At 39.8% G+C, this 54,251-nt stretch carries 50 protein-coding genes, 1 other RNA gene, 1 pseudogene and 1 riboswitch (1 of these 53 only partly in view); of the genes and pseudogenes, 29 read left to right on the top strand and 23 right to left on the bottom strand.

From position 1 onward, the window contains the following. Window positions 1-175 precede the first annotated feature (175 nt). A complete protein-coding gene (locus PL9631_RS01280; RefSeq protein WP_083616223.1) occupies window positions 176-844 on the top strand; it encodes a glycoside hydrolase family 108 protein in 669 nt (222 codons plus the stop codon). On the opposite strand, the gene PL9631_RS01275 is transcribed toward PL9631_RS01280, so the two are convergent. Together PL9631_RS01275 and ruvB are read right to left on the bottom strand one after the other, a co-directional pair. Then, window positions 845-2,209, bottom strand: coding sequence for a YegS/Rv2252/BmrU family lipid kinase (locus tag PL9631_RS01275; RefSeq protein WP_083616222.1), 1,365 nt, complete (start codon window positions 2,207-2,209; stop codon window positions 845-847). A gap of 49 nt (window positions 2,210-2,258) precedes the next feature. Continuing rightward, the gene (gene ruvB / locus PL9631_RS01270; protein ID WP_407947567.1) at window positions 2,259-3,308 is read right to left on the bottom strand and encodes a Holliday junction branch migration DNA helicase RuvB; all 1,050 of its coding nucleotides are present in this window, start codon (window positions 3,306-3,308) and stop codon (window positions 2,259-2,261) included. A gap of 318 nt (window positions 3,309-3,626) precedes the next feature. Here ruvB and PL9631_RS01265 point away from each other — a divergent pair, with 318 nt between their 5' ends. Continuing rightward, entirely contained in the window at window positions 3,627-5,240 is a 1,614-nt protein-coding gene (locus PL9631_RS01265; protein ID WP_083616220.1) for a HEAT repeat domain-containing protein, read from the top strand. Between the two features lie 184 nt (window positions 5,241-5,424). Here PL9631_RS01265 and PL9631_RS01260 read toward each other — a convergent pair whose 3' ends face one another. Then, a complete protein-coding gene (locus PL9631_RS01260; protein ID WP_083616219.1) occupies window positions 5,425-5,910 on the bottom strand; it encodes an allophycocyanin subunit alpha-B in 486 nt (161 codons plus the stop codon). Window positions 5,911-6,433: 523 nt separating this feature from the next. Here PL9631_RS01260 and rlmD point away from each other — a divergent pair. Next, window positions 6,434-7,825 carry a 23S rRNA (uracil(1939)-C(5))-methyltransferase RlmD gene (rlmD, locus tag PL9631_RS01255; RefSeq protein ID WP_083616218.1) on the top strand — a complete coding sequence of 464 codons (1,392 nt, stop codon included), beginning with the start codon at window positions 6,434-6,436 and terminating at the stop codon, window positions 7,823-7,825. A gap of 464 nt (window positions 7,826-8,289) precedes the next feature. Here rlmD and PL9631_RS01250 read toward each other — a convergent pair. The 3 genes and pseudogenes from PL9631_RS01250 to PL9631_RS01240 all read right to left on the bottom strand — a co-directional run bounded on the left by PL9631_RS01250 (window position 8,290) and on the right by PL9631_RS01240 (window position 9,987). Next, window positions 8,290-9,094: pseudogene (locus tag PL9631_RS01250) on the bottom strand (transposase). A gap of 85 nt (window positions 9,095-9,179) precedes the next feature. After that, window positions 9,180-9,509 carry a hypothetical protein gene (locus tag PL9631_RS01245; protein WP_083616216.1) on the bottom strand — a complete coding sequence of 110 codons (330 nt, stop codon included), beginning with the start codon at window positions 9,507-9,509 and terminating at the stop codon, window positions 9,180-9,182. 190 nt (window positions 9,510-9,699) lie between these two features. Then, window positions 9,700-9,987: a hypothetical protein gene (locus tag PL9631_RS01240; protein ID WP_083616215.1), complete on the bottom strand. Its 288-nt coding sequence runs from the start codon at window positions 9,985-9,987 to the stop codon at window positions 9,700-9,702. Between the two features lie 161 nt (window positions 9,988-10,148). Between PL9631_RS01240 and lpxD the strand changes: the two genes are divergently transcribed. The 4 genes from lpxD (at window position 10,149) to PL9631_RS01220 (ending at window position 13,948) form a co-directional block, all read left to right on the top strand. Next, a complete protein-coding gene (gene lpxD, locus PL9631_RS01235) occupies window positions 10,149-11,195 on the top strand; it encodes a UDP-3-O-(3-hydroxymyristoyl)glucosamine N-acyltransferase (RefSeq protein ID WP_083616214.1) in 1,047 nt (348 codons plus the stop codon). Between the two features lie 619 nt (window positions 11,196-11,814). After that, window positions 11,815-12,213 carry an AbrB family transcriptional regulator gene (locus PL9631_RS01230; RefSeq protein ID WP_083616213.1) on the top strand — a complete coding sequence of 133 codons (399 nt, stop codon included), beginning with the start codon at window positions 11,815-11,817 and terminating at the stop codon, window positions 12,211-12,213. Window positions 12,214-12,236: 23 nt separating this feature from the next. Then, a complete protein-coding gene (locus tag PL9631_RS01225) occupies window positions 12,237-13,130 on the top strand; it encodes a CPBP family intramembrane glutamic endopeptidase (protein WP_083616212.1) in 894 nt (297 codons plus the stop codon). Between the two features lie 2 nt (window positions 13,131-13,132). Continuing rightward, window positions 13,133-13,948, top strand: coding sequence for a radical SAM protein (locus PL9631_RS01220; protein ID WP_083616211.1), 816 nt, complete (start codon window positions 13,133-13,135; stop codon window positions 13,946-13,948). A gap of 87 nt (window positions 13,949-14,035) precedes the next feature. On the opposite strand, the gene PL9631_RS01215 is transcribed toward PL9631_RS01220, so the two are convergent. Beyond that, the gene (locus PL9631_RS01215) at window positions 14,036-15,118 is read right to left on the bottom strand and encodes an IS630 family transposase (RefSeq protein WP_083616166.1); all 1,083 of its coding nucleotides are present in this window, start codon (window positions 15,116-15,118) and stop codon (window positions 14,036-14,038) included. Between the two features lie 45 nt (window positions 15,119-15,163). Here PL9631_RS01215 and PL9631_RS01210 point away from each other — a divergent pair, with 45 nt between their 5' ends. Beyond that, window positions 15,164-15,505, top strand: a complete 342-nt coding sequence (locus PL9631_RS01210; protein WP_083616210.1) for an AbrB family transcriptional regulator — start codon at window positions 15,164-15,166, stop codon at window positions 15,503-15,505. A 191-nt stretch (window positions 15,506-15,696) separates the two neighbouring features. Further along, window positions 15,697-16,087: a transfer-messenger RNA gene (gene ssrA / locus PL9631_RS01205) on the top strand. A 419-nt stretch (window positions 16,088-16,506) separates the two neighbouring features. Here ssrA and PL9631_RS01200 read toward each other — a convergent pair. The 3 genes from PL9631_RS01200 to PL9631_RS01190 form a co-directional block, all read right to left on the bottom strand. Further along, window positions 16,507-16,989, bottom strand: coding sequence for a thiol-disulfide oxidoreductase DCC family protein (locus PL9631_RS01200; protein ID WP_083616209.1), 483 nt, complete (start codon window positions 16,987-16,989; stop codon window positions 16,507-16,509). A gap of 125 nt (window positions 16,990-17,114) precedes the next feature. Further along, the gene (locus tag PL9631_RS01195) at window positions 17,115-18,581 is read right to left on the bottom strand and encodes an ATP-binding protein (protein ID WP_083616208.1); all 1,467 of its coding nucleotides are present in this window, start codon (window positions 18,579-18,581) and stop codon (window positions 17,115-17,117) included. Beyond that, entirely contained in the window at window positions 18,578-19,261 is a 684-nt protein-coding gene (locus PL9631_RS01190) for a response regulator transcription factor (protein ID WP_083616207.1), read from the bottom strand. Before PL9631_RS01190 ends, PL9631_RS01195 begins: the two co-directional genes overlap by 4 nt. A 145-nt stretch (window positions 19,262-19,406) precedes the next feature. On the opposite strand from PL9631_RS01190, the gene PL9631_RS01185 reads away from it, so the two are divergent. From PL9631_RS01185 to serS, 3 genes are all read left to right on the top strand, one after another. Beyond that, a complete protein-coding gene (locus tag PL9631_RS01185; RefSeq protein WP_197046215.1) occupies window positions 19,407-19,925 on the top strand; it encodes a ferric reductase-like transmembrane domain-containing protein in 519 nt (172 codons plus the stop codon). A 276-nt stretch (window positions 19,926-20,201) separates the two neighbouring features. Then, the gene (locus tag PL9631_RS01180; RefSeq protein WP_197046214.1) at window positions 20,202-21,422 is read left to right on the top strand and encodes a WD40 repeat domain-containing protein; all 1,221 of its coding nucleotides are present in this window, start codon (window positions 20,202-20,204) and stop codon (window positions 21,420-21,422) included. A 109-nt stretch (window positions 21,423-21,531) separates the two neighbouring features. Continuing rightward, window positions 21,532-22,809: a serine--tRNA ligase gene (gene serS, locus PL9631_RS01175; RefSeq protein WP_083616205.1), complete on the top strand. Its 1,278-nt coding sequence runs from the start codon at window positions 21,532-21,534 to the stop codon at window positions 22,807-22,809. A gap of 82 nt (window positions 22,810-22,891) precedes the next feature. Here the strand turns inward: serS and PL9631_RS01170 are convergent, their stop codons facing one another. Continuing rightward, window positions 22,892-24,754: a chloride channel protein gene (locus PL9631_RS01170; protein ID WP_083616204.1), complete on the bottom strand. Its 1,863-nt coding sequence runs from the start codon at window positions 24,752-24,754 to the stop codon at window positions 22,892-22,894. A 345-nt stretch (window positions 24,755-25,099) separates the two neighbouring features. Here PL9631_RS01170 and PL9631_RS01165 point away from each other — a divergent pair, with 345 nt between their 5' ends. The 3 genes from PL9631_RS01165 to PL9631_RS01155 all read left to right on the top strand — a co-directional run bounded on the left by PL9631_RS01165 (window position 25,100) and on the right by PL9631_RS01155 (window position 27,604). Continuing rightward, on the top strand, window positions 25,100-25,534 hold the full coding sequence (locus tag PL9631_RS01165) for an Hsp20/alpha crystallin family protein (RefSeq protein ID WP_083616203.1): 435 nt from the start codon (window positions 25,100-25,102) through the stop codon (window positions 25,532-25,534). Window positions 25,535-25,770: 236 nt separating this feature from the next. Next, entirely contained in the window at window positions 25,771-27,003 is a 1,233-nt protein-coding gene (locus PL9631_RS01160; RefSeq protein WP_083616202.1) for an HhoA/HhoB/HtrA family serine endopeptidase, read from the top strand. Between the two features lie 295 nt (window positions 27,004-27,298). After that, a riboswitch (Glutamine riboswitch) is annotated at window positions 27,299-27,387 on the top strand. Window positions 27,388-27,424: 37 nt separating this feature from the next. After that, on the top strand, window positions 27,425-27,604 hold the full coding sequence (locus PL9631_RS01155; protein WP_083616201.1) for a hypothetical protein: 180 nt from the start codon (window positions 27,425-27,427) through the stop codon (window positions 27,602-27,604). 176 nt (window positions 27,605-27,780) lie between these two features. Here the strand turns inward: PL9631_RS01155 and PL9631_RS01150 are convergent, their stop codons facing one another. From PL9631_RS01150 to PL9631_RS01130, 5 genes are all read right to left on the bottom strand, one after another. Further along, entirely contained in the window at window positions 27,781-28,671 is an 891-nt protein-coding gene (locus PL9631_RS01150; RefSeq protein WP_083616393.1) for an alpha/beta hydrolase, read from the bottom strand. 296 nt (window positions 28,672-28,967) lie between these two features. Next, window positions 28,968-29,204, bottom strand: coding sequence for a type II toxin-antitoxin system Phd/YefM family antitoxin (locus PL9631_RS01145; RefSeq protein WP_083616200.1), 237 nt, complete (start codon window positions 29,202-29,204; stop codon window positions 28,968-28,970). Window positions 29,205-29,269: 65 nt separating this feature from the next. Further along, the gene (locus PL9631_RS01140; RefSeq protein ID WP_083616199.1) at window positions 29,270-29,485 is read right to left on the bottom strand and encodes a type II toxin-antitoxin system HicB family antitoxin; all 216 of its coding nucleotides are present in this window, start codon (window positions 29,483-29,485) and stop codon (window positions 29,270-29,272) included. 26 nt (window positions 29,486-29,511) lie between these two features. Next, window positions 29,512-32,196, bottom strand: a complete 2,685-nt coding sequence (locus PL9631_RS01135; RefSeq protein ID WP_083616198.1) for an AAA family ATPase — start codon at window positions 32,194-32,196, stop codon at window positions 29,512-29,514. Then, window positions 32,193-33,296, bottom strand: a complete 1,104-nt coding sequence (locus PL9631_RS01130; protein ID WP_083616197.1) for an ATP-binding protein — start codon at window positions 33,294-33,296, stop codon at window positions 32,193-32,195. The genes PL9631_RS01135 and PL9631_RS01130 overlap by 4 nt, the downstream gene beginning before the upstream one ends. A gap of 197 nt (window positions 33,297-33,493) precedes the next feature. Between PL9631_RS01130 and PL9631_RS01125 the strand changes: the two genes are divergently transcribed. After that, on the top strand, window positions 33,494-34,189 hold the full coding sequence (locus tag PL9631_RS01125) for a PD-(D/E)XK nuclease family protein (protein ID WP_083616196.1): 696 nt from the start codon (window positions 33,494-33,496) through the stop codon (window positions 34,187-34,189). A gap of 107 nt (window positions 34,190-34,296) precedes the next feature. After that, window positions 34,297-34,869: a Uma2 family endonuclease gene (locus PL9631_RS01120; protein WP_083616195.1), complete on the top strand. Its 573-nt coding sequence runs from the start codon at window positions 34,297-34,299 to the stop codon at window positions 34,867-34,869. Here PL9631_RS01120 and PL9631_RS01115 read toward each other — a convergent pair. Next, on the bottom strand, window positions 34,866-35,816 hold the full coding sequence (locus tag PL9631_RS01115; protein ID WP_083616194.1) for a nucleotidyl transferase AbiEii/AbiGii toxin family protein: 951 nt from the start codon (window positions 35,814-35,816) through the stop codon (window positions 34,866-34,868). The genes PL9631_RS01120 and PL9631_RS01115 overlap by 4 nt on opposite strands. A gap of 8 nt (window positions 35,817-35,824) precedes the next feature. Then, window positions 35,825-36,370 (bottom strand): Uma2 family endonuclease, encoded by a 546-nt coding sequence (locus PL9631_RS01110; protein WP_231516600.1) that lies wholly within the window; start codon window positions 36,368-36,370, stop codon window positions 35,825-35,827. A gap of 188 nt (window positions 36,371-36,558) precedes the next feature. Here PL9631_RS01110 and leuC point away from each other — a divergent pair, with 188 nt between their 5' ends. The 4 genes from leuC to PL9631_RS01090 all read left to right on the top strand — a co-directional run bounded on the left by leuC (window position 36,559) and on the right by PL9631_RS01090 (window position 42,852). Further along, window positions 36,559-37,962 carry a 3-isopropylmalate dehydratase large subunit gene (leuC, locus tag PL9631_RS01105; protein ID WP_083616193.1) on the top strand — a complete coding sequence of 468 codons (1,404 nt, stop codon included), beginning with the start codon at window positions 36,559-36,561 and terminating at the stop codon, window positions 37,960-37,962. A 69-nt stretch (window positions 37,963-38,031) separates the two neighbouring features. After that, window positions 38,032-38,625, top strand: coding sequence for a 3-isopropylmalate dehydratase small subunit (gene leuD, locus PL9631_RS01100; protein ID WP_083616192.1), 594 nt, complete (start codon window positions 38,032-38,034; stop codon window positions 38,623-38,625). Between the two features lie 376 nt (window positions 38,626-39,001). Next, a complete protein-coding gene (locus PL9631_RS01095; RefSeq protein ID WP_083616191.1) occupies window positions 39,002-40,036 on the top strand; it encodes a BMP family lipoprotein in 1,035 nt (344 codons plus the stop codon). 26 nt (window positions 40,037-40,062) lie between these two features. Further along, window positions 40,063-42,852: a PAS domain S-box protein gene (locus PL9631_RS01090; protein ID WP_083616190.1), complete on the top strand. Its 2,790-nt coding sequence runs from the start codon at window positions 40,063-40,065 to the stop codon at window positions 42,850-42,852. 47 nt (window positions 42,853-42,899) lie between these two features. Here PL9631_RS01090 and uvrC read toward each other — a convergent pair whose 3' ends face one another. After that, window positions 42,900-44,759: an excinuclease ABC subunit UvrC gene (gene uvrC, locus PL9631_RS01085; protein ID WP_083616189.1), complete on the bottom strand. Its 1,860-nt coding sequence runs from the start codon at window positions 44,757-44,759 to the stop codon at window positions 42,900-42,902. A gap of 75 nt (window positions 44,760-44,834) precedes the next feature. Between uvrC and PL9631_RS01080 the strand changes: the two genes are divergently transcribed. From PL9631_RS01080 to PL9631_RS01065, 4 genes are all read left to right on the top strand, one after another. Continuing rightward, on the top strand, window positions 44,835-45,485 hold the full coding sequence (locus PL9631_RS01080; protein WP_197046213.1) for a Uma2 family endonuclease: 651 nt from the start codon (window positions 44,835-44,837) through the stop codon (window positions 45,483-45,485). Between the two features lie 134 nt (window positions 45,486-45,619). Continuing rightward, complete coding sequence (locus tag PL9631_RS01075) at window positions 45,620-45,772, top strand: hypothetical protein (RefSeq protein ID WP_156090406.1); 153 nt, start codon at window positions 45,620-45,622, stop codon at window positions 45,770-45,772. 627 nt (window positions 45,773-46,399) lie between these two features. Continuing rightward, window positions 46,400-47,947 carry a sensor histidine kinase gene (locus PL9631_RS01070; protein ID WP_156090405.1) on the top strand — a complete coding sequence of 516 codons (1,548 nt, stop codon included), beginning with the start codon at window positions 46,400-46,402 and terminating at the stop codon, window positions 47,945-47,947. A 94-nt stretch (window positions 47,948-48,041) separates the two neighbouring features. Continuing rightward, window positions 48,042-49,676 carry an alpha-D-glucose phosphate-specific phosphoglucomutase gene (locus PL9631_RS01065; protein WP_083616187.1) on the top strand — a complete coding sequence of 545 codons (1,635 nt, stop codon included), beginning with the start codon at window positions 48,042-48,044 and terminating at the stop codon, window positions 49,674-49,676. Between the two features lie 377 nt (window positions 49,677-50,053). Here PL9631_RS01065 and PL9631_RS01060 read toward each other — a convergent pair whose 3' ends face one another. The 3 genes from PL9631_RS01060 to PL9631_RS01050 all read right to left on the bottom strand — a co-directional run bounded on the left by PL9631_RS01060 (window position 50,054) and on the right by PL9631_RS01050 (window position 51,354). Next, window positions 50,054-50,341, bottom strand: a complete 288-nt coding sequence (locus PL9631_RS01060; protein ID WP_083616186.1) for a CopG family antitoxin — start codon at window positions 50,339-50,341, stop codon at window positions 50,054-50,056. Beyond that, a complete protein-coding gene (locus PL9631_RS01055; RefSeq protein ID WP_231516599.1) occupies window positions 50,310-50,501 on the bottom strand; it encodes a BrnT family toxin in 192 nt (63 codons plus the stop codon). The genes PL9631_RS01060 and PL9631_RS01055 overlap by 32 nt, the downstream gene beginning before the upstream one ends. Before the next feature lie 214 nt (window positions 50,502-50,715). Beyond that, window positions 50,716-51,354: a CatB-related O-acetyltransferase gene (locus PL9631_RS01050; RefSeq protein ID WP_083616184.1), complete on the bottom strand. Its 639-nt coding sequence runs from the start codon at window positions 51,352-51,354 to the stop codon at window positions 50,716-50,718. A gap of 82 nt (window positions 51,355-51,436) precedes the next feature. On the opposite strand from PL9631_RS01050, the gene PL9631_RS01045 reads away from it, so the two are divergent. The 4 genes from PL9631_RS01045 (at window position 51,437) to PL9631_RS27120 (ending at window position 54,137) form a co-directional block, all read left to right on the top strand. Further along, the gene (locus PL9631_RS01045; protein WP_083616183.1) at window positions 51,437-52,771 is read left to right on the top strand and encodes a cytochrome P450; all 1,335 of its coding nucleotides are present in this window, start codon (window positions 51,437-51,439) and stop codon (window positions 52,769-52,771) included. A gap of 333 nt (window positions 52,772-53,104) precedes the next feature. Continuing rightward, the gene (locus PL9631_RS01040; RefSeq protein ID WP_083616182.1) at window positions 53,105-53,287 is read left to right on the top strand and encodes a CsbD family protein; all 183 of its coding nucleotides are present in this window, start codon (window positions 53,105-53,107) and stop codon (window positions 53,285-53,287) included. Between the two features lie 233 nt (window positions 53,288-53,520). After that, window positions 53,521-53,946 (top strand): hypothetical protein, encoded by a 426-nt coding sequence (locus tag PL9631_RS01035; protein WP_083616181.1) that lies wholly within the window; start codon window positions 53,521-53,523, stop codon window positions 53,944-53,946. 35 nt (window positions 53,947-53,981) lie between these two features. Further along, a complete protein-coding gene (locus PL9631_RS27120; protein WP_156090404.1) occupies window positions 53,982-54,137 on the top strand; it encodes a lmo0937 family membrane protein in 156 nt (51 codons plus the stop codon). A 51-nt stretch (window positions 54,138-54,188) separates the two neighbouring features. On the opposite strand, the gene PL9631_RS01025 is transcribed toward PL9631_RS27120, so the two are convergent. Further along, window positions 54,189-54,251, bottom strand: the final stretch of a protein-coding gene (locus tag PL9631_RS01025; RefSeq protein WP_083616180.1) for an EAL domain-containing protein. Its footprint extends 2,091 nt past the window's final position; only the last 63 of its 2,154 coding nucleotides appear in the window; its start codon lies off the right edge, out of view — the gene reads right to left on this strand; it ends in the stop codon at window positions 54,189-54,191.

The following is a 54,251-nucleotide window of genomic DNA, read 5'->3' as shown; positions in this document are numbered from 1 at the left end:
GGGCAGGGGAGGCAGGGGAGGGAAACTTTTGCTATTACCCATTCGTAATTCGTAATTCGTAATTCGTAATTACCCATTACCCATTACCCATTACCCAAATCTGCTATCCTAGACTTTGGCTTGTTAGTGTCGAGTGTGCTAAATAGCTGTGGTAAATTTCATCCCCTCTAAACCTATGAATTGGCAGCAAATGCTCCCTGGAAAACTGAAAACCAAACTCAAGCCCCGGGCGATCGCTGGAATGGTGTTATTGACCGTAGCCTTTTCAGTTGTGATTGGGAGCCAAAGTTGGGCAAGAAATAAAATTAGAAGTGATTATGAAACCAAATTATTTAATGCGGCTTTAGGATTTACCCTCTATTTTGAAGGGGGATTTAGCGACCATCCCTCGGATATTGGGGGGAGAACCTATCGCGGAATTACTCAAGCAGAATATAATGTCTATCGTTCTAATCGAGGCTTACCTGGCTTAGATGTTAGTCAAATGTCGGAGACAGAATTAATTGAAATTTATAATAGTTACTGGCAGGGAAGTGAAGCCGCAAAAATGCACCCATCCCTGGCTATTGTGATGTTTGATACTTCTGTCAACTTTGGAATTAATAACTCAATTACTTTTTTACAACAAGCATTAGGACTCCCTCAAACTGGAGTATTTGATCAAGAAACTCGGGAAGCCTTAGAACGAGGAAACAATCAATATACAGCCCTGCAAATTGTTAATGAACGAATTTTATATCGTTATAAACGGGTGCAAGAAAATCCCAGTCAAATGGCATTTTTTCACGGTTGGTTAAGTCGAGATTATAGTTTATGGGGTTATGTAGAAAAGATTAAGAACTAATCAGAGTAACTCCGATCCCAATATTGGCTCCTGCTTTCCTATTTGATCAATAGCAATTGCCTCAATAGCTTCTATATTCTCAACTGTTGCTACGGAGAAAAAAGCGGGAGTTATAATCGTTAATCCCCGAGGAACACATTCGACTTCTATCGGTGTTGTGCCAATAATTTCCCCATCTACCACCACTTTTTGAGGGGGATTGGTAGAAATTTTAATTCGTTGAGCTCTAAATCCGATCATATTATCCCGTTGAATTTCAACTTTCAGTAAACCCGCCCCCAATAAACCCATCATTCCCGCCACCGCCTGCATTTTATTCACCGGAGATGTATAGATTAAAACCTCTAATAATCCATCATCAGGAACAATTTGTCCCAAACCTTGAGCTAAAACCGAAGTAGCAGGGGCGACATTAGCAATGGTAATGGCGGCGGCTTCGACTTGATTAATTTCGCCATTGATTTCAATGGTCGTTTCAAAGTCTTTTTGTTCTTTTAATTGTTGCCATCCGGCCATAATATAAGCTAAGGGCCCCCAGCGTTTTTTCGCATCTCGATCGGCTTTATTTACTGTTTCCGCTTCAAACCCAATGCCCGCTAATAAAATCATCGGTAAACTATTACAATAAGCCATATCAACGGTACGGGTTAATCCCGCAATAATGACTTCACAAGCCCCTTGAACATTTGTTGGAATTCCTAAAGCCACCGAAAACGCATTGGCAGTTCCCCGAGGAATAATTCCCAAGGGAATATTAGTATTCATCACAGCCCCGGCTACGGCGGAAACCGTACCATCTCCCCCCGATGCAATCACTAAATCCACATTTTGTTCTAGTGCATCTTGAGCTAATTTAGTCGGATCAGTTTCTGCTGTTGTTAAGCAAACTTTCAAGTGAAAATAGGGTTCTAATAATTGCCGAATTAATAATAAATCTTGATTGGCATTCCCGACCCCAGCAACGGGATTAAAAATTAAATGGGCCGAACGAGTTCGTCGCAGTTGCACAAAAATTGCTTCGGCGGTTCCAATATTAGTGGCGATCGGAATATTATAGATATTGCAAACTCTTAATAAATTTAAAAATGGGAATTCATAAAGATGGGTTTGGGTGAATTCTACTAAATAAATAACCGCTATAATTTCTTCTCCGGCGGTGATTTTAGAAGCAATGACAATATCTCCCCCTTGTCGTAAAGGCAAAAGCGTCTCAACCTTTAACCAGGTCTGTTGAGTTAAAGCTGTTGCGATATTGTCTAAACCAACCAGATGATAATGGGCAAGAATATTCGCGTGTTGAGTTACAAAGCTGACTAAATTTTGTTGCTGAGTTTCGTCAGCTAAGATAAAAATCGTCCCTGGCATAATTCACCGATGATTATTTCAATTATTATTATAACTAATTTAACTGTTTTCACTGCTCATCTAATCCCAAATGTTTCCAAGCCGCAGGCGTCGCCACACGACCTCGATTTGTCCGTTGAATAAACCCAATTTGCATTAAATAGGGTTCATAAACTTCTTCAATAGTTTGGGTATCTTCCCCCGTAATTGCCGCCATGGTTTCTAATCCCACTGGCCCCCCATTAAATTTTTCAATGATGGCCGTTAACATATTTCGATCCGTCCAATCTAATCCTAGGGGATCAACATTAAATACTTCCAAAGCAATATTCGCCACTTCTGCATCAATTTCTCCTGTACTTTTCACCTGTACATAATCCCGAACTCGACGCAATAAACGATTAGCAATTCTAGGTGTTCCCCTAGCCCGTTGAGCAATTTCTATCGCTCCTTCTGGAGTGATCGGAGTATTTAATAACTTGGCACTTCGTTGAATAATTAAACTTAATTCGTCCACTTCATAAAAGCGTAACCGTTGAATAATGCCAAAGCGATCGCGTAGGGGAGCCGTGAGGGAACCAACCCGAGTTGTAGCGCCAACAATCGTAAAAGGTTTCAGGGGAATACTCCGAGTTTTTGCCGATCTTCCCTGACCAATGGTAATATCTAATCTACAATCCTCCATCGCCGGATATAGAATTTCTTCCGCCACTTTAGATAACCGATGAATTTCATCAATAAATAAAACTTCCCCAGGTTTTAAACTGACTAATAATCCGGCAATATCCCGAGGTTTTTCTAACGCTGGAGCCGTGGTAATTTTACAAGTTACCCCCATTTCCGAGGCTAAAATTAAGGACATGGTGGTTTTTCCTAATCCCGGCGGGCCATATAATAATAAATGATCTAAAGGTTCCTGACGGGATTTTGCCGCGGCGATCGCAATCGATAAAACCTCTTTTAAATCCTTTTGTCCCACATAATCTTCTAAACGATGGGGTCGGATTTTTTCATCCTGTTGACGATTAATTTCTTCCTGGGGTGTCGCCTCGGCTTCTAACAAATAATCCAATTCATCCGTTGGCTCACTATTCTTAGATTTTCTGGATTTTTTAGCCATCGGAGCCGCCAACCCAGACAATTCATCGGAGGGTTCGGGTTCAGGAGACTGCTTTTTTGAAGAAATAATCGCCATAATAGACTTATGCCATACCGGGGCTATGGGTTCCAACTTTAGCAGGTTTTGGGATAAATCGGGTCTGATCCTCCCTGAAATATTTAAACTTTCATACTGGGCTCAAGGAGTTGGAGTTGAAAACCAGAGCCTTTTAAACTGTTATCTGAATCCAGATCAAGATAAGATGAGATTAATCTAAATCCTCTAGTTCTTAACTTCAAACTCCAAGATCCAATCATTTTTCTGGGCTCATCCAACCTAATGACTCCTTCCTACGATATTGAAATCCTAAAAAAACGGCTGCATCAGTTGAGTGATGAACAACTCAAACAAGACTATTTGCGGGGTGTATTGACGTTTGATTTTCTCGCAGAGGTATTGGGGGAGGTTGACTCGGAAGAATTAATTCTGCAACTGGTGAGTTTGGGTTTGAAATTAAATATCATTCAAGGAATACTATTAACAAAAAATGTTAAATCTGAATTTCAAATCAAGGCTTTTTCTCTGGTACTCCAGTTAAATATTCCCCTGGCTTTAAAAATTCGTCTGTTGGGACAAACCCGTTCACCCCTATTACTCTCTTGGTTTCTCAAAGGATTACATCATAATAATGAAACCGTCAATGCTTGGTCAGCTTGGGCGATCGCTCAAATCGGTCAGGCTGCTGAATCTTCCCTATTAAAAGCTTTAAAAGATCCCCAACAAAAAGTCCGTCTCTGGGCAACTTGGGGGTTAGGAGAAATTGGAAGCGATCGGGCAATTCGAGGATTAATTCTGGCTCTGCACCATGAAGATAGCCAAGTTCGTTGGCGAGCAGCCAGTGCTTTAGGAAAAATTAAAAACCGTTTAGCCACAACAAAATTAAGAGAAATTTTAGTCTCCGATCGCGATCATTATGTCCGAGGTCGGGCTGCAACTGCCTTAGGGAATTTAGGAGGAGCCGCGGCAATTATTGGGTTAAAAAATGCCCTCGATGATCAGGAATTTTATGTTTATACTAATGCCGTTTATGGTTTAGAAACCATCGGCGATTCCTTTGCTATTAAGGTACTTTTACAAGCTCTTAATCATGGTAATTCAGATGTTAGAATCCGTGTTGTTGAGGTCTTAGGTCGAAGTGGAGGGGATTTTATTGTTAATAAGTTGCTGAATAAAATTCATGATCCCGATCCATTTGTCCGGGCAAAAGTGGTTGAAACCATTCAATCTATGAATACCCCTTTAGCTATTGGAGGGCTAAAAACCGCCTTGAATGATACGGATATTTATGTACGCTCCTGGGCAGAAACGGCTTTGGAAAAATTAGATTCTCCCTCACCAACAACCCTATTTAAAATATTATTTGATTCTGATATTACTTCTCCCCATGCTAATTTACCTAAACTCTGGATTGCTTCTAGGGCAGAAGCAGGTGAATATATTTTACAAAAATCTCGAGGAGCAAATATTCACCATTTAATTTCCATCGGTAGTCCGGGTAGTGAACTGCCTGAAGGGTTTGATCAAGTTCCGAATCGATTGCGATTAGAATTTGATGATATTGACACCCCCTGCCATGATCCTGAATATGTTTTACCCAGTCTTCAACATATTTTAAAAGCCCTTCATTTTATGAAGTCTGTGCGTGGCCATCAAGGAGATTTATTAATTCATTGTCAAGCGGGAATTAGTCGCTCAACTGCGATCGCTTTTACCCTATATGCCTATGGTTTAGGAATCGGAAAAGAAGCAGAAGCCCTCAATTATATTGTGGCGGTGCAACCCCAAGCTATACCGAATCAATGGATTGTGGAATTAGCCGATATCGCCCTAAAACGAGGAGGCAGATTAATTCAAACCCTACGCAATTATCGCCGTTCTTTTCCTAATTCTTGAGGGAATAGGGAACAGGGAACAGGGAATAGGGAATAGGGAACAGGGAACAGGAGTAATACTTCTCGTTATTTCATATCAGTCGTAATTCGTAATTCGTAATTCCCCATTCCCTGCTATATACAAAAAATCCGTGAAGACGGACACTAAGTGCATCTTCACAGAGACCTGAAAACCAGGCTGAAAACTAAGACATGGCTTGAATGATAAAGTCAAAGTAGGGGGCTGCTTCCTTCGCGTCTTCGTCATCAAGTAACGATATAGACGCTTCCTTGAGACAACGAACCGCTTCCACCATCCCAGGCATCGGAACACCCAAAGAGTTATACATATCTTTGACACCGATTAAACCAATGTCTTCAATGGGATCTTTATCACCCGAAAGAACTCCATAGGTAATTAACCGCAGATACCAGCCATAGTCCCGAAGGCATAGGGCGCGTTCGCGTGATCCAGAGGCATTACCACCGGGGGCAATAAAATCAGGACGTTTTTTCCACAGTTGGTTACTAGCACGCTCTACAATCTTCTTTTCATTATCGGCAAGGGTCGAAGCAATTCGCACGCGCTGTGCACCCGTTTTTAAAAAGTCATTGATGTTTTTGAGTTCACCAACACTAGGATAACGGAGTTCATCGTCAGCTTTGAGAATAACTTGGCTAATTACTGTCATCTAAACCTCAAGAGCTATTAAAGTTTTTCAAGATACCATTAAGTAGTTTACCGACTTGAGGGGAACAGGGGAAGTCATAACCCCGTAAACTTTCGCCCATCCTGATCAAAGTGGGGTGGAAACACCTGTGCAAAGTCGTGGAGAGCGGGCAAGGTCAAGAGTTATCTGCCCAGGTTCAGTATGAATAACCTTAACAATTCTTAATTTTTAACCCCCAACGGTTAAGCAGTCATCAGTAATCAGTTATCAGTCATCAGTTATCAGTCATCAGTTAAGAATCAGTCATCAGTTAAGAAGTAGTGGGCAGTTATTTACACTAAAATAAATCTATACTTTATTGTTTACTGTTTAGTGTGTAGGGGCAGTTTCTGGGGAGATTTTTTTTAAATAAACTAAAATCTTGATCAACTCACTGATGACTGATAACGGGTTCAAACGCGCCCATAGCGTGAAGGCAGTCTCTACACTGGTACAGACGTGCCATGGCGCGTCTCTACACTGATTACTAATAACTGAATTACTAATGTGGCAGCAAGGGCAACAAGTTGAAGTCGAAATCACAGATTTGACCGATGAAGGTAGTGGCGTCGGTCGTTACCAAGAGCGGGTTATATTTGTTCCTGATACGGTTCCTGGCGATCGGGTGCGGGTGCGGTTAGTGCGGGTAAAAAGCAAATATGCAGAAGGCAAGTTAGACCGGCTTTTAAGCCCATCAACTGATCGGATTTCCCCTCGATGTATTGTGGCGGATAAATGTGGGGGATGTCAGTGGCAACATATTGATTATGCGCTGCAACTGCAAAGCAAGCGAAATTTAGTGGTTAAAACCTTAGAAAAAATTGGAGGATTTATCGATCCTCCGGTGGATCAGGTGTTAGCAGGAGAGTCGGAATTAGGATATCGCAATAAAGTTACCTATCCCCTAGGACGGTCGGCAACGGGTCAAGTTCAGGCGGGTTACTTCCAAAAACATAGCCATCGTTTGGTTAACTTAAATCAATGTCCGGTACAGGATCAACGGCTAAATCCTTTACTGGCTAATGTGAAACAGGATATTCAAAACCGGGGATGGTCGATTTATGATGAAGCCCTACATCGGGGCAAACTTCGCCATCTATCCCTGAGAATTGGACGGCGTACCGGGGAAATGTTATTAACCTTAATTGCCACCCAAGCCAGTTTACCCGGACTGACCGAACAAGCGGAAACTTGGTTAGAACAATATCCGGGGTTACAAGGGGTTTGTTTAAATCTGAATCCCGATCAAACTAATGTGATTTTTGGTCAGGAAACACGCTGTTTAGCGGGTCATCCCTATTTAAAAGAAGAATTTGGGGGGTTAACGTTTTTTCTGGGCCCCGATACGTTTTTTCAAGTGAATACGGAAGTGGCGGAAGGGTTATTAGAAATCATGCTCCAGGAACTTAATTTACAAGGAACTGAACGCATTGTTGATGCCTATTGTGGGATTGGAACCTTTACTTTACCCCTAGCTTCCTATTTATTGAAAAAACAAAAAGGTTCAATTCAGCCCTCCGATCTTCCCCAGGTCATGGGTTTAGAAGTCCAAGAAACCGCCATAGAACAAGCTCGAAAAAATGCAATTTTTAATCAGCTTGATCAGGTAGAGTTTAAATTAGGAACGGTACAAAAGTTGTTACCCAACTTAGGATATAAACCGGATGTTGTTTTGCTTGATCCACCCCGAAAAGGATGCGATCGCACGGTCTTAGAAACCTTACTGTCACTGCAACCGCAACACTTAATTTATATTAGTTGTAGACCCGCCACCCTAGCACGAGATCTGAAGATTTTATGTGAAACTGGAGTTTATGAATTAGTGCGGGTACAACCTGCGGATTTTTTCCCACAAACGTCCCATGTTGAGTCTATGGCGTTTTTAAGACGTTTATAAACAATTCGGATCTATGTGTTCAGAAATCGGGTTTCTTCCGTCATCGTTGCGAGGTTCTACCTTGCAATGCTTTCTGGCAGGCTCCGCCTGCTATTCAACGGAGGCGGAGCCTCTAAGATAGCATTCCCTGGTAGAACCAGGGAACAAGGGGCAAACCCGTCGAAGTACCTGTCCCGACCCTCTGGCTCGTACCTGCTACGATCGGCACTGCGGCAATACCTGGGATTGCTGTACCACGAACCTCCGCGTAACACCCGGTATTGAGTATTTCCGCCCGACTCCCAAACGCTACCATCAGCAGGCGCGCCATTATAACAGGACTTACGCAAGGACGCTATATATAGCGCATTATTCAAACAGAAGGGCAATATGCGTCCGGCACGCTACGCGATGGTGATGCCGCCATCTGTCGGCATCGCGCTGATAATAAAGAGAATCAATCTGTGTTTGAACTGATGAGTAAACTAAATAAAAGAAAGTTTTAGAGAGGGATGTTTAAGCTCTTGGCTCAGGTAATCTGCTAATAAACCAGCTTTTAACTGATAGACAGTTTGAGAAACTTTCTTAGCCATACGAGTCAGAAAAACCCAAACTAATAAAGCGCAAGCAATGTGGTTTTTTTGAACACTCGCTTTACGGCATTGACAAGATTCTATCCCGGTTAATTGTTTAATTTCTCGGTGGAATTCCTCAATTTTCCATCGCAGTTTACATTCAGATATGACCTCATCTATTGAAGACTGATTTAAATCATTTGTAGCTACATATTCCGTTCTGTTGGCAGAAACAGTCACCCGAAATAGTTTGACCTTTTTATATGAGGGGAATTTATTTATTTTGATTAGCTTTCCCTGTTTTTCTTCAATTTCAGACCACATTAACTGTTCAATAGGCTGATATTTTTTTTGACCTCCTGTATCATCAACCAGCCGGTTTTTTTTGAGCGGAACATAATAAATTTTCCCTAAATTATCAATCAAAGCCATTAACTTTTGCGCTGCATATATATTGACGGCGGACAAGTTCAATTTTTGAGGAAAATCTTTTATCGAGTACCGTATCATCAAAAACCAAACAAGCTTCCGGATGGCTCTGAAGTTCTGAATGCACTTTTTCCCAAATCACTTCGGGTGTTAAGTTTTCTGAATTCAAGTAACGATTAATTGTATCATGGCTAAACTCTTGAATATGTGCAGCAAAGTTAGTTAGAGTATAGTTGATTTGGCTACTCAGGAGATATTGGCAATAGTCTAGATAATTAATGCTCATATTTTTAGGCATGAATTCTGATGCCATTTTAACATTCATTATTATCCGTTTCGAGATTTCTTTTGGGCCAGCGATCGCTAACTCCTTAGTACGCTACATATAGCGTCACTGCGTAAGTCCTGTCAATATTACTTTTTTGAATCTCTAGGTTAACGCTTTGGATATATTCTTGTAGTTCTTTTTGTCGTTGATGATTGAGTTGTGCTTGTTCGGCTTGAAATTCTCGATTTTCTTGATTTTTAATATATTGTAGTTTAATTTGTAGTAATTGAATTTGTTGTCGTTTTTCCTCCATTGCCGCATTGTTGACTACAACGATATCCGTATTTATCCTTTGGCCATATATCAGGGATTTTTGAAGCACAAATCGAGATACCAGTTCTAAACCCATATTCAACAATTTCCAATCTTCCATTTTTCCATTTCCTGTTAATAAATTTCCGCCGTTGTTGGGCTTTAGCCCATTCTTCTTGAGGACTCAAGCCTAACAACAAGTCCAGAGGGGGCTAAAAATAAAAAGCCCAACAACAAATCCAGAGAGGGCTAAAGCCCAACAACGAATCCAGAGAGGGCTAAAGCCCAACAACGAGTTCAGAGGGGTTAAATTATTCTAAGTCCGTCCCATTAGGATGAAATTCTGTAGTTTGAGGGTCAAGATCGGATATAAAAGATGAGTGCAAACCTTGATAATATTCCCCGTTTTCAAAGGAGTTAGAGAGATCAAAATGAGGATGATGGGGGTCGTAACCATTGAAATCAGGGATAGACATAATATTATGGTGGGTCTGTTCGGGAATAGGGGGTTGATGAGGATCGATTTCTAGGGATTGGATCAGATGATCAAAGATAGAGTCTAGGTTATATTGTGAGCCATTGTCGAGAGAATTATTCATTTTATCAGTTCGGTTCGGTGAATGCAGGAGAACTTAGGCGATCGCTTGTTTATTTTTTTTTGATCAAAATTTGTTAACAGGAGATCAAATTAATAATATAATTGATCCGATTCCACTGCGGTGAAATTTTAATTTCCTACCTCTGGTATTTTTTCCCAATAATGAAGTTTAGTGAACTGGTTGAAAAACTCAACGCTGGAATTACCGCCCATAGTTTGATCCATGATCCGACCCTTAATCCTGATATTCAAGGAGTGGCGGCGGTAGATACAGCAACTTCTGGAACCCTGAGTTATATTGAGGGGTTGAAATTTGCTTCTTCTGTGCAGGTTTCTGCGGCGAGTGCGTTGATTTTGCCCTTAGATGAATCGTTGCAAAATCAAGCCACAGCAGGGGGGAAGGCGTGGATTTCCGTAGCAAATCCTAGGGCTTTTTTCGCCCAGGCGATCGCTTTGTTTTATCAACCCTATCAACCCCAACCGCAAATTCATCCGACGGCGGTGATTGATCCGAGTGCAAAAATTGGAGCAGAAGTTTATATTGGCCCCCATGTGGTGATTCAAGCCGGAGTAAGTATCGGAAATCGGGTGTGTTTACATCCGAATGTGGTGATTTATCCGGGGGTAAAAATTGGCGATCGCAGCATTTTACACGCCAATTGTACAATTCATGAACGCGCCCAAATTGGTTGTGATTGTGTAATTCATAGTGGGGCTGTGATTGGGGCTGAAGGCTTTGGTTTTGTGCCGACGGATGGGGGTTGGCTAAAAATGGAACAATCGGGAATTACGGTTTTAGAAGATGGGGTAGAGGTGGGATGTAATAGTACAATTGATCGTCCGGCGGTGGGAGAAACCCGCATCGGAAAAGCCACAAAATTAGACAATTTAGTTCATATTGGTCACGGTTGTACCGTGGGTCAAAATTGTGCCTTTGCGGGTCATGTGGGATTAGCGGGGGGCGTCACCGTTGGCAATGGGGTGTTACTCGCGGGTCAAGTCGGTATTGCTAATCAAGTTAAGGTAGGGGATGGGGTAATTGTTACCGCCCAATCTGGGGTTCATAATAATATTGCACCGGGGGAGGTGGTTTCTGGTTCTCCAGCGATCGCCAATAAACTCTATTTAAAAACGGCTGCTGTTTATAGACGACTACCCGAACTTTACCGCTCTTTAAAAGCATTAGAACAAATTATTAAGAACCGTTGAGCAGAGGGAGCAGGGGAGGCAGGGGAGGCAGGGGGAGCAGGGGGAGCAGAAGCAGTGCGAACGTCCTCGCTCGCTGAATATCACCGAAAACCCATAAGCCATAATTCATTCGTAATTCGTAATTCGTAATTCGTAATTACCCATTACCCATTACCCATTACCCATTACCCATTACCCATTACCCCTTCGTAATTCGTAATTCGTAATTCGTAATTCCCCTGTGGTATTGATCTGCTTTGACGGCGGATCTTTTTTAATGGGATGGGACGGTGAGGATAGAGCATTTTTACCCGGACAGAAGACTGTCTCAAAAAATTGCTTAGGTGTGAGTCTGAAGCACTAAAAGAGAATGGCCATAGAAATTTCAAGACAAAAACAAGAGATAGGTTTAAGTACCATCGAATAAGTCAATCTTGCCCGATTCAATGATAACGGGATTTTTAAGTCCTGCTTTTTTGCCCTGGGGGAAGATGGTGATTCGGTGTAGGGAAAGATTTGTAACTGATAAAAAAAATATTTGTCAAATTGATGTATTTAAGTATATATTATTTCTTATAACTCCAAAAAGTTTAATTGGATAAAAATTACCCCATAGAGAAGTAAGGAGATTAAGAAGAACATGAATAAACCTGCACCGACTCCCTTAACCGGAAAGGCTCTGCTTCAAAAAGTAAAAGAACTGTCTCATATGCCTCGGCGTGAAACAGCAAAGCTGTGCGGTTATTACAGCACGACAAAGGACAACCAAGTGCGTGTGAATCTCACGGATTTTTATGACGCAGTGCTCAAAGCACGGGGTATTCCGCTCAGTCCCGATGGTACAAAAGATGGTCGGGGTCGGGAAGCAACTTATATGGTGAGCGTTCACAAAAATGGTCAAATTGTGATTGGTTCAACCTATACCAAAGAAATGGGACTTAAACCCGGGGATGAGTTTGATATCAAGCTCGGATACAAGCATATTCACCTGATTCAAGTCGAAAATGGTAAAGATGCTGGCGGTGACGAAGAAGAGTAAATTCTACCACCTGAGCCATTAAAATGACGTTTTCATGGCTGGTAAATGCACCAACCCCGATTAAAATTATAATTTTTTTTGGGGTGTGGATGGGTCTATGGATGCCAATTGCTGTTATCAGTGCGATCGCTCTCAATTGGCGTCCACCTCAACCCCTAAATGAAACCCAAAAGTTGGGGTTACTGGCGCCCCTTTATGGAATTGCCCCGATAGTTTTATGGAAAATTAGCCAAGTTCAGGGTCAATCCTTCTGGGATTATGGTTTAAGTTGGCGATCGCAATTTTTTAAATCCACTGCCATTGGTTTCGGTCTAGCTATTATCAGTCTGATCCTCTTGTTTGGATTTCAATTTGTTTTAGGTTGGAGTCATTGGCAACCCAAAGACTCGAAACCCACAGATGAACAGTCATCGACCTTAAATTCCGATCTGCACCCTATAAACCGGGGGATTGAGTTAGGGAAAAAAGTATCTATTTTACTGCCGATTTTGCTGATTGCTGTCTGGATTAGCAGTACGGAGGAGTTAATATTTCGAGGATTTTTACAAAAACAATTACAGCAAGATTATTCCTGGTTTGTGGCGGCGACCGTCGCCAGCTTGATTTTTGCCTTCAGCCATCTGCTTTGGGAAGTACGCAACACCTTACCCCAATTACCTGGACTGGCGTTGATGGGAATGGTTTTGAGCCTAGCTTGTTTGTGTGATCAAGGTTCTTTAGGTCTAGCCATCGGACTGCACGCGGGTTGGATTTGGGGAATTACGAGTATGGATACCCTCGGGACTGTTACCGCATCTGAGAAGGTTCCAGAATGGGTGACGGGGTTAGGAGATAAACCCTTAGCGGGTGCGTCAGGAATTGTGATGTTGCTGTTTGTGGCTGGCTTATTGGGAATTATTTATCAAAAAATGGGTTAATTATGATAACTGCAAAACCCTCCCCCTCAGAATTTACCCCGGTTTATGGCCCTGTATCTTCATGGCGATATGGGAAATCCTTGGGAATTGATCCGATTGGTGAGATTTCGACCTGTTCTTTCAATTGTGTTTATTGTCAACTGGGAGAAATTGAACTTAAAACCGAGCACCGCCGAATTTATGTTCCGACGGAGCAGATATTACAAGCATTAACAGAATTTTCCCCGTGGGATGTGGATGTGATTACTTTAAGTGGGAGTGGAGAACCAACCTTGGCGGCAAATTTAGGGGAAATTCTGATGGGAATTAAAACCCTAACTCAGCGTCCAACTTTAGTATTAACAAATGGTACAACTTTATGTGATCCGCAAGTTCGAGAACAATTAGCTTTAGCCGATCGCGTCTCTATAAAACTCGATGGAATTTCTACCGCCCAACTGCAACGAGTAAATCGACCTGTAACAGAGATTAATCTCAGCCAGTTGCTGAGTGATATTCAAGAATTTAGTCGAATTTTCCCCGGAGAATTGGGACTACAAACCATGCTTTTATCTCCTTGGTCAGAGTCAGAGCGCCAAGAATATCTCCGTTGGGTAAAAGCGATCGCACCCGCAGAAATTCAACTGAATACTCCCACCCGTCCGAAACCGTTAAAACATGAATTAGCGGGACGGGGAAATCATTCCCCACTGGAAAACCTACCCTATGAAGCCAGAAAACTAAAATCCGTTATTCCATCTGTTTTACAAGATTTTGCCCAAGAAATTCAGGAGCAAACGGGTATTCCAGTTCGCTATGCTCCGGTTTTTACTTTATAGGATTATGAATTACAAATTACCCACTTAATCATAATTCTTTTGGTAAGTAGGTGGTCATAAATAAAGTCAATAATAGAAAAAGATTGTTTAGGATAATTCTTGAGAGTTACTCAGGGAATTAAATCGCAAGCGATCGCAGGTACAATCATTTCTTTCGTTTCTATCTTCAATGGCTTGAATCACAGCTTGGCTCAAATCATATTCATCTTCAAACATTCTTCCCGCCAGTTCATGAGTTTTTAATTGATGCCATTCTGGTTCGATTTCATTCAATTCAGGGCTATAAGCAGACAGGAAGAAAAATTCTAATTTTTTGTCTTGCCACTCCCTTTCTTTTTCTTGTATTTTTTGACTTTTATGGACACTGTAGTTATCTTGAATCAGTACGGTAATTTGTCGAGTATTTTGAAAATGCTTTTCAGCTTTTTCCGCTTGCCAATCTATAAATTTTATGTAATTCTCACTTGTAATTCCTGACAAACTTAAACCGTACTCAAAACTTTTTCCTTTTTCTAATACTCCAATTACATTCAATCTTTTTCCTCGCTTTTTCGTCTGGTTTATTTGTTTCTGCTTCCCCTTTTTTACATAGGTGTAACTCACAGGACTCCATAAACAAAAACCTGCCTCATCTAAATATTTTAATCTGACCAAACCCTCTTCTTCATAACGCTTTAACGTCTCCAAATCTCTTTTCTTGCTCGCTGTTTTTTCGGGATTCTGTTTTTTCTTTAAACTGGCTTTTGTTCTTTTCCAGCGCCAGTCTTTTTTTTTTAAGATTTTTCTAATTCTTTCTGCGCTTAGTGCGATCGCTCTCTCTCGCAGAAGTTTTTCCGACAGTTGACGGCTATTATAAGTTCTTTCATCTGACTCTATACAAGTTTCTAAATATTCTATATCTTCTTCTTTCCACCTCCGTTTTCTTCCCGAACGAGGAGCATCAAATAATCCTTCTTTTTCTTGATTTATCCATCGAGTTATTGTTTTTCTTACCATGGCTTCTGAACACCTTAAAGTCTGGGCTATTTTTGAGACCATCCATCCTCCATCACTAAACATTAATATATCTATTCTCTGCCTTGTTCTTTTCGGAACTTTCTCTTGCTGATACAGAGTTAGTAGCTCTTGTTTTTCTTCTTCTGTTAGTTGAATTCTTAACCTCAGTGGCATGACTATTCCTCTGATATTTCTTCATTTCTTATTTTAACTCTATTTATGACCACCTACTTACCACGACGGGAAACGGCGAGATTGTGCGGGTATTATACCCAAACAAAAGATAACCAAAGCCGCGCCAATATGACGGAGTTTTACGATGCTTTATTGGCGGCTAAAGGGATTGCTTTAGATCCGCGAGCAAGCAAAGATGGACGCGGCAGAGAAGCCAGTTATCGAGCTTGTGTTCATAAAAATGGTTCTCTGGTGATTGGTGCGAATTATACCGAATCCATGGGATTAGAAGCGGGAGATCAGTTTGAAATTCGCTTAGGTTCAAAACATATTCATCTGATTCAAGTAGGTGCTCAATCTGAAGAAGATATCCTTGATGAAGAATAATTTCTTGAGTCTGATTTAATGGGTTAAGGTTGGCTTGTTTAATTTTAAGAACCCGCATCCACAAGCTACTGTATTTTCAAGTTTAGAAGCTAACCTTCCCGATAAAAATTTTAAAGCGATAAATAATTGGGTGGACGAAAGGAAAAAACTTGACGATCGCCAAAATATTATGTACTATAGTAAATATGTAAGGGGCATTACTGGTTTCGACAGGGCAAGGAAAGCTACCAAGTGATGCAGGCCGAGAGTGAGTCAACTCTCGTAAATCAAGACTCAAACAAAAACGTAACTGCGAACAACATCGTTCCTTTTGCTCGTAAAGCGGCTACTGTTGCTGCCTAAACACCTCTAGTAGGTTCGAGCGTCTACTGTTTGACTCCGTTAAGGACAATAGACAAACCCCCAACGGATGCTCTAACTTAGTTTCTTTGGTTGAAAAGTTAGCTAAGATTTAACCATTGCATCCCACCCTTCGGGATAATGAGGGGTTCCCGCCTTGAGGATTAGAAAGGCTAAGTCTGTGAATGAGCGAGGAGTAAATACTTGTTCTGGACATGGGTTCGATTCCCATATGCTCCATTCCCCTATACTCTTAAAACCACTTAGGAAAATTCCTGGGTGGTTTTTGGTTTTGGCTAGAAACCGACGGGGTAGTGTGTTGATAGTAACTCGCGATTTCCGAGCTATGGGAAAGGAAATGACGCACTAAAATTTCTTTTTCGGGTGTGGGGGAATGGGAATTAACCCAGTCGGGTAATTTCGTCAGAGTTACACAGATCATACAGGCAGTCAGCACCAAAAGACCATATTGGAGGATGGGTCGATTCGGGAGTCTATTCTTCAGGTTGAAAGACAGCATAGGAATTGAAAACTAAACAAAAATCTCCCTATCAGTTCATACTGCGGGAGATAAATTCAGGGTGCATCTACTTAATAATTGAACTATAACACATAAAATGATGGGTGTCACCCCCTATTGCTAAAACCCCTTATTTTTTTGATCATTCAGGCTGACAACGGCATTCTGTGGAGGTTTGCGAGGTTAAAGCTTGCTGACGCTGTTTGATTAAGGTGGCTAAATTGGGACGTCCAGTTAGGGCCAAACGCCAATCTGCCCAAATTTCATAGACTGCGTTGATGATTGAGCCAATTAAGGGCCAGCGAGTCGGTGCATAAATCCAGCCCAGTCCGATAACTTGGTAAACTCGATAGAAAACCTCTACATTTTGCAGAATTGTCCCATCGGGAAGTAAGGCGTGAATTCGTCCCATGGCGGCTTCAAAGGTAATATCCCCATGATCTTCAGGGCGATAATTAAGATCACTAATATCAACAAAAGCAATTAATTCCCGTCCGGCGTCCCGTTTCTGCAAAAAATTCACCTCTCGCAAACATAGGGGACATTCACCATCATAAAGGAGTTTAATTTTCCAAGCGGTTGATGTTATGGGGGATGGGTTAATAGTTTCTAGGTTTTGATTCATAAAAAATAATTACAATTTTTGAGTATAAGATAATAATGGCATAATTGCTGTAGGGGAAGGTTCGCAAAGATCTATAAGACTGATCCGAGATTTAATTAAACCTGCCCCCAATATTATAATTAATCTCAAGCTTTGGGAAGGGTAAGAGTGAAGGCGGTTTGACCCAATTGAAGCGAATCTAAAGTCAGATCTCCTTGATGGGCGCGGGCGATTTCCCTGGCTAAACTTAATCCTAATCCGATTCCTTCTATTTGGCGAGTTCGAGCCGGATCGCCGCGATAAAAGCGATCAAATAAACGATCTCGATCTTTAATATGAATATCTTTAGAGGCATTACTAACATTAATTATCACCTTTTTTCCTCGTTGATAGCTTTTGATTTTGATCCAACCTTCAGGAAGATTATATTTTATGGCATTACTAATTAAATTTTGGATAACCTGGGTTAATAAATCCTGATCTCCTAAAACAATTAATTCCGGATCAATTTCAGTTTTAATGGTTAAATCTGGGTCTAATAATTCTATATCTTCCATCATGTCTAATAACACAGGATATAAATTAACCCTGGTTTGATATATCCGCATTTGTCCAGCATCTGCTAAGGATAATAATAATAGTTTTCGGGTGGTTACTCCTAACCGTCTAACTTCATCAAGGAGATGACTTAATGCTTGTTGTGTAGATGATTCTGTTTCGGCTTTTTGTAACATTTGTTCTAGTTCTCCTTGAAGAATTGCTAGGGGAGTTTTAAGTTCATGGGCGGCGTCGCCACTGAAGCGAGATGCTTGTTTAAAGCTACGTTCTAAGCGTTCTAACATTTGATTAAATACTTGAATTAATTCTACAAATTCCATATCCGTTGTGCTGACAGGAACACGCTGATCTAGTCCTTGAACTGTGACTTGTTGGATACTTTTTGTTAATTCTTGAATGGGACGTAATGCACTGCCAGCTAAAGCCCAAGAACCTCCAGCAATCAGTAATAATAAAATAGGAATTGATACTAAGAAACCATTGCGAACCGAGGTCATTTCCTGATCAATAATACTCAAATTAACAGCGATCGCCACTTTTTGATGGGGAAAGGTGACTAAACCGACGCGCCACAACCCCGTAGGAGAGCGTCGGGTGATGATTTTGAGTTGAGGGGGAGGGGGAGGAAAACGGTTGTGAGGAAGACGAGGGGGGCGAGGAAGACGAGGAGAGCGAGGGGGGCGAGAAAAATCCGAATCATGGGGAAAATCGGGAGGGTGGGGAAAATCGGGAAAATTGGGAAAATTGGAAACTTGAAGGTTGAGGTCTGACCCATTTATTGATTGATATCGGGTATAACCGTCTCTATCAAGTACCCAAATTTTGATTGGGGTATCCTTAAAATCATGGGTTAATTGAGTTTCATAAATGGGTAATGAAGGTTGCTCTTGTAGATGGTCAGTTTCTAATAATTTATTTTTAAGTTCTGCGTCTAAACGGCCTAAATAAGCATGATAAATTAGACCCCAAAATACTAAACTAAAAGCGATTAAAGAAGCCCCGGTAAGGATTGCTGATAATAGAGCAATACGGACTCGAAAAGATTGGTGTTTCATGATTGTGACTCCGGTTTACAAAAGCGATAACCAACACCCCGCACACTTTCAATACAATCATTTCCACCAATACCATCAATCTTTTTTCTAATCCGTTGAATACAGACATCTACAACATTTGTATTCGGGTTGAAATCATAACCCCAAATGTGTTCTAATATTTGGGTGCGGGTTAATACTCGTCCGGGCGATCGCATCAAATATTCTAATAAGTTAAATTCCCGAGCGGTAAGTTCAATAATCTGTTGATTACAAGTCACTTCTCGAGTAATTCTATCTAATTTTAGGGGCCCATAAGCAATTATATTTTGGCGTTCACCAATATTTCTACGGACGACAGCATGGATACGAGCGATTAATTCTTCGACAAAAAAAGGTTTAGAAATATAGTCATCTGCACCTAAATTAAGTCCTTCGAGTCGGTCTTCTAATTCATTGCGGGCGGTCAGCAGAATCACAGGAATATTGCGTCCGGCTTTGCGGAGACTTTTGAGAATAGATAATCCATCTTTTCCCGGGAGCATAATATCGAGAACAATAACATCATAGTCGTTGTTCATCGCTTGTAAATACCCGTCATCGCCGTTGTCGCAATAGTTGACAACAAATCCTTGTTCTTTCAGACCCATTTGTACAAAGTTGGCGATTTTGGGTTGATCTTCAATCAACAGAACATTCATAATTTTAATGAGGATTTGATGAGAGTTTACTTAATAATAGTTTAATTAATGGTTTTATAATATTACAAATTTGTAATCTAGGGAAGTGGAAAACCGTAATGATAGCTTGGCTTAATAGACATATCAAGAATTAGGGAATTGAGCCATGCAACTGCTTGAATTTGATCCGGTTTCCTTTGCTGCTGTCTTAGGATTTTTAGCCGTTGGAGCTTATATTTTAACGTTACTTCCGACGACTTTAAGAATTGTTTTTCCAGCGACAACAAAAAGCGGGATTCCTAAATGGTTATTAAAATATCGGCGTTGGATTGGTCTTTTATCCTTTTGTTTGGCGGTCGGTCATGCTTATATTTATTTTAAACAAAGAAATTTTGATTTGTTGGATATTAAAACCTATTGGTTCTATTTTCAAGGGGTTTCAACGTTGACTATTTTTACTTTATTGGCAATTACTTCTAATCATTGGAGTATGAAAAAACTCAAGAAAAATTGGAAGAAATTACAACAGTTAACCTATTTAGCGATGTTTTTATTAACTTGGCATATTTGGGCAATTATGGCTCATCATTGGACATATTTAACTCCAATTGGAATAGTAGCAATGTTAATTATTATTGTTTTATTTCTCTATCGTCAATGGATTGTTCAGTATAGCAGGGAATAGGGAACAGGGAACAGGCAGGAAAAGAGTTCTCTGTGCACGGTTTTAGTATCAGTCTATCTCCTAACTGCCTTGACGACTGCTATATCATCAGCAGGATTTCTTTAGTCTATAATATTAATGGAGTCAGATTCGATGTTTTTTAAACCAATTAACTGGAAAATTTCAACGGTTTTATGGCTTACAACCGTAATGATTACAGGTGTTTATTTGAACCCAAAATTATCAGCGTCAAATTCAACATCATCCCAGCCAAAATCTAGTTTGTATTTACCTTCTATGCAAACTTTAAGAGATGATTCAGGATGGATTTATGCGATCGCAATTACTCCCGATGGTAAAACATTAGTTAGTGGAGGATATGGCGGTTTAATGAAAATTTGGGATACCCAAACAGGTCAATTACAAAAAACCTTAAATGCTCACGTTGATGCAATTGAATCTTTAGCCATTAGTCCTGATAGCAATTTGGTTATTAGTGCCAGTTGGGATAATGAAATTAAACTCTGGAATCTGAAAACGGGTGAACTTATTCATACCCTTAAAGGTCATACCGATGATATTAAAACTATTGCTATTAGTCCCGATGGAAAATTGCTGGCTTCTGGGAGTACAGATAAAACAATTTGTCTGTGGAATTTGTCTAATGGTAAACTGATTAAAACCCTAGAAAATCAGGATTGGGTAAAATCTCTTGCTTTTAGTACCGATAGTCATACTTTAGCAGCCGGAAGCGAAAATGGCAATATTACCATTTGGTCTTTAATTGACGAGGGAAACTACATTTTAATGCAGCATTCTGGGGCGGTGCAATCCCTAGCTTTTAGTCCCGATAGTCAGATGTTAGCCAGTGGAAGTGCTGACCATACGGTGAAATTATGGCAGTTTAAAACCGGGAAAGTTTTAAGAACATTAAATCATCATTCCGCCGCCGTTTTGTCTGTTGTTTTTAATCCCAAAGGGGATATTTTAGCTAGTGGGAGTTATGATAAAACGATTAATTTATGGAATCCGAATACTGGGGAATTGTTAAAAAAATTATCCGAGCATAAAAATCCGGTTTGGTCATTAGCCTTTCATCCTACAGGTACGGTTTTAGCAAGTGGAAGCGGAGATGAAACCATTAAATTTTGGTCAATGAAAACCCGGGAAAACCCGATTTATGCCGCTTCCCAAGCTCAAATTAAAAAAGCACCTGTAATAATCACAAAACCCGAATTAATTCAAGACTTAAATCAACAACTTTATGCTATAATCGATCAACGTTGGCAATCGAATTTAATGATTAGTGATTTATTACTTTATCAAGTAACTTTAAACGAACAGGGAAAAATTATCAAGTATCAACCTTTTAACTCCGCAGCAGTTGAGGAGATGCAAAAAACTGCCCCTATTTTCCAACCAGATACTCAATCACAGTCTGAATATATGGCTCAATTTAAGGTGGTATTATCTCCCTCTGGAATGCTAGAAGTTAGTCCTTGGGAGGGGTGGAAATAGTTTCTAACTCTATAACTTTTAAGTTTTCTTTTGTTTAATGTTCCCTCAATGCAGTAAACTATAAAAATGAACCAACCCTTAAAAATCCAGCAGTCTTGAAGGAAATGCCGTGTTAGATATCAAATTAATTCGGGAAAATTCAGCCGCAGTGCAAGCGCGCCTAAATTTACGAGGCGAGTATGATTTGCAACCTATTTTAACCTTAGATGAACAACGTCGCCAACTAGAACAAGAACGAGTGGTATTACAAACCCGGAGTAACGATATTGGTAAATTAGTTGGGGATAAAATTAAGTCAGGATGTGACCCCAAAGGCGAAGAAGTTAAAGAATTAAGAGAAGAAGGTCAACAACTGAAAATAAAGTTGAGTGAATTGGAACCAAAAGAAAAAGAAATTGATGCTCAAATCACTCAATTATTATTACCTATTCCGAATTTACCCAGTGAATCAACTCCGTTGGGAAAAGATGAACGGGAAAACGTAGAAATTAGACGTTGGGGAGATGAATATATTCCTACAAATCCCAATATTTTGCATCATGCGGATATTGGGGAAAAACTGAATATATTGGAATTTAAACAGGCGGTTAAAGTTGCCCAAGCGCGATTTGTAGCTTTAAAAGGGGCGGGTGCAGCCCTAGAAAGAGCGTTAATTCAGTTTATGTTAGACCGCCATACAAATAACGGTTATTTGGAAGTTATTCCCCCCTTATTAGTGAATAGTACCTCCTTAACGGCAACGGGACAATTGCCTAAATTTGCGGAGGAAAGTTTCAAATGTGACTCCGATGATTTATGGTTAATTCCCACATCTGAAGTATCGGTAATGAATTTGTATCGAGATGAGATTTTAGAAGCGGAACAATTACCGATTTATCACTGTTCCTATACCCCTTGTTTTCGTCGTGAAGCGGGAAGTTATGGCCGGGATACTAGAGGTTTAATTCGGTTACATCAATTCAATAAAGTGGAAATGGTAAAACTGGTTCATCCTGATAGTTCAGAAGCCGAACATGAGAAATTAGTACAGGATGCTGAAGGCGTTTTACAAGCATTAAAATTACCCTATCGGGTGATAGAATTGTGTACGGGAGATTTAGGATTTTCGGCAGCAAAATGTTATGATATTGAGGTTTGGTTGCCTTCAGCCGGAACCTATCGAGAGATTTCTAGCTGTTCCAATGTTAGGGATTTTCAAGCCCGACGGGCTAATATTCGGTTTAAGGAAGCGGGGAAAAAAGGTACACAATATATTCATGCCTTAAATGGTTCCGGGTTAGCCGTGGGTCGAACCATGGCCGCGATTTTAGAAAATTATCAACAACCCGATGAAACTATCCGTATTCCTGAAGTTTTACAACCCTATTTAAGACGGGAAATCCTCTAATTCGTAGTGAGCCCTTCAGGGCTCTCTATCTCTTACCTATTCAGGGGTTACTACAAGTATTGACTAACCCCTAAAGGGGTTACTACGAGTTGGGTAAATAGGGTTGTAAAGCATCTTTGGTAACAGCAATATTACAAGCTAAAGCAATTTGTTCTTTTTCAATAATCCCAACCAATTGACGCGGGTGTTCCCGGGTGACAACGGGTAACTGGGGTAAATCCCTGGCCGCCATCCGTTCTAAGGCGACCTGAACGGGTTCATCTTCATAGGCACAGAGGATTTCTGTTGTGCAAATTTCCTTTAATATTTGCTGTCCTAATGCTAAAGAAGAATCGGGGTTTGTGGCTTGAAAAATCGAACGGCGGATATCTGTAACCGTGATTAATCCAGCTAATTGAGAGGTTTCATCTAAGATTAAAGCCGTATGACAATTCAGTTGTACCATCACCGCACCTGCCTCTAAAATCGGCATCGAACAGGGAAGGGTTAAATAGGATTGACCCATCACCTCAGAAATTCTAATGGTTTGTAAGATTTCTAATTCATTAGGTCGTTCTAAATAAACCCCCATTTGTGGTAAATTTAATCCCGAATCCGATTGATTAGATTGCACCAAATCCACAATTAAAACACTCACCCCCACCGCCGCCATTAAGGGTAGAATAATTAGATAATTTTGAGTCATTTCAAATAATAATAAAATCGCCGTTAAGGGCGCTCGCACACTCGACGCTAATACCGCCGCCATTCCCACCATGGCATAGGCAGCCGGGGGAGCAATATCAGGTAGAAAGGGGTGTAATAATCCCCCTACGGCTTGCCCATAGGTTGCTCCTAATGTTGCCCCAATAAACATCGCCGGAGCAAAAATTCCTCCCACTAATCCACTGCCCAAACTAACGGAAGTGGCAAGAATTTTTAGGACTAATAAAATCATTAATAAATCTAAGGAAAATTGCCCCTCTTGTAATAGGGCTTGAATTGTGCCATAACCCGGGCCGAGAATATGGGGAAATTGAATCGCAATAATTCCGACAAATAATCCCCCCAACATCGGATGTAAGGTGCGAGGAATTTTAGTTAAACAGAAGAAAGCCGGAACTTCTCCGCGAAAACAACGCTGAGAAAATTTAATCGCTTGGGTATAGGCTAAGGAAACAAAACTGGCTAAACAGCCTAATCCTAAATAAAGTAATAATTCCCAATTGCTACGAACCTCATAAACCGGGGGAGAAAAGGCTGGATGGTCACCAAAAACAATTCGAGCAACGACAGAAGAAACCACCGAGGATAAGAGAACTAAACCCACCCCCGAAGCCGCAAAACTTGAGCCTAAAATCACTTCCAAAGCAAAGAAAACTCCAGCAATGGGAGCATTAAATCCGGCGGCTAATCCGGCGGCGGCTCCTGCGCCTAATAATAGGCGATAGCGCTCTTTAGAAACTTGAAAATTTTGCCCTAAAATTGCTCCTAAATTTGCCCCAATTTCCACACTCGGCCCCTCGGGGCCCAAAGAAGCACCCGTACCTAAAGAAATGGCCGCGGCTAACAGTTTAATAAAGGGTCTAAATGGAGAAATAATTTGGATTCTTTGAGTATTAATTAAAGAAGAAATTCCCTCACCAAAAAATTCCTGATAACGATAGCGAATTAACCCGACAATTAGACCGCCAATCGGTGGAATTAATGCTAATGTCCACAGACCAAATGGCATAGTTAAGCCCATAAAATCTTCTAGGGTTAACCGTTGTAGAAGTTCCACTAATCCGTGAAACATCACCATGACCAATCCCGTCCCCCCGCCAATTAAAAGGGCAAAGATTAAAATTAAGACTTGCGGGGGAGGTTGTAAACGGTTTAATAAGCTGGTTAGGCGGTCAGAAACGGAGGGAAGTTCGGGTTGCTGCGGCAGAATGCCCTCATTGTTGGGCAGAGTGGTTGTCATTAGGATTAATTCACAAATAATCTTTATAAAATTTAAAACAAGTTCTAACCTTTGGAAGCATTAAAACTTCAATAACGTACTCATTCGTATAGAACAGATACTTCAAGTTTATAGATTAAATTCCCAAGACCCTACACAGAAAAAAATACACCACTGTATCCCGCCTGCTGCTGATTACCCGCCTTGGGTTTCTAATCTTTATCTTAAGTACGGCTATTTCCCGTTTTTTATTCGTTAAAACCGAATTCATTCCGGCGGCCGATTTACTATCCTTAGAATCATCAAGGCTGTAGTCGAGCCTATGTCAACATTGTATCAAATAAATGGTCAATGGAGGTAAAGATTATGCAATTAGTACGTTGGCAACCCTTTGAAGAAATTGATTCTCTACAACGAGAAATGAATCGTCTGTTTGATAGTTTAGTCCTTCCTTCGGAAAAAGCGGGTATGTCCCTGTTTCCTGCGGCTGAACTCGAAGAAACCCCGGAAGCGATTATCCTAAAACTAGAAGTTCCTGGGGTGAGTCCAGAGGAATTGGATGTCCAAGTGAGTCTTGATGGGGTGGCAATTACGGGAGAACGCAAATCAACCAACCATACGGAAGAAAAAGGAGTCAGTCGCAGTGAATTCCGTTATGGAAAATTCCGCCGAGTGATTCCCCTTCCCAATCGGATTCAAAACACCCAAGCTCAAGCTGAATATAAGGACGGGATTCTCAGCCTAACCTTACCAAAAGCGGAAGAAGAAAAAAACAAAGTGGTTAAAATAGCAATAGGTTAGGAATCAGCAATTGAATCGACCTTTCCTCAGTAAATGCTCAGGAGGAATAGTGTTAATCCCCGTCGGATTTTCGTGAAAATTCGACTATAATGGGGAAGGGGAAAAGCGGATTTATGACAATATTTCCGCTTTTCTTCTTGGGGATTTTTCTGTTAAAATTGAGGATAGTTGCTTTGAATATCAACGAATCAGAATCTCAGCCTAACGCTGAAAATGAGATAATTGAGAATGAATCTATGGAGAAGATACAGCCAAAAATCTTTACCATTAATTCCATTATTAGTTATCTTTTAGTTGCGGTTTTAAGTGTAGGCTTAACCTTAATCAGTATACAGATTTTTCCTAATTCTTTAAGAAATTCTGCCCAAGCTGAATCAATTCAAACCCAAACTCAAACCCAAGCTGAACCTCCAACAGTTACCGCCACTCCTAACCCTAATTCCTTCGGAAATTTTGTCTCGGTGGCGGTGAATCGAGTCGGGCCAGCCGTAGTTAGAATTGACACGGAACGTACCATTTCTGCTAGTATTCCTGATCCTTTTTTTGATGATCCTTTTTTCCGCCGTTTCTTTGGGGAAGGAATACCCCAAGCTCCCCAAGAATATCAACAACGGGGACAAGGTTCGGGATTTATTGTTGATAGCAGTGGGATTATTTTAACTAATTCCCACGTTATTAAAGGAGCCGATAAAGTTACCGTTATCCTCAAAGATGGTCGTCAATTTCAAGGAGAAGTTCGTGGTAGTGATGACCTCTCGGATTTAGCTGTGATTAAAATTAATGGTAATAATTTACCCGTTGCTCCTTTGGGAAATTCCAGTGAAGTTCAAGTGGGAGATTGGGCGATTGCTTTAGGAAATCCGTTAGGATTAGATAATACCGTTACCCTGGGGATTGTTAGTACCTTAAATCGTCCCAGTTCTCAAGTCGGAATTACCGATAAACGATTAGATTTTATTCAAACCGATGCCGCTATTAATCCTGGTAATTCTGGGGGGCCATTATTAAATGATCGTGGGGAGGTGATTGGGATTAATACTGCGATTCGGGCCGATGGTCAAGGAATTGGTTTTGCTATTCCTATTGATGCCGCCAAAGCCATTGAAGCCGCTTTAGTTCGAGGGGAAAAAATTGCCCATCCCTATATTGGGATTCGCATGGCAACCTTAACGGCAGATATAGCAAAACAACTGAATAATGACCCTAATTCCTTAATGTTAATTCCTGAATTTAATGGGGTATTAGTGGTACAAATTATGCCGAATAGTCCGGCGGCTAATGCGGGTTTACGTCGAGGAGATGTGATTACGGAAATTGATGGACAAGCAATTACCAGCGCCGACCAATTGCAGCGTTTGGTGGAAAAAAGCAAGATTGGTCAACCCCTAAAAATCACTATCCACCGTGGACAAAAAACCGAACAAATTTCTGTGCGTCCGGGTCAACTGGATGAAGCTGCTTTTAATTAATGATTGAGAGTTTACTCTAACAAAGAAAAATGCACTCTTGCTCAATGAAGTTGAAGGAAGGGTGCATTTGTCAGGAGAAAACTTTAAAATATTTTTTGATTAGCAAACCCGGTGTTCCTATTGTAATCAATTTATTCGGTATTGAGCAGAAAGATATCTCATCAGACAGATGTAAAAGCAAAGATTGAGATTATTACCAGAGATAGAGCAAAAAACGTATAATAATTATGTAAAATTAGCATAAGATAATTTGATATTAATTAGATTTAGTGCTACGATCAAAAAGAGTAGTGAAATCGTTCATCTCTTGGTAGTCTTTGATTCTCGCATACCAAAATAACTACTAAAAGACGGAAGTAGGGAGTTCTCCCGAAGGAACGCGCCTGTCTTCACTGCGAGTTGAAACAGGAGGCGAAAAACCATGACTTTAAGTAAAGAAACTGTGCGCGAAACTTCTTCAGAGGATATTCCAACCAGTGAAAGTTTCGATTTTGATTTGTGGGCAACAAAAGTGAGACGTCAGCTTGTGGCGGCATTAAATCACCAAGTAGCTCCCGAACTTTCTCAGAACGATGCTCAAACAACCCCATCCGAATTATAAGGGAATTGGGTTCGAGGAAAACAGTTAATCTCAATTAATTTGGTTTTATACTATTTTTCCATTCGATAATATTATTTGTAGGGGTGGCTCATCAGTCACCCTTACCTGTTTTTATTCATAAATTTAGTCAGAAACTGGGTTTCTAAGGAATACTGATTTTAGCCAAGAGATAACTATTAGAAACCCGGTTTCTGAGATTGTAAAGTTAAAAATTGTTGTACTGTTTCCCAATATTGACTCCCTCCAACCTGTCTAACATTATTATGACCAGCACCCGCAACAATTAAAAGCTGTTTGGGGTCTATGGCGGCGTTAAACAGGTCTTCACTCATAGTTTTGGGAATTAACTCATCTTCGGTTCCATGGGTTAATAACAGGGGCATTTTTAAAGTCGGAATTTTAGCTAAGGAGTCAAATTTTTGGGTTAAAATTAAATTAATTGGAAACATCCAATATCTTTTTTTATAATCAATCATTTCTCGAATATTAGTAAAAGAACTTTCAATAATTAATCCTGCAATTTCAGGATGTTTAAATGCTAAATCAATGGCGATCGCTCCTCCTAATGAATGTCCAAATATATAAATATTATTAGGATTAATTTGGCGTTGATTAACTAAATAATTCCAAGCAATTTCCACATCTTCATAGACTATTTTTTCCGAGGGAAAGCGATTTGTACTGCGTCCATAGCCCCGATATTCCACTAATAAAACCGATAAACCCATTTGATGAAATTGTTCAGCATAACCCACATTTGCCCCGATAGTATTGCGGTTTCCATGTAAATCAATAATCACTTTTTGATTAGGATTAGTTTCTGAAGGAATCCACCAACAATGTATCATTTCTATTTTTCCTGAAGGGGTAGGAATTTTTAGCTCAATATCTTGATAGGATAAACCCACATCATCGGGGGTACTAGAAATTAAACGGGAGGGGAAAAAAATAAATCGAGTTTGTCTTAAAAACATGAATAAACAAGCACACAAATAAGCGATCGCACCCACCGCTAAAACGATTAATCCTACTTTAAATAGAATTATTAAAATTAGATGTACTATCATTTTAATCCCTCCTACTTTAAATAAAGTCACCTTTTTTAATCTTTTTACCTCTTAAATCAGTTAAATCAAAAAGAGAAAAAAGGTTTTTTGCACACAACCCTATTCTTTTCGGTAGAGATCAACCAATTTCCGTTTAATTTCGCAAGAATTTTGAACAAACCATTTCAACCGCGTCCTAGGGAAATTAGGGGGAGTCAATTATTAATAATCTAACGGTAAAATAGTCCCATAATAAAAAGTTAAGTGCGATCGCGCTGATCACTACAATTAATCGCCGTAATGGGTCTTTGTTCTAATTATAATGTGAACACTTCGCCCTGCTGATATTCTTGACGAGACGCTTCAATATCAGCAATTAAGGTTTTATCTTGAAGGAGTTCGGTGGTTTCTATCCAGCTTTCTAATTCTTCCTGACTGATGAGAATAAAACTTTTATTTTCCTGAACAATAACAACTCCTCCAGGTTCCGTACTGGCTTTTTCTAAAACTTCACTGAAGTTGTTTTTAGCATATTCTCCTGTAACATGATACATGGTTTAACCTCTTTGTTAAGTTCATAAATAACCGAAACCGATATTTAACAATATTATGACATACTTCAATTCTGTTGCATAAAACCCGCTTCTTCCAAAACAATGCTTAATGTTCCCATTATTTCGCATTCTTCAAAAAAAGCTTCTAATGCTTCTTGAACAGATTGTTTTGCTTCTTGCAGGGTTTCACCAAAACTAGAAACATCTAAATCAGGACAAAGGGCTACATAAAAATTACCTTCTTGAAATATTTCTAGCCGAACTTCAATGTTTTTTAGCATAGTTTTCTGAATCACCTGCTATTATACTAAGTCAATAGGTTTAGTTTAACACTATTAATAACCCAACGGCGAAACAGTTCCACAATGATCCGCCAATGGTTATCGGTTTCTGTGATAACATCATGGCGTGAAAGGGTATCAAGGGCATTTTGTAGCGAATTTGGATCTAAATTTGTAACCGTTTTTAGGGTATTAAAATCGAGTCCGGTGGGGTGAGGTGCGATCGCTTTTATAATCTGTTGTTGACCGGGAGAACCTTCCCCCGCTTGTTGCCAAACTCCTGTAAAATAATAGCGTCCATTCTGATAGAATTCGGGTTGATTGATAATCCCATCAACATCAGCAATGGTAAACATGGGATCTCGATTATTTCCCAGTTCAAAGACTTGATCATTATACCGACGAACTAATAGAAAACCGATCAGTTGCACTAAATAAGGTTGTCCGGCGGTTAAATCATAGATATAATCAAGAGCATCGGGTTTATAATCGAGGGGGAAATCTTCACTGGGGTTAGCGAGAAGATAGCGACAGGTTGCCCGTTCTAAAAAGCTAACCCGGATGGGAATAATACTGGCAAAAAACGGGTTAAAATAGTCTTCGGTCATTTCTTCGAGGGTGTGGAGTCCGGCTAAAGCAAAGGCGATTTTAGGACTCATTTGCACCATTCCCCGCAATACGCCCATAAAGTCTTTGGGAATGCGATCGCTTTTTATTAATTCTTCGATTTGTTCAAATTCATCAAGGGCAATAATTAATCCAGTATCGCCTAATTGGGTTTCAATTTGTTTTAAATACCGTTCAAAAGTACGATAGGGAAGATTGATTAAGCTTTCATCATCGGGGGGTGGAATTTGCAGGGTATCTGAGAGGGAATCTGCGATCGCCATCAACACTTCACCCACTCCTTGAATACTATTACCAACGGTTAGTAAGTTGATGTATGCGAGTTTTACTTTTTCATCTAAACGGGTTGAAATATTCCGCAAAATTGATGTTTTCCCCATGCGTCGGTGTCCAAACAAAACCACTGATTGCAGTTGAGAGGTTGAAACCCATAATTCCTCTAATTGGTTAATAATATCCTTCCGCCCGACAAATTGTTTACCGATAACTGGATCACCAATAATATAGGGATTTATTACTTTTTTAGTTATGGAAATATTGCCAATTTCTTCTGTAATTCCTAATAAAGCAGATTGCCAATTTTGAGCAATATCAACAATTAAGCCTCGTTCTGCTTCTGGTAAAGTTTTGGATTGATCTAAAATTCCTTTAATTTCTCCTAATGCTCGATTTAATGCTAAGGAACGAGTAGAAAGAGACACACTATTTTTAATTAAATTAATATCTTCAACAACCTGATATAAAGTTTTTATAGCTGTCCAACTCTGAGGGCGTAAATAGGGTTCTGGGGGAAGAAGATCGGTTAATTTTAAATCTAGCTGAAGGGGGGTTAATTTTAAAGTTGCAAAAGTTGCAATATCATCTATAGTTTTAGCTGGCTTAAAAATTGTTAAAACTATAGCTAGAATGCACATTTCATATCCATACAGCAGGGAAGACACAACCGCAAAGGCTTCTGCCGCTTTTTGAGGTTCTTTTTCATGCAAATACCAGAAACCCGCAGCAGCAGCATGAGCAGGAGTATCTAAACGAGGTTGTGCTTCAAGTTCTGAATTTCGGCAAAATAAAAAGCCTTCAAGCAGTTGAAACTTAAATTCTTCGCCAAGAGAAGCAGAAACAAATTTAACTAAATTCCAATCAAACGGATGTTCTGCCAGTTGGGAAACTCTAAAAATTAGGTATTCTGAAGGCGTTTTAGCTAAAACTTGACTGACCGCATTGACTACAGGAATAAATTGATAACTATATCTCAATAATTCATTAGCATTTTCCAGTCCCAGGTGCCAATCTTGTTTTAACCAGTTTGTTAACCGAGACGTCAAAAAAGGTAAGGGCATCGGTGTGATTCGAGGAAACAACCAACTCCTCTTTTGTAGTGAACCCAGATTAAATAGGGAACCTATCACCCAAACTTCAGGACGCCAAATCGCCACGCCCCACGCCACGCCCCACGCCACGCCCAACCCCACGCCCAACCTCACGCCCAACCCCACGCTCAACCCCACGCCGGACGCCACGCCCAACCCCACGCCCAACCCCACGCTCAACCCCACGCCCAACCCCACGCCGGACGCCACGCCCAACCCCACGCCCCACGCCACGCCGGACGCCACGCCCCACGCCACGCCGGACGCCACCCCCACGCCCAACGCCACGCCCCACGCCACGCCCCACACCACGCCCCACGCCACGCCCAACCCTACGCCCAACGCCACGCCCAACGCCACGCCCAACCCCACGCCCAACCCCACGCCGAACGCCATGCTCCACCAATCAACTGAAAAGCCGAATTGCTCTAGGATGAAACAGATTAAAAGTGGAGTCAGAACAGTTAATAATAATCCTTGTAAAAATAATCGGAATTTGATCGGATTTTGACGCAACCAATCCCGGCGTTTTTGCCAAGTCATTTCTCCTTCTGTTTTTTCTTCCCCAAAGGCTTCCACATACCACCGTATTGCTTGAGGAAAGAAAAACACCCAATATAATAACCGGAGATAATCTAAAGGATTGAATAGGGATAAGGGACGATTTAATTTTGGGGCTAAATCTAAACAGGGAATCGGTTTTTGTGTTGAACTCATGATAATTCCTCCAAGTAACGCTTAAATAGTTGATTACATAATGCCATTAATTTTTGAGGATGACCTTCACTTTTATTAATTAACTCGCTAATTTCATTCTCCGTAAAGGTAATGGTTTTATATTCTGGTTTCAATAAAGGTAAATTCAGACGACTTTTAATAAAATTACGGATAGTTTGTTCATCCCATCGGTTTAACTTGTATTCAATACAAATTCCTGTAAAGGGAGAAGTCATCCCAATATCTTGACTATCGGGAAATAGTTGATCTAAAGAGGTGCAAGCTGCAACAATCAAGCGCAAGGGTGCATTCATTCCTTCTGCTAACCCTCGTAGTTGTCCCCGAATATTATTCGTAAAACCATCCCAGGTCATTTTTTCCAATTCATCAAGAATTAACAATAATCGATGATTTTGTAAATTTCGAGAGAGACGATAACCTTTACAAAAATCAATTCCTGCATAATCACACAAGAATTGATAAAAGTCCTCATCATCATGAATCTCTTGTAAATTCAGATAAATCGGTTCACGGGCTTGTAACAATTGGGCTTGAGCTTGTCGGCTAATTTCCATTAATAGCGAAGATTTGCCGATTTGTCTTTCTCCAATAATTGCAACGCTGCTACCACTATTGAGGGTTTCAAATATTCTTTGAATTTCCTGTGTTCTACTAAAAAATAATTTGTCATCATCTATAACTCCGTTAGAAGGTATAAAAGGGTTGTCTACCAGAGCACTTTCTATTGAACTATTATTAACTATAGGTTCAGTTTGAATTGGACTGCTGTGTTTTCTAGTTGTATATTGTTCGTCTAGCCAATCTAAAACCCTAGTGAACTTACCCTCACCTGGATTGACATCAGCAATCTGAGGACAAATTTTCTCTAATTTATCATAAATTCCTGTTTTCTGCTTTTTATAATTACTGAGTGAATTTGCTATATCACATCCATAAACTATGTCCGCAATTTGCTGATCATTTTTATTTAAGTTATTTCTTAAAAATCTAACTAAAAAAATTTCTCTTTCTTTAGTAGAAAGTTGAGCATCAACAGCAACTATTTTTAAAAAATCATCCCACAACAACCAATTCTCCATTAGTTTAGATAATTTATCAACAACTTGAGTATATCAGAGATCTAATATGAAGACTTGGGTAGAACAATTTTTCTACCCTTGCTTCATTAGTTCTACCAACGGGGCGAAATTATTGGGGACTGACAAAGTTATCAGAGATGGCTTAAGTTAATTCTATCAAGCAATCAAGATACTGACTTCAGGAGTAAAATAAAATTATGAAAAGCAAATTTTGGTCTGAAAACCCCCTTCCTTGCTATTTTGGTAAACCAACTGGACGCAATGGAATGAAGGGAATTGAGGATCAACGGGGAAATTTTCAACCTGGGGTTACTCCTATTATTGATGAAACGCGATCGCCTGCTCAAAAAGCCATATTTAGCAATTACCATAAAAAACAGACATCAGAATCAAGAGAAGTGACTAATTTAGCTTGTCAAATTGGCAAACGCGGACATAAACAAATTGAATATTATTTAAACGGTGATCCTACTCCCTGTCCGGTGATTCTTAAACGCCATTGGGAACATCTCGAACCAGTTTTAAAGGACATTCATAATATTAGATTATTAGAAAGTTATCTTTTCCACCATTATGAAGGATATGCAGGACGGGTTGACTGTGTGGGACGGTTAAATGATTATCCAGAAAGCGTGATTGAATTTAAGTTTTCTAACTCGGTTAAACCGACAGTTTACCCCGAACAAAAATTACAAGTTGCAGCTTATATTGCAGCATTAAATCGACAATATGGGCCACCTTATGGCGTTAATATTAATCACGGCATTATTATTACAGCAACTCCCTATGAAGTTGATATTACCTCCATTGATGCTCAGGAAGTGATGAAATCTTGGGATAATTGGAAAGTAAGAGTCGGTCAATTTTGGTCGCAACAACGAAATATTGCTTAGTGATATTGTTGATAATATCCCAAGATCTCGTAAGGGCGAGGTGCGCCTCGTCCCTACAGGGTTATAATTGAATCAGACAGGTTAAAATTTGAACAAGGGAATTAATAATGGTACAAATTCTTGACAAAACATTGAGTTTAGAAGACTTTCTAAATTTACCCGAAACCAAACCCGCCAGTGAATATATTAATGGTCAAATTATCCAGAAACCGATGCCACAAGGAAAACATAGTACAATCCAAGGAGAACTGGTAACAGTTATTAATGCGATCGCTAAAACTCAACGAATTGCCTGGGCATTCCCTGAGTTAAGATGTACCTTTGGCGGTCGTTCTATTGTTCCTGATGTGGTGGTTTTTGTTTGGGATAGAATTCCGCTTGATCATGATGGAGATATTGCTAATAGTTTTAATGCTCATCCTGACTGGACAATTGAAATTTTATCCCCCGAACAAAGCACAATTAAAGTTACCAGTAACATTTTACATTGTTTGAATTCAGGTTGTCAAATGGGATGGTTAATTGTTCCAGAGGAAAAATCTGTTTTTGTTTATCCTTCAGGACAACAACCGATGTTTTTAGATGAACTGGATGCTGTAATTCCCGTTCCTCAATTCATCTCTAATTCAACTCTAACATTGAGAGATATTTTCAGTTGGTTAAAAGTGAATCCGAGTTAAATAAAATCATCTTGATCTAAATATTCTCTAAAGGTTCTTTCGGTGGGTTCTAACCCAAAATCAACCGCTAATAAATCCAAACCGTCAATAATGCTAATAGGGTTATTAATTTGTAGCGATTGAAAACATTTATCTCGATAATTAGGCTTTTGTTGGAAATTTGCGATCGCCTCCTTTAACGGTTCAATCACAGGATAAGCTGCTTCTGCTTTTTCAATGGCTTGGGGAGGAATAGAAGCATTTAATCTTAATATAGCTAAATCAATTAAATCCCTTGATTCTACTGAACCATCAATCCATCGGTCAGCATTTGCTAATAACTTTTCAGCAAAACAATCAACTAAACTTAAACAAGGAACAGACGACCATTGGGGAAAATCCGGTGTTTCTAGTGCAATTCTTCCTTCCATAATAATTTCAAATTTAATTAGGGTTCCTTCTATTAACAAAGGAAATCTAATTCCATATTGATTGGCTTGTATTTCTTGAGGAAATGTGATATTATTTTGAGTAGTAAATAAAGCGTTATATTTATTTTGACCTAAAGTTTGTCTTAATAAGCGATAACCGGAACCTGTGGAACAGAGAAAATCAATATCTTTACTGAGGCGATATTCTCCATAATTTAAACAGATGAATGTTCCGCCCCCAAAATAAGCACGACAGTCTTGTAAAAAATTAGTATTGAGTTGATTGAGAACAGTAATAATTTTCTGATGAAAGTCTTGTGTAAACATTTGATTGAACAACCAAGAATTATACCGTTGAGCAAGTTGTTGAATAAATTCTGCTTCTGTTGGGTTAATTTCCCCAAAAATATCCCGATAATGCCATCCCCGTTCATACCGTTTTAGCATTTCCCAGGGCGTTAAATTATCAATTCCTGTTCTTTGCCAACATAAACCCTCTAAAAATGGTAATTGTTCAGGAATAGAACGCTGATTCATGATTAGTTTTAATTAAAAAATAGTTCAATCTGACAGCGAAACTCTGGCAAAAGCGCAGAGGTAATTTCATCAGTTATTAATAACGTTTCAGCTAAAATTAACTGATTATTTTGACGACGATAGACTTGAACTTGCTGTTGATAGCGATCAACAATCCAATATTCCTGAACTCCTTGAATAGAATAGAGTTTTAACTTGGCTTGTTTATCTCGTCTTTCGTTTTCTTTTCCTGGTGATAATACTTCAACAACTAACTCAGGAGAACCCGTTAGATGTCCAGCACTATCTAATAAAGTCGCTAATTTTTCCCGACTCACCCAAACCACATCAGGAATGACATTATCAGATTCAGTATAAATAATTCCAGGTGTCATTGCAGGTTGTCCTAAGTTTGTGCGACGTGACCAAGCATTTAATTCTGCATAGATATTACCGCAAACCCGTTGATGGTTCCAATCTGGTGCTCTAGTCACAAATAATTCTCCTGCAATAATTTCATAACGTTTCCACTCATCATTTGACAACAACTCTAAATCGGCTGTAGTCCACTTCATTGATTCTGCCAGAGTTTGATTAATCATAAAATCAGGGTAGAGTTAGATATTATTTTATCCGATTTTAATATTTATTATCACCCCCTAGAGATTAATTTATTCCCAAAACTTAACACCGCAGATCCATTAACCGCTAAAATAAATACCAGTATAGAGAGCGTTACAAACGCAATTATTGATCTGATTCTATGAGCGAAAGAACACTATTTGATCAAGTATGGGAGTTACATACCGTTGGCACTCTGCCATCAGGACAGACTCAACTTTTCATTGGTTTGCACCTGATCCATGAAGTCACCAGTCCCCAGGCGTTTGCCATGTTGCGCGATCGCCAGCTAACCGTCCTCTATCCCGAACGCACCGTCGCCACAGTGGATCATATTGTTCCGACGGAGAACCAAGCCCGTCCTTTCACGGATGTATTAGCAGAAGAAATGATGCAGTCCTTGGAAGAAAGCTGCAAAACACACAATATCCGTTTTTATAATATCGGATCGGGAAATCAAGGGATTGTTCACGTCATCGCACCCGAACAGGGGTTAACCCAACCGGGGATGACCATTGCTTGCGGCGACTCCCACACCTCCACCCATGGGGCATTTGGGGCGATCGCCTTTGGGATTGGCACATCTCAAGTCCGGGACGTGCTGGCGTCTCAAACCCTGGCATTAGGGAAACTGAAAGTCCGCCGGATCGAGGTGAATGGGGAACTGCAACCGGGGGTGTACGCCAAGGATGTGGTGCTGCATATTATTCGGACATTGGGGGTGAAAGGCGGCGTGGGCTATGCCTATGAATTCGCTGGAAGCACCATCGAGGCGATGTCCATGGAAGAACGGATGACGGTCTGTAATATGTCAATTGAAGGGGGCGCCCGATGTGGCTATGTCAACCCCGATCAGGTGACTTACGACTATTTACAAGGTCGAGATTTTGCCCCCAAGGGAGAAGACTGGGAAAAGGCTGTTACTTGGTGGAATAGTATCCGTAGTAGTACGGATGCGGTTTATGATGATATCGTCAAATTTGATGCTTCTGAGATTGCGCCCACCGTCACTTGGGGAATTACCCCCGGACAGGGAATGGCCGTTAATGAGTTGATTCCGACTTTAGAGCAGATTACCGAAGGCGATCGGGAAGTGGCCAAAGAAGCCTATCAATATATGGAATTTGCCCCCGGAACCCCCATTCAAGGGACAAAAGTGGACGTCTGTTTTATTGGCAGTTGTACCAATGGCCGCCTCAGTGACCTACGCGAAGCTGCGAAATTTGCCCAGGGTCGGAAGGTGGCTAATGGGGTGAAAGCCTTTGTGGTTCCTGGTTCGGAACGGGTGAAGGTGGCAGCCGAAGCCGAAGGACTGGATAAAATCTTTGAGGCAGCGGGGTTTGAATGGCGCGAGGCGGGCTGTTCCATGTGTTTGGCGATGAACCCCGATAAATTGCAGGGAAATCAACTGAGTGCATCGTCTTCTAACCGCAACTTTAAAGGTCGTCAGGGTTCCGCCAACGGTCGGACATTGTTAATGAGTCCGGCGATGGTGGTGGCGGCGGCGGTTAACGGTGTAGTTACGGATGTACGGGAGTTATTGTAAGCACTTCACCTCCCGGGTTAATGGGAGGGTTGGGGGTCAATTCTTAACATAAATTACGGAACTTCAACAATGAGCAAAATTCAAAGTATTTCAGGAACAGGGATTCCTTTAGTCGGCAGTGATATTGATACTGATCGGATTATTCCCGCTCGGTTTTTACGGTGTGTTACCTTTGATGGATTAGGGGAACAGGTCTTTGCTGATGATCGCCAACAAATGCAGGGAAAACACGCCTTTGATTTACCCGAATATCAAGGAGCAAATCTATTAGTAGTTAATGCTAATTTTGGTTGTGGTTCCTCCCGAGAACACGCCCCCCAAGCCATTGCTAAATGGGGAATTAAAGGGATTATTGGGGAAAGTTTTGCCGAAATATTCTTGGGAAACTGTGTCTCGATTGGTATTCCCTGTGTTAGCGCGGAACCAGAAGATATTAAAGCAGTTCAAGAGGCATTAAAAGCTAACCCTAAAGCAGCTATTAACCTGGATTTAGAATCCATGAAAGTCCACTGTGGAGAGTTCACTATTGATGTGAATATGAATGCAGGTTCTCGCCAATCTTTTATTACGGGACTGTGGGATAGTTGTGGACAGTTAATTGATAATTTTGATCAAATTCGAGCAACCGCCACACAATTACCCTATCTGAATTGGGGAAGTTAAATCGCAAAAATGGCAAGGGGGCGTTAAGCTTCCTTGTTGTTTTTATTAAAAAACTCTGTTAATATCAGACAAAAAAAGTATAAGGGTGCAATTACAATTTCAAGTTAATATAGCAATCCTATTTGATTTATATCCAAAATCTGGGTTCAAAAGGGAACAGGGAACAGGGAACAGGGAACAGAGATAATACTTCTGGCTGTTTCATATCAGTTATAAATTATTACAACCTATTTGGGATTGCTATAGAATTTAGTCTGATATTCAATACTCAAATATTGGCTACTCATAATTTATCACGAGGTAAGCACTATTCGCCATTACCCATTCGTAATTCGTAATTCGTAATTCTCTATTCACCTCAACCCCCAGGAATTGTATGCTCCAAACACCAAAATTATTGACTAATATCCTACTAGGAATAATCACTTTAGTGATGATCGTCAGTTGTAGTCAGTGGAATCAAGAACAAGTGACAACCTCCGATTCCGAGAGTCAATTTAAAGTGGCGAGTATTTTCTCCGGTTCTATAAAAGATGGGAGTTGGAGTCAGGCTAATTATGAAGGATTAAAATTAATTGAAAAGCAATATAATGCCGAAATTACCTATACTGAAAACGTGCCAGAAACTGACGGTGAAACCCTAATTCGTAACTATGCTCAACAGGGATATAATTTAGTTATAGGTCATAGTGGTGGTTATATTGCAGCAATGGAAAAGGTGGCTAAAGAGTTTCCCGACGTCAAATTTGCCTTAGTGACAAGCTATTCTGGGAATAATAAAAACTTGGGGGCGGTGGCTTTTCGTTCTGGCGAAGTGGGTTATCTGACGGGAGCATTAGCCGCCATCAAAACTAAAACCAATAAAGTGGGTTACATGGTGGGAAATGATTACCCCGTTTATCAAGAAGAAGCCGAATTATTCAGACGAGGTGCAACGGCAACCAAGCCCAATATTGAAGTCTATACTCAATTTTTACAGACTTGGACAGATGCGGAAAAAGGCAATCAAGTCGCCCTAGATTGGTTAGAAAAAAAAGTTGATGTGATCGCTATTAACGCCGATGAAGCGGGAATTGAAGCCTTAAAATTAGCCAGTGAAAAACCAGAGGTTTATGGGATTGGTTGGACGAAAGATCAATATAACCTAGTCCCCGGAAAAATTTTAACCAGTGTCCTACAGAATATTCCTGAATTAGTTTTAAAAATTGCTACTCTAGTTCAGCAAGGACGATGGGAAGGTAAACAATATAAATATGGACTACGGGAACAAATCTATGATTTTGCCCCCTTTAGAGGCACGTTAACAGCCGAAGAAGAAGCCAAATTTAATCAGATTCAACAACAAGTGGTAGCCGGAAAAATTGATATTGCCCCTTCTGGGCAGACAAAAGAGTATAATAACTCAAAATAGATCAGTTTGCTGTTATTAGAAAAATTATGAGTCAAGCGGAGAAACATCATTTTTTATCTAAGTTTGGGGGTTCTTTTTCCTTTTCCACTCCCGGGTTTTTTTCCCTCGCCAAACAACTCCGTAGAAGTTTACTCTTTGTGGGACTGATTAGTGTTTTAAGTAGTGGGGGATTATTGATTTATTTGAGTTATCAATCCCAGACAAAACAATTACAATCCTTACAAAGAGAGCGATCGCAAGTCATTGCCTATCAAATTAATAATTATTTAGATGATCTGCAACGCAAATTAAGTTTTTTAGCCCGGGTTAAAGGCTTAACTAATTTATCTCCAGATATTCAACAAAACTTGATAGAAGGATTAGCTCGCCATAATGACGCCTATCACATCATTGCTATTTTAAACCGTCAGGGAGAAGTCACCGCATCAATCGTCAACGATCAGCAAACTTTGAGAAAAAATTACAGCGATTCTCCCTTATTTATTCGATCTTTTAAACAAGAGGAAGATTATGTAGGAGCCATTGAGTTTGATCTCCAGAATAAAAAATATACAATGGTGATGTCCGTACCCATTCGAGATCAATTTGACCGGATTAATGGCGTTTTATTCGCTAAAATTAACTTGAGTTTTCTGGGTTTTATTCTATCTCAGACTAAAGTGGGTAAAACTGGATATGTTTATCTTGTGGATGAGCAAAATCGAGTCTTTACCACATCTAAAAGTAGATCTAACATCTTTAATATTCAGAATTTACAAAATCCTAAAATTATCAATTTAATTAATAAGAACTTAGATGAAAATGAATTAAAAATAAATCGTTATCTCGGGTTGAAAAATGTAGAGGTTTTGGGAGCGACATCTTTGATTCCCAGTGTCAACTGGTTTTTAATTGTTGAACTTCCGATTAAAGAAGCCTATGCTCCTATTTATCAGATGATTTTCGTCATGGGGATAGCGGTTATTTTAATTACAGGTTTCGCTACGGGTATTGGTATATTTCACAGTCGGAAAATAATTTTCCCCCTCAAACAATTAACCAATGCAGTCATAAAAATTAGTCAAGGAGATTTGAAAACCCAAGTTGATGTGCAGTGTTCTAATGAATTGGGCGTATTAGCCACGGCTTTTAATCAAATGACTATTCAAATTGATGAATTATTTACAGCCATTGAAAAAGAACGAAGTTTTATTTCCGCTATTTTAGATATTGCTGGAGCTTTAGTGGTTTTAATGGATGCAAAAGGTCGAATTGTGCGATTTAATCGCGCCTTTGAACAGACCACTCAATACAGCTTTGATGAAATTAGAAATATGTATGTTTGGGATATATTTTTAAGCCCAGAGGAAGCGACTAAAGTTAAATCAAATTTTGCCTTTTTACTGATTGATCAATTTCCCAAATATTACGAAGCCTGTTGGAATACAAAAAATGGAGATCAACGAATTATTAGTTGGTCGGATACTGTCCTCCTGAATGAAGCCAAAGAAATTGACTATATTGTTAGTGTCGGTGTGGATGTAACCGAACAACGAAATACGGAAAAAGTATTGAGAAATACTGAAAAACTTTATGCCACATTAGCTGAAGTTTCTCCCGTGGGAATTTTTCATACGGACACTGAAAGTAATTGTCTTTATGTGAATCAAAGATGGTGTGAAATTTCTGGCTTAACCGCAGCAGAAGCAATGGGAAAAGGTTGGTCGCGGGCGATTTATTCCGAAGATAGAATCCAAGTCTTTCAAAACTGGGAAATATGTTCTCAACATCAAGTTCAATTTAACTCTGAATATCGCCTACAGCGTCCTGATGGTAAAATTACTTGGGTTTATGGTCAAGCTGCTGCGGAGATAAATTCTGATGGGGAAATTATTGGTTATGTCGGTACAATTACAGATATAAATGATGGCAAAAAAGCGGAAGACGCGATGCGACAAGCTAAAGAAGAAGCCGAAATTGCCTTAGTGAATTTTCGCAAAGCCCAGACCCAATTAATTCAAGCTGAAAAAATGTCTAGTTTGGGTCAATTGGTGGCAGGAGTTGCCCATGAAATTAATAATCCGGTTAACTTTATTTATGGTAACTTAATTCATGCTCAAGAATATACGGAAACCCTATTAAGTTTAATCGACATCTATCAAACTCATTATCCCGACCCCCCGACTGAAATTATTAATTTTGCGGAGGAAGTGGAACTTGATTTTTTAATTGAAGATTTTCCAAATATTATTAATTCTATGAAAATGGGGTCGAACCGGATTAGAGAAATTGTACTTTCCCTGCGTAATTTTTCCCGCTTGGATGAAGCCGATATGAAGGCAGTTAATATCCATGAAGGAATTGATAATACGTTGTTAATTTTACAAAATCGTTTAAAAGAAAATGCTCAACATCGAGGAGTTAAAATTGTTAAAAAATATGGTACTATTCCTTTGGTAGAATGCTATGTGGGACAATTAAATCAAGTGTTTATGAATTTAATTTCTAATGCTGTTGATGCTTTACAAGATTCTGGTAGAAATTGCCCTATTATCAATCAGCAAAGTCCCGATAAAATTACTATTGAAACTGAATTGATTGATCACAAAAAGATCAGAATTAAAATATCAGATAATGGTGTAGGGATGTCAGAAACCGTTAAATCTAACTTGTTTAATCCCTTTTTTACTACTAAACCCGTTGGTAAAGGAACGGGGTTAGGGTTATCTATTAGTTATCAAATTATTGTAGAAAAACATAAGGGTTCAATTGAATGTCATTCAGAACTCGGTCAAGGAACAGAATTTATCATTGAAATTCCCTCACACCAACATTAAAGTAGTAAGCCCTTTAGGGCTGTCTGAGTCCTTTAGGACTCACTACATTAATGAAAATAATTATAGATTTCTTGGGCTAATTTAGGCCCAATTCCTGATACTTCTCCTAACTGTTCGGGGGTGGCAATTCTAATATATTCCAAGGAACGAAAATGGGCTAAGAGTAATTTTTGACGATGATGTCCTAACCCCGGAATGTCATCTAAATACGATCGCTTCATGCGTTGAGTGCGTTGATTTCGATGGAAACTAACCGCAAACCGATGGGCTTCATCCCGCAGTCTTCTTAAGAGTTGAACCCCGGGTTGTTCCCCGTCGGTTTCTAACGGGAAACTTTCCCCAGGTAGAAAAATTTCTTCCCGTTGTTTAGCTAAACTCACCACGCGAATTTCCTCTAATAAATTCAGTTTTTCTAAGACAGCAACCACCGCCGAAAGTTGACCTTTTCCCCCATCAATCATAATTAAATCCGGTTTATCAGTTGAAGTTTGATAGTCTCGACAACGGCGTTCAATAACTTCTGCTAAACTAGCAAAATCATCCGAATGTCCGGCGTGAACCGTGGGGTTTTTAATCTTATAATGACGATAGTATTGTGGGGCGGCTAAACCTTGAATAAAAACCACCCTGGAAGCCACCGCATCTGACCCTTGAATATGGGAAATATCATAACCTTCGATCCGGTGGGGAAGGTCGGGTAAATCGAGAATTGCTGCTAAATCTTCTAGGGCGGCAGTATCACGATCGCTTAACTTTTGTACCCGTTCTAATTCATATTCCGCATTCCGTTCTACCATCTGAATTAACTCAGCTTTAACCTGACGTTGGGGGGTTAAAATTGTGACTTTTTTTCCCTTGCGATCGCTCAACCAATCTGTTAAAATAGATTCATCGGGTAACTCATATTGAACTAATATTTCATTGGGAATTTCCACCGGATCAACACTTTGATAATGTTCTTCTAAAACTCGTTGCAAAATCAATCCCATTTCCGTTGATTTTAACTCCGGGGGAACTTGGGCGGTAAACCCTAAGCGTCCAACTAATTTTCCGGCGCGAATTTGAAATAACTGCACACAGGATTGTTTAGAATTAGCCGCCAAGGCGATCGCATCACGGGACACACGATCATCGGGTAAAGATACTTTTTGATCGGCATTTAAAGACTGTAATTCTTGAATTTGATCTCGAATGATACCAGCCATTTCAAAATTTAATACTTCCGATGCTTGTTCCATTTGTTCGGTTAAATGATCAATCAATTCATCCGATCTTCCTTGAAAAATCATCGCCACTTTTTGGACAATTTTTCGATATTCTTCAGGAGAAATCAACAGTTGACAAACTCCAGGACAGCGACCAATATCATAATTTAAACAGGGACGATCCTTAAATAGAGGTTTCCGACGTTGACGTAGGGGAAAAATCCGTTGAGTTAAATGTAACGTATTTCTTAATACCCGAGTATCCACATAGGGGCCATAATAACGATCTTTAATATTTCCTAAACGACGTTTACGAGTAATAAAAATTCGGGGATAATCCTCCGACCAAGTAATACACAAATAGGGATATTTTTTATCATCCTTGAGTAGAACATTGAAATGGGGTTGATGTTGTTTAACTAAATTCGCTTCTAAGGCTAAGGCTTCCGCTTCGGTATCGGTGACAATAAACTCTATTTCAGTAATTTGTTGTACCATTAAATAAATTCGTGGGGTGTGATCATGCTGTTCTCGGAAATAGGAACGCACCCGCGATCGCAGTTTTTTAGACTTACCAATATAAAGAATATTATCCTGACCATCTCGCATTAAATACACCCCCGGAACCGGAGGAATATCTCGTAACTGTTTTTCTAAACGTTCTGGATCTTTAACCAAAGGAAAAGCGGCAATTAATGACATAGTTTAATTGAGACTTGAATGTAAAAAATTAAATTGCTATAATCCTATTATAACAAGACTAAGGTTCAGGTGTTAATGATGGTTCAAGCTCCTCCTTTAATCACAATACCGACGGATACCTGGGTAAAAGCAACCTGGGAAGAATTTTTAGCCTTAACCGAGAATCCTCAATATGCTGAGGGTAAATTTTATTATGATCAAGGATATGTGAGGATAGAAATGGCACCACTAGGTTCAGCACACAGTCAGGATAATTCAATTATTTCTACCGTGATTGTTATTTATGCTGCTTTAAAAAATATTCGGATTAAAGAGTTAACAAATCCATCCTTTAGAAAAACCGGAATGCGAGAAAGTCAACCTGATATGGGATTTTATATTGGGGATAACTTCCAATTTCCCCCTCGCAATAATTCCCCGATTAATTTAGATGAATTTACCTCCCCTAACTTAATTGTTGAAATAGCTGCATCCTCTTTTGTTGATGATATTGGTCGAAAAAGATTACTCTATGAAAAATTAGGGATTCAAGAATATTGGGTGGTGAATGTTGAAGATAATACAATTTTAGCCTTTGCGGTTGAAAACCAAGGAAGTCGATTAATCGAAGAATCCCAAGTTTTGCCCGGATTAAAAATAGCCCTAGTTAGTGAAGCATTAAAACGTTCCCAAACCGAAGATGATGGAGCTCTTACACGCTGGTTAATGGGGACTATTCATTCTTAATGGAGGATTAAATCGGGAAAAAAGTTTTATCCTATTTACGCAGACGCGAAATTGTTGAGCAAGTATGCCAATTAAGTGCTAAATTTCAACGGGAAGCATCGGAAAACCTCAGTAGCTAGGTGATGTTGTACGCCATGGCTAATTCCGGGGAAATTAAGGCTGGTGAGCATTTTACCGCCGCCAATTTTAGTATCACTGCCAAGATTGAAACGAATTCAGCCCGGAGACACCGCAGTGCTTCAAGTGTGCTATATTTACCGATTGAACAATTAACACAAACTGTGTGATTCAGCTTTAATCAAAGTTTACCAAAACTATTCCATAATGTGGATGCCTTAAGTGGCGTTAAATGCTATGAGAATGTGGTTGCCCCTGGAGTCAAGGTTCAAGACTTTAATTTTAGTCGTGTTACCGATAGTCTTTAGGGTTCAAACTTGCAAAGGATTTTACCCTAAATTGACAATTTAAGCGAAATCCAAGAATAATTTTATAATAATTTTATAATATTTTAATCATTGTTAAATTATTATAATTAAAAGTAGATATTTATTGTGTTATGTTAACCTCTTAGAAATCAGTTTAAAGAAAATTAACCTTTTTTGTAATTTAGATTACTAAAACTAGGAGACTTGTTAAGTTAAAGTATGCTAATAACGTGCGGTAAAAGCTGAACACTGGCTCTATTTTAGTAAAAATCATGAAAAAAAGGCTGTAAGTCTTTATCAGTCAATTGTTTGAGGGTTTCAAAAACAGAACCTGTATCTGTTATACCCCACTTATACAATTTCGGTTAATGCTTCCATGGGTTAGGGGTGTAGCTTCGATATTAGTATTGATTCAATGACCCAATAAACCTTTTAGGAGTTATCCCGAAAGGCTGAATTATATATATAGCATAAAGGAGAAATCCAGATATGAGTCAGCACCTTTTCCAAAAAGATTCATTTAACTACACCCCCATGTTTGATCCAGTATGGGAAGATTTAAACCAAAATGCTATTTTAGACAGAATACTAGCGGATTATGAACGCTTAATCGCCGAACGGAATTATTTAGATAAAGAACTAGGAAAAGCCCATCAAGAAATTCATCAACTGAAAACATCACTGGCAAGTTCTACCTTGGTTTCCCTTCATTTAGAGAATCAAAAAGTCAATCCCATTCAAGAACAATATGATCAAATGACCAAGGTTTTAGAACAAGCAGAAGCTAAAACCATCAGTTTAATTCAAGCGATTCCTGATTTAATGTTCTGCATTAGTAATGAAGGCGTAGTGGTCGATTATTATCCCGATAAGCAAAATCTTCATCGGCTCGATATCGAGGATATAATTGGCAAAAAAATTGAAGATGTGTTTCCCAAGGATTTGGCTGATTGGACAAGATATTATCTGGAAAAAACCCTAGAAACCGGTCAAATTCAAGTGGGTGAATATGTGGTAAGAGGTGATAAAGACTGGCATCATTATGAAGCGCGTTATGTGAAAAGTGGCAGCCATGAAATTTTAGCCATTGTCCGGGATATTACCCAACGAAAACAGGTCGAAGCTAATTTAAGAGTTTCAGAAATTCAAGAGCGGGAAAGAGCATTACAACTGGAAAAAACCCTACAAGATTTACGACAAACCCAAGCCCAACTAATCCAAGCCGAAAAAATGTCTAGTTTGGGGCAAATGATGACCGAAATTGCCCATGAAATTAAAAACCCGATTAGTTCCATTCACGGAAATCTGACCTACGTTAATCAGGATATTCAGACGCTTATGGAGCTAGTCAAACTCTATCAGCAGTATTACCCGGAACCCGCTTCAGAAATCCGAGATTTTATTCAAGCATCGGACGTTAATACCATTATTAATGAATTACCCCAGAGTTTAGAATTTATGCGCTTAGGCGCGAATCGTTTATATGATTTAGCCCTATCTTTACGGAACTTTTCTCGCCTAGATCAACAGGAAATGGTATTAGCCGATATTCATGGGGGTTTAGATGGAACCCTAAAAATTCTGCATAATCAACTAAAATCCAAGGGAAATCATGCAGAAATTCAAGTGATTAAAGACTATGGAGAAATTCCCTTAGTCCAATGCTATCCCAACCAACTGAATCAGGTATTTATGAACATTCTATCGAATGCGATTGATGCCTTAGAACAGCAACCTATTCCTCGACAAATTACCATTAAAACCGAATCCTGCAAAATGCACCCCGGGTCAATTATAGAAGATGCAATTTGCATTTCTATTTCCGATAATGGCCCGGGAATTCCTAAGTCGGTGCAAGACCAAGTTTTTAATGCGTTTTTCACCACTAAACCCCTAGGCAAAGGCACGGGTTTAGGTTTATCCATTTCTCAGCAAATTGTGGTGGAAAAACATAATGGTCGATTAAAGTGTACTTCTGAAGACGGAAAAGGGACAACCTTTGAGATTCTCCTATCCGTGCAACCGGGTATTTCTTAGTTCTGTCGATCATTGATTGAATTTTTATCACAAGTGTTAAAAGGAGAGTTGCATACCGATACAATTGGGGCAAGCATTCCATCGTCAATGTCTCATGAATATTCGTATTGTTTCAACTCAACCCTTTAACGACCAAAAACCGGGAACATCCGGCCTACGCAAGTCCGTTCCGGCTTTTCAAAAGCCCCATTACCTAGAAAATTTCGTTCAGGCGATTTTTGATACCCAAGAGGGGTATGAAGGGGGAACCCTGATTTTAGGGGGAGATGGTCGCTACTATAACCGTCAAGCCATTCAGATTATCTTAAAAATGGCCGCCGCCAACGGCGTTGGAAAGGTTCTCGTCGGATGTGGGGGCATTGTTTCCACTCCCGCCGCCTCCTGTATGATTCGTGAAAATCAAGCCTTTGGGGGGATTATTCTCTCTGCCAGCCATAACCCCGGAGGGCCAGACGGAGATTTTGGGATTAAGTTCAATGGCAGTAATGGCGGGCCAGCCGTCGAAAAAATCACCGAAGCGATTTATGCCCGTACCCTGGTCATGGATACCTACAAAACCATGGAGGCGGCCGATATTAATTTGGATCAACCCGGCAGTTTTAAACTGGGAACCATGGCCGTTGAGGTGATTGATTCTGTCCAACCCTACAGGTCATTGATGGAATCCCTATTCGATTTTGACTTAATTCAAAAATTGTTAACTTCGGGCAACTTTCGGATGTGTGTGGACTCCATGCACGCGGTAACTGGCCCCTATGCCCGCGCCATTTTTGAAAACCGCTTAGGGGCCGCACCCGGAACCGTGGTTAATGGCATTCCCCTAGAGGATTTTGGCGGCGGTCATCCCGATCCTAATTTAGTCTATGCCCATGATTTAGTGGAAATTATGTTCGGAGAAAATGCCCCGGACTTTGGGGCGGCGTCCGATGGGGATGGCGATCGCAATATGATTTTAGGCAAGAATTTTTTTGTCACCCCCAGTGATAGTTTAGCCATCATCACCGCCAATGCCCATTTAGTGCCCGGATATAAAGACGGTTTAGCCGGAGTTGCCCGTTCCATGCCCACATCCCAAGCCCCCGATCGGGTGGCGGCAAAATTAGGTATAGACTGTTATGAAACCCCCACGGGATGGAAGTTTTTCGGCAATTTATTAGATGCAGGAAAAGCCACCCTCTGCGGGGAAGAAAGTTTTGGAACCGGATCAAATCATGTTCGGGAAAAAGATGGTTTGTGGGCAGTATTATTCTGGTTAAATATTTTAGCCGTGCGTCAAGAATCCGTGGAAGATATTGTTCGCAATCATTGGCAAACCTACGGACGCAATTATTATTCTCGCCATGACTATGACGAGATTGAAACCGAAAAAGCCAATCAATTAGTCGATAAGTTACAGACAATTTTACCGAACCTGAAGGGGAAACAATACGGTTCCTATCAAGTCGAATATAGTGATAATTTTAGCTATACCGATCCGGTGGATAATAGTGTTAGTAATAATCAGGGGATTCGGATTGGGTTTACCGATGGTTCTCGAATTGTCTTTCGGTTATCGGGAACCGGAACTAAAGGGGCAACCTTACGGGTGTATTTAGAAAGTTACGAACCCGACCCCACTAAACACAATTTAGATCCGCAAGAGGCGCTAGGAGAATTAATTACTATTGCCGATGAAATTGCCCAAATCAAAACCATAACCGGACGTCAACAACCCACGGTTATCACCTAATATTGGGTAAAATTAATCCCAAGTCGTAAGGTGGGCTTTGCCCACCAATGTTACTATATGTAATCGGAAAACTATCCTTTAATCAAGTATAATTGGCTTAATTCGCCAGGTTAAATATAAATTTAATTATCCCTGGTGCTGCTAACAGTCCCAATATTGCTGAAATAAGATTTATTATATCCATACCTAACGCCTTTTACACTCAATTGACATCTCTAGTTAAAATGTTTTATCTTAAGCTAAACCCTACTCAGGAATGAAAAACCAATAAGGTGACTAATTGAGCAATAGTTTACAGTAGATCAAGGTTTCCACGTTGTAATTGTGCAAGTTATTTATTTTTCATTCCTCAGTTTAGCCCAGGTAGAGGAATCACCTTAAACCCTTTCTTCCTGTAATTTCTCCTGCACCCACAAATTTAAAAGATTTGACGCAGACATCCCTTTCTGTTCCGCGACAGCACTGATTTTTTCAGATAAACTTTGATCAATACCGTAATATGTCACCGGAGATTTAGGGCTAAGATTAATTGTAAATTTAACCGGATAAGTTTGCTCCCAATAATCGGCCGTATCATGCTCATCCCAAAACTCTCCTATATCTTCATAGGAGGTAGCATTTGAGATAGAACTTCTAGCCATTTCGGTATTTTCTTCGTTCGGCATTGGTCATGTCCCTCGCTGATAATATTAAGGCATTATTATCTTCTTTATAGATGAAGAAAACAATTAAGTAGCGTCCCGTCTGTGTTTGACCATAAGCGGCATAAACGTTTTCATTTTGACGGTTTCCTTTTTCAATAAATCGTATAAGTGGAAACCGCATAAAAACTTCTCTTACCTCCTGTGTCTGAACGTTGTGCTTGCGCTCAATTTTCTCAACAATACTATCCAAGAAGATTAAATCAAATATTTCCAACTAAATTTTATCTCCTTTTTGAGCGATCGCTACCTCCAAGCACCTACCCAGGTAATAGAGTCAGCCTTTGCCTATTATAACTCAGTCAGCATAATCGCTTCCACCTTCGTGCCCCCATTCTTTACTCAGAGTCTAAAGCCTGACGCAACGCCTCAATATCCGCCCCACAAATAGCGTGAAGATGCCGAGTAATCTTCTGAATATCCCAATCCCACCATCGGATATTTAATAAGTCTTCAATCATAGAATCTTCAAACCGTTTGCGAATTTGTTGGGCCGGATTTCCCCCCACAATTGTATAGGGAGGAACATCCCGGGTCACAACTGATTGAGCCCCAATAATTGCCCCATCTCCAATATTAATACCCGGCATAATTGTAGCCCCATATCCGATCCAAACATCATTACCAATTACCGTATTTCCTTTAAACGGCCAAGAATCGGGCATGGCAGATTCCCAACCGTTTCCAAATACGGGAAAAGGATAATTAGTTAACCAATCCGTGCGATGATTCCCGCCATTCATGATAAATTTAACATCGGAAGCGATCGCACAAAATTTACCCATAATTAATTGATCTCCGATAAAGTCAAAATGGTATAAAACATTCTTTTCAAAGTTTTCTGGGTTCTCAAAATCATCATAATAAGTATAATCCCCGACAATAATATTCGGATTTTTAATAATGGTTTTCAGATAGACTAATCGAGTTTGTTCGGGGATGGGATAACGGGTTTGGGGAGAGGGGCCGTAATTCATGATCTTTTAAGGAAATAGTGTTAGCATTTGGATCATGACTCAATCCTATCATTTCTGTTCAAATTAATCAATTACCTTCACTATGACCTCAACTAAATCTACAACGTCTCTGCCTTTGCCCCCGGGTAAATCGGGTTTTCCGATGATGGGTGAAACCATTAGTTTTTTGCGAGATCCTGATTTTGCTGATAAACGACAAAAACAATATGGATCAATCTTTAAAACCCATCTTTTTGGTCGTCCCACTGTAATTATGATGGGATCGGAAGCTAATCGGTTTTTATTTGCAAATGAGAATAAATATTTTATTGTGGCTTGGCCGCCAAGTACCCGAATATTATTAGGACAGGGATCATTATCAATGCAATTGGGAGATATTCATAAGTCTCGCCGTAAGATTTTATCCCAAGCCTTTCAACCCAGAGCTTTAGCCGGATATGCTGCGACTATGGAAGATTTCACCCATCGTTATTTGCATAAATGGGAACAAATATCAACCTTAATTTGGTATCCTGAATTACGGAAATATACCTTTGATATTGCCTGTAAATTATTAATTGGAAAACAGCAAGCTACCGATACCCATTTAGAAGAAATCTTTGAAGATTGGTGTGATGGACTATTTACTATTCCCCTGCGTTTACCCGGAACAAAATTTAATCGAGCTTGTAAATCCCATCAGTTATTATTAACAGAAATAGAAACCCTAATTCGTGAACGCCAACAACAACCCCAGTCTGGGGAAGATACCTTGGGATTATTATTACAAGCCCAGGATGAAGACGGAAACAAACTCGGAATTGAAGAACTCAAGGATCAGATTTTAACCCTATTATTTGCCGGACATGAAACCTTAACTTCGGCGATCGCATCCTTCTGTTTACAGGTCGGTCAGCGTCCTGATATTATAGCAAAAATTAGAGCCGAACAGCAACAATTTGATCCCTCTCAACCCATCACTTTTGAAGATTTAAAATCCATGACCTATTTAGAACAGGTGATGAAAGAAGTATTGCGGTTTGTGCCTCCGGTTGGCGGTGGGTTTCGAGAAGTAATTCAAGATTGTGAATATAACGGTTATTCTATCCCCAAAGGCTGGTCTATTTTATATCAAATTGCCAAAACCCATCAGGATGAAACGGTTTATTTTCAACCGCAAGAATTTGATCCTGAGCGGTTTAGTGAAGCCCGCAATGAAGATAAACCAAAACCCTTTAGTTGGGTTCCCTTTGGGGGCGGAATGCGCGAATGTATTGGCAAAGAATTTGCTAAATTAGAGATCAAATTATTTGCCGCTTTATTAGTCAGAAATTATGATTGGCAACTATTACCCAATCAATCCTTAGACTTAATTACCATTCCCACTCCCCGTCCCCGGGATGGTTTAAAAGTACAGTTGCGACGTTTAAACAATTAAGCAGGTATCCTTGATCCCTCCTAACTATATCTGTAGGATTAATTCATCAATTACCCCTACAGGTATAGCAATGCGCGAAGCGCGAGACGGAGGTTGTAATAATTTATAAAGGATATGAAACAGCCAGAAGTATTATCTGGTGTTCCCTATTCCCTATTGCCTATTCCCTGATGAGATTCTATTCCTAATGGTATATCTTTTGTATTAATTGATAAAAACGCAATCAATTTATAAAAAGGCTACTACAATAAAAGTATGAAATTTATTAACAGAGTTGTTAAGACCGCTCAAATTAGTAAATATCAAATTTAAAAACCGTAACTAGGAGCCGATATGAGCTTAAAAAATAGAGAGAAAGCCACCGCTAAAAATATTGCCGGTAAGGTTCAAGAAACCGTAGGTAACGTGACGGGAGATCCTAAAGATCAGGCAGAAGGCAAGGAAAAACAAGCTGAGGCAAAAGTGATTCACACCGTTGAAGATGTGAAAGATGAAGTCAAAGCTAAACTGGACTAAAAGGCTATGTGGGCATTGGATTCTACCATTTTTGACCCGTAAGATCGGTTTCAAATAATGGTAAAAACGATAACAACTTAACACCTAAAATAGTGTGTAGTTTGCGTTTATCGAATTTTCCCAGAGAGTCCTGATAATTTGCCCCAGTTTAAAATAAATATTTTTTGGTAGATCTACCAATGAATAAAAAACTCAGTTAGTTGCGAGCCATCAAAAATATTTTGGATATTAACATGATTTTGTTTAGCAAAGTTCGTAAATTCCTGCTGTCTATCGGCATGGTTTTATTCCTCTCAACTGCCCTTGTCTTTAGTTTGGCATCGGAATCAAGTTGGGCTGCAAGTTCATCAACCCAAGGCATGAATTCACCGCAGACTCAAATTGCTATCATGGATCAAGCGAAAGAGATGATCAGTAATGTTAAGGATAAGGCCCAAGAAGCGATCGCTAACATCACAGATGACCAGAAAACCGATGTTGTTCAAAACGATCAGCAATTTGATGCGAATACCCAACAAGGGATTCTTGATAGTATTAAAAACCCTGACTACAACCCGGGTGGAAAAACCCAGGAAGCAGCAAAGCAAGACCGTCAAGCCATTAAAGGTGTAGAAGCTGATGTTCGTGATCTATTTAAGCCCGAACCACCGACCAAATAACGTCATTGAATTTTATCTCAATAAAAGGAGAAAATATGTCTAATATCATCTGGAGTGCCGTTGGTGTACTACTCATCCTCTGGTTATTAGGATTCTCAGTTAATGTTGGAGGCGGCTTAATCCATATTCTTTTGGTTTTGGCACTGATTGCTATTGTCTATAACCTACTGACTGGCCGGCGTGTTGTTTAATCATCTAACCGACTTTTGACCTACCCCCCTGACTACAAAGTTGGGGGATTTTTATTCGTGGTTGAAGTTAATCGGAACCGGATGGGAAATTCCATAACCCTGAGCATAATCAAC

The organism is Planktothrix paucivesiculata PCC 9631 (genome assembly GCF_900009265.2).
Taxonomy (GTDB): domain Bacteria; phylum Cyanobacteriota; class Cyanobacteriia; order Cyanobacteriales; family Microcoleaceae; genus Planktothrix; species Planktothrix paucivesiculata.
The sequence above is the reverse complement of the archived record's forward strand: the minus strand, read 5'-3'. Positions and strand labels throughout refer to the sequence as shown.

Excerpts from the sequence above, each read along its gene's own strand:
- PL9631_RS01145 (WP_083616200.1), bottom strand. The coding sequence starts at position 29,204 with ATGTATCATGTTACAGGAGAATATGCTAAAAACAACTTCAGTGAAGTT.
- PL9631_RS01190 (WP_083616207.1), bottom strand. The coding sequence starts at position 19,261 with ATGAATGTTCTGTTGATTGAAGATCAACCCAAAATCGCCAACTTTGTA.
- PL9631_RS01200 (WP_083616209.1), bottom strand. The coding sequence starts at position 16,989 with ATGAATCAAAACCTAGAAACTATTAACCCATCCCCCATAACATCAACC.
- PL9631_RS01035 (WP_083616181.1), top strand. The coding sequence starts at position 53,521 with ATGATTTTGTTTAGCAAAGTTCGTAAATTCCTGCTGTCTATCGGCATG.
- PL9631_RS01075 (WP_156090406.1), top strand. The coding sequence starts at position 45,620 with ATGGCTAATTCCGGGGAAATTAAGGCTGGTGAGCATTTTACCGCCGCC.
- PL9631_RS01245 (WP_083616216.1), bottom strand. The coding sequence starts at position 9,509 with ATGGAAGATTGGAAATTGTTGAATATGGGTTTAGAACTGGTATCTCGA.
- PL9631_RS01185 (WP_197046215.1), top strand. The coding sequence starts at position 19,407 with ATGCAACTGCTTGAATTTGATCCGGTTTCCTTTGCTGCTGTCTTAGGA.
- PL9631_RS01240 (WP_083616215.1), bottom strand. The coding sequence starts at position 9,987 with ATGAATAATTCTCTCGACAATGGCTCACAATATAACCTAGACTCTATC.
- PL9631_RS01065 (WP_083616187.1), top strand. The coding sequence starts at position 48,042 with ATGAATATTCGTATTGTTTCAACTCAACCCTTTAACGACCAAAAACCG.
- PL9631_RS01195 (WP_083616208.1), bottom strand. The coding sequence starts at position 18,581 with ATGAAACACCAATCTTTTCGAGTCCGTATTGCTCTATTATCAGCAATC.
- PL9631_RS01165 (WP_083616203.1), top strand. The coding sequence starts at position 25,100 with ATGCAATTAGTACGTTGGCAACCCTTTGAAGAAATTGATTCTCTACAA.
- PL9631_RS01115 (WP_083616194.1), bottom strand. The coding sequence starts at position 35,816 with ATGAATCAGCGTTCTATTCCTGAACAATTACCATTTTTAGAGGGTTTA.
- PL9631_RS27120 (WP_156090404.1), top strand. The coding sequence starts at position 53,982 with ATGTCTAATATCATCTGGAGTGCCGTTGGTGTACTACTCATCCTCTGG.
- PL9631_RS01140 (WP_083616199.1), bottom strand. The coding sequence starts at position 29,485 with ATGCTAAAAAACATTGAAGTTCGGCTAGAAATATTTCAAGAAGGTAAT.
- PL9631_RS01070 (WP_156090405.1), top strand. The coding sequence starts at position 46,400 with ATGAGTCAGCACCTTTTCCAAAAAGATTCATTTAACTACACCCCCATG.
- PL9631_RS01045 (WP_083616183.1), top strand. The coding sequence starts at position 51,437 with ATGACCTCAACTAAATCTACAACGTCTCTGCCTTTGCCCCCGGGTAAA.
- PL9631_RS01055 (WP_231516599.1), bottom strand. The coding sequence starts at position 50,501 with ATGCGGTTTCCACTTATACGATTTATTGAAAAAGGAAACCGTCAAAAT.
- PL9631_RS01220 (WP_083616211.1), top strand. The coding sequence starts at position 13,133 with ATGATAACTGCAAAACCCTCCCCCTCAGAATTTACCCCGGTTTATGGC.
- uvrC (WP_083616189.1), bottom strand. The coding sequence starts at position 44,759 with ATGTCATTAATTGCCGCTTTTCCTTTGGTTAAAGATCCAGAACGTTTA.
- PL9631_RS01260 (WP_083616219.1), bottom strand. The coding sequence starts at position 5,910 with ATGACAGTAATTAGCCAAGTTATTCTCAAAGCTGACGATGAACTCCGT.
- PL9631_RS01110 (WP_231516600.1), bottom strand. The coding sequence starts at position 36,370 with ATGAAGTGGACTACAGCCGATTTAGAGTTGTTGTCAAATGATGAGTGG.
- PL9631_RS01210 (WP_083616210.1), top strand. The coding sequence starts at position 15,164 with ATGACCACCTACTTACCACGACGGGAAACGGCGAGATTGTGCGGGTAT.
- lpxD (WP_083616214.1), top strand. The coding sequence starts at position 10,149 with ATGAAGTTTAGTGAACTGGTTGAAAAACTCAACGCTGGAATTACCGCC.
- PL9631_RS01155 (WP_083616201.1), top strand. The coding sequence starts at position 27,425 with ATGACTTTAAGTAAAGAAACTGTGCGCGAAACTTCTTCAGAGGATATT.
- PL9631_RS01160 (WP_083616202.1), top strand. The coding sequence starts at position 25,771 with ATGGAGAAGATACAGCCAAAAATCTTTACCATTAATTCCATTATTAGT.
- PL9631_RS01120 (WP_083616195.1), top strand. The coding sequence starts at position 34,297 with ATGGTACAAATTCTTGACAAAACATTGAGTTTAGAAGACTTTCTAAAT.
- PL9631_RS01170 (WP_083616204.1), bottom strand. The coding sequence starts at position 24,754 with ATGACAACCACTCTGCCCAACAATGAGGGCATTCTGCCGCAGCAACCC.
- PL9631_RS01050 (WP_083616184.1), bottom strand. The coding sequence starts at position 51,354 with ATGAATTACGGCCCCTCTCCCCAAACCCGTTATCCCATCCCCGAACAA.
- leuC (WP_083616193.1), top strand. The coding sequence starts at position 36,559 with ATGAGCGAAAGAACACTATTTGATCAAGTATGGGAGTTACATACCGTT.
- PL9631_RS01130 (WP_083616197.1), bottom strand. The coding sequence starts at position 33,296 with ATGGAGAATTGGTTGTTGTGGGATGATTTTTTAAAAATAGTTGCTGTT.
- PL9631_RS01230 (WP_083616213.1), top strand. The coding sequence starts at position 11,815 with ATGAATAAACCTGCACCGACTCCCTTAACCGGAAAGGCTCTGCTTCAA.
- ruvB (WP_407947567.1), bottom strand. The coding sequence starts at position 3,308 with ATGGCTAAAAAATCCAGAAAATCTAAGAATAGTGAGCCAACGGATGAA.
- rlmD (WP_083616218.1), top strand. The coding sequence starts at position 6,434 with ATGTGGCAGCAAGGGCAACAAGTTGAAGTCGAAATCACAGATTTGACC.
- PL9631_RS01275 (WP_083616222.1), bottom strand. The coding sequence starts at position 2,209 with ATGCCAGGGACGATTTTTATCTTAGCTGACGAAACTCAGCAACAAAAT.
- PL9631_RS01150 (WP_083616393.1), bottom strand. The coding sequence starts at position 28,671 with ATGATAGTACATCTAATTTTAATAATTCTATTTAAAGTAGGATTAATC.
- PL9631_RS01095 (WP_083616191.1), top strand. The coding sequence starts at position 39,002 with ATGCTCCAAACACCAAAATTATTGACTAATATCCTACTAGGAATAATC.
- PL9631_RS01040 (WP_083616182.1), top strand. The coding sequence starts at position 53,105 with ATGAGCTTAAAAAATAGAGAGAAAGCCACCGCTAAAAATATTGCCGGT.
- PL9631_RS01265 (WP_083616220.1), top strand. The coding sequence starts at position 3,627 with ATGACTCCTTCCTACGATATTGAAATCCTAAAAAAACGGCTGCATCAG.
- PL9631_RS01180 (WP_197046214.1), top strand. The coding sequence starts at position 20,202 with ATGCAAACTTTAAGAGATGATTCAGGATGGATTTATGCGATCGCAATT.
- PL9631_RS01090 (WP_083616190.1), top strand. The coding sequence starts at position 40,063 with ATGAGTCAAGCGGAGAAACATCATTTTTTATCTAAGTTTGGGGGTTCT.
- PL9631_RS01080 (WP_197046213.1), top strand. The coding sequence starts at position 44,835 with ATGATGGTTCAAGCTCCTCCTTTAATCACAATACCGACGGATACCTGG.
- PL9631_RS01060 (WP_083616186.1), bottom strand. The coding sequence starts at position 50,341 with ATGCCGAACGAAGAAAATACCGAAATGGCTAGAAGTTCTATCTCAAAT.
- PL9631_RS01125 (WP_083616196.1), top strand. The coding sequence starts at position 33,494 with ATGAAAAGCAAATTTTGGTCTGAAAACCCCCTTCCTTGCTATTTTGGT.
- PL9631_RS01225 (WP_083616212.1), top strand. The coding sequence starts at position 12,237 with ATGACGTTTTCATGGCTGGTAAATGCACCAACCCCGATTAAAATTATA.
- leuD (WP_083616192.1), top strand. The coding sequence starts at position 38,032 with ATGAGCAAAATTCAAAGTATTTCAGGAACAGGGATTCCTTTAGTCGGC.
- PL9631_RS01135 (WP_083616198.1), bottom strand. The coding sequence starts at position 32,196 with ATGAGTTCAACACAAAAACCGATTCCCTGTTTAGATTTAGCCCCAAAA.
- PL9631_RS01280 (WP_083616223.1), top strand. The coding sequence starts at position 176 with ATGAATTGGCAGCAAATGCTCCCTGGAAAACTGAAAACCAAACTCAAG.
- PL9631_RS01215 (WP_083616166.1), bottom strand. The coding sequence starts at position 15,118 with ATGCCACTGAGGTTAAGAATTCAACTAACAGAAGAAGAAAAACAAGAG.